The 51,545-nt window shown below is 42.3% G+C and carries 40 protein-coding genes and 1 riboswitch; of the genes, 29 read left to right on the top strand and 11 right to left on the bottom strand.

The genetic code is table 11. The features are described 5' to 3' along the window. The first annotated feature begins 426 nt into the window (after positions 1-426). Positions 427-669 carry a type II toxin-antitoxin system HicB family antitoxin gene (locus V7K46_RS09990; protein WP_334693691.1) on the top strand — a complete coding sequence of 81 codons (243 nt, stop codon included), beginning with the start codon at positions 427-429 and terminating at the stop codon, positions 667-669. Then, positions 669-887 carry a type II toxin-antitoxin system HicA family toxin gene (locus V7K46_RS09985; protein WP_335112605.1) on the top strand — a complete coding sequence of 73 codons (219 nt, stop codon included), beginning with the start codon at positions 669-671 and terminating at the stop codon, positions 885-887. The genes V7K46_RS09990 and V7K46_RS09985 overlap by 1 nt, the downstream gene beginning before the upstream one ends. Before the next feature lie 19 nt (positions 888-906). Here V7K46_RS09985 and V7K46_RS09980 read toward each other — a convergent pair whose 3' ends face one another. Then, a complete protein-coding gene (locus V7K46_RS09980; RefSeq protein WP_335112603.1) occupies positions 907-1,296 on the bottom strand; it encodes a tetratricopeptide repeat protein in 390 nt (129 codons plus the stop codon). A 749-nt stretch (positions 1,297-2,045) separates the two neighbouring features. Here V7K46_RS09980 and V7K46_RS09975 point away from each other — a divergent pair. Further along, positions 2,046-3,950: an adenylate/guanylate cyclase domain-containing protein gene (locus V7K46_RS09975; protein WP_335112601.1), complete on the top strand. Its 1,905-nt coding sequence runs from the start codon at positions 2,046-2,048 to the stop codon at positions 3,948-3,950. A 77-nt stretch (positions 3,951-4,027) separates the two neighbouring features. Here V7K46_RS09975 and V7K46_RS09970 read toward each other — a convergent pair whose 3' ends face one another. Further along, complete coding sequence (locus V7K46_RS09970; protein ID WP_335112599.1) at positions 4,028-5,203, bottom strand: homospermidine biosynthesis protein; 1,176 nt, start codon at positions 5,201-5,203, stop codon at positions 4,028-4,030. Between the two features lie 259 nt (positions 5,204-5,462). Here V7K46_RS09970 and V7K46_RS09965 point away from each other — a divergent pair, with 259 nt between their 5' ends. Then, on the top strand, positions 5,463-6,347 hold the full coding sequence (locus tag V7K46_RS09965; RefSeq protein WP_335112597.1) for a ParA family protein: 885 nt from the start codon (positions 5,463-5,465) through the stop codon (positions 6,345-6,347). Between the two features lie 336 nt (positions 6,348-6,683). Beyond that, positions 6,684-10,064, top strand: coding sequence for an EAL domain-containing protein (locus V7K46_RS09960; protein ID WP_335112595.1), 3,381 nt, complete (start codon positions 6,684-6,686; stop codon positions 10,062-10,064). Between the two features lie 283 nt (positions 10,065-10,347). On the opposite strand, the gene V7K46_RS09955 is transcribed toward V7K46_RS09960, so the two are convergent. Then, complete coding sequence (locus tag V7K46_RS09955) at positions 10,348-11,499, bottom strand: histidine decarboxylase (RefSeq protein WP_335112593.1); 1,152 nt, start codon at positions 11,497-11,499, stop codon at positions 10,348-10,350. A gap of 559 nt (positions 11,500-12,058) precedes the next feature. Continuing rightward, on the bottom strand, positions 12,059-14,941 hold the full coding sequence (gene ileS, locus V7K46_RS09950; RefSeq protein ID WP_335112610.1) for an isoleucine--tRNA ligase: 2,883 nt from the start codon (positions 14,939-14,941) through the stop codon (positions 12,059-12,061). Between the two features lie 500 nt (positions 14,942-15,441). Here ileS and V7K46_RS09945 point away from each other — a divergent pair, with 500 nt between their 5' ends. From V7K46_RS09945 to V7K46_RS09900, 10 genes are all read left to right on the top strand, one after another. Then, positions 15,442-17,250 (top strand): multicopper oxidase family protein, encoded by a 1,809-nt coding sequence (locus V7K46_RS09945; protein ID WP_335112591.1) that lies wholly within the window; start codon positions 15,442-15,444, stop codon positions 17,248-17,250. Between the two features lie 377 nt (positions 17,251-17,627). Beyond that, positions 17,628-17,993, top strand: a complete 366-nt coding sequence (locus V7K46_RS09940) for a Lin0512 family protein (RefSeq protein ID WP_335112609.1) — start codon at positions 17,628-17,630, stop codon at positions 17,991-17,993. A gap of 532 nt (positions 17,994-18,525) precedes the next feature. Beyond that, positions 18,526-20,451 (top strand): S9 family peptidase, encoded by a 1,926-nt coding sequence (locus V7K46_RS09935; protein ID WP_335112589.1) that lies wholly within the window; start codon positions 18,526-18,528, stop codon positions 20,449-20,451. 229 nt (positions 20,452-20,680) lie between these two features. Continuing rightward, on the top strand, positions 20,681-20,929 hold the full coding sequence (locus V7K46_RS31995; protein ID WP_442939821.1) for a hypothetical protein: 249 nt from the start codon (positions 20,681-20,683) through the stop codon (positions 20,927-20,929). A 78-nt stretch (positions 20,930-21,007) separates the two neighbouring features. Next, positions 21,008-21,880, top strand: a complete 873-nt coding sequence (locus V7K46_RS09925) for an aldo/keto reductase family oxidoreductase (RefSeq protein WP_335112587.1) — start codon at positions 21,008-21,010, stop codon at positions 21,878-21,880. A 629-nt stretch (positions 21,881-22,509) separates the two neighbouring features. Then, a complete protein-coding gene (locus V7K46_RS09920) occupies positions 22,510-22,848 on the top strand; it encodes a hypothetical protein (RefSeq protein WP_335112585.1) in 339 nt (112 codons plus the stop codon). A 269-nt stretch (positions 22,849-23,117) separates the two neighbouring features. Further along, entirely contained in the window at positions 23,118-24,302 is a 1,185-nt protein-coding gene (locus V7K46_RS09915) for an AbrB family transcriptional regulator (protein ID WP_335112583.1), read from the top strand. 792 nt (positions 24,303-25,094) lie between these two features. Beyond that, on the top strand, positions 25,095-27,467 hold the full coding sequence (locus V7K46_RS09910) for a beta strand repeat-containing protein (protein ID WP_335112581.1): 2,373 nt from the start codon (positions 25,095-25,097) through the stop codon (positions 27,465-27,467). Between the two features lie 181 nt (positions 27,468-27,648). Next, positions 27,649-28,464, top strand: coding sequence for a DUF1838 domain-containing protein (locus tag V7K46_RS09905; RefSeq protein ID WP_335112579.1), 816 nt, complete (start codon positions 27,649-27,651; stop codon positions 28,462-28,464). A gap of 43 nt (positions 28,465-28,507) precedes the next feature. After that, the gene (locus tag V7K46_RS09900; protein ID WP_335112577.1) at positions 28,508-29,026 is read left to right on the top strand and encodes a GNAT family N-acetyltransferase; all 519 of its coding nucleotides are present in this window, start codon (positions 28,508-28,510) and stop codon (positions 29,024-29,026) included. A gap of 590 nt (positions 29,027-29,616) precedes the next feature. On the opposite strand, the gene glsA is transcribed toward V7K46_RS09900, so the two are convergent. Further along, on the bottom strand, positions 29,617-30,600 hold the full coding sequence (glsA, locus tag V7K46_RS09895) for a glutaminase A (RefSeq protein ID WP_335112575.1): 984 nt from the start codon (positions 30,598-30,600) through the stop codon (positions 29,617-29,619). A 1,455-nt stretch (positions 30,601-32,055) separates the two neighbouring features. Between glsA and V7K46_RS09890 the strand changes: the two genes are divergently transcribed. The 7 genes from V7K46_RS09890 to V7K46_RS09860 all read left to right on the top strand — a co-directional run bounded on the left by V7K46_RS09890 (position 32,056) and on the right by V7K46_RS09860 (position 39,554). After that, entirely contained in the window at positions 32,056-33,159 is a 1,104-nt protein-coding gene (locus V7K46_RS09890; RefSeq protein WP_335112573.1) for a septal ring lytic transglycosylase RlpA family protein, read from the top strand. A gap of 217 nt (positions 33,160-33,376) precedes the next feature. Then, a complete protein-coding gene (locus V7K46_RS09885; protein ID WP_335112570.1) occupies positions 33,377-34,984 on the top strand; it encodes a bifunctional pantoate--beta-alanine ligase/(d)CMP kinase in 1,608 nt (535 codons plus the stop codon). Between the two features lie 493 nt (positions 34,985-35,477). Then, positions 35,478-36,080, top strand: coding sequence for a superoxide dismutase (locus tag V7K46_RS09880; RefSeq protein WP_334974019.1), 603 nt, complete (start codon positions 35,478-35,480; stop codon positions 36,078-36,080). 369 nt (positions 36,081-36,449) lie between these two features. Next, the gene (locus V7K46_RS09875) at positions 36,450-36,785 is read left to right on the top strand and encodes a hypothetical protein (RefSeq protein ID WP_335112568.1); all 336 of its coding nucleotides are present in this window, start codon (positions 36,450-36,452) and stop codon (positions 36,783-36,785) included. A 166-nt stretch (positions 36,786-36,951) separates the two neighbouring features. After that, positions 36,952-37,179, top strand: coding sequence for a hypothetical protein (locus V7K46_RS09870; RefSeq protein WP_273765020.1), 228 nt, complete (start codon positions 36,952-36,954; stop codon positions 37,177-37,179). A gap of 88 nt (positions 37,180-37,267) precedes the next feature. After that, a complete protein-coding gene (locus V7K46_RS09865; protein ID WP_335112566.1) occupies positions 37,268-38,404 on the top strand; it encodes an AIR synthase related protein in 1,137 nt (378 codons plus the stop codon). Between the two features lie 463 nt (positions 38,405-38,867). Beyond that, entirely contained in the window at positions 38,868-39,554 is a 687-nt protein-coding gene (locus tag V7K46_RS09860) for a PHP domain-containing protein (protein WP_335112564.1), read from the top strand. A 97-nt stretch (positions 39,555-39,651) separates the two neighbouring features. Here V7K46_RS09860 and V7K46_RS09855 read toward each other — a convergent pair whose 3' ends face one another. From V7K46_RS09855 to V7K46_RS09835, 5 genes are all read right to left on the bottom strand, one after another. Continuing rightward, positions 39,652-40,356: a precorrin-2 C(20)-methyltransferase gene (locus tag V7K46_RS09855; RefSeq protein WP_335112607.1), complete on the bottom strand. Its 705-nt coding sequence runs from the start codon at positions 40,354-40,356 to the stop codon at positions 39,652-39,654. Positions 40,357-40,358: 2 nt separating this feature from the next. Beyond that, positions 40,359-40,985 (bottom strand): precorrin-8X methylmutase, encoded by a 627-nt coding sequence (locus V7K46_RS09850; protein ID WP_335112562.1) that lies wholly within the window; start codon positions 40,983-40,985, stop codon positions 40,359-40,361. 244 nt (positions 40,986-41,229) lie between these two features. Then, positions 41,230-42,852, bottom strand: coding sequence for a precorrin-3B synthase (cobG, locus tag V7K46_RS09845; protein WP_335112560.1), 1,623 nt, complete (start codon positions 42,850-42,852; stop codon positions 41,230-41,232). Next, positions 42,839-42,931: riboswitch (adenosylcobalamin-variant (AdoCbl-variant) riboswitch) on the bottom strand. It overlaps the preceding gene by 14 nt. A gap of 140 nt (positions 42,932-43,071) precedes the next feature. Further along, positions 43,072-43,488 carry a hypothetical protein gene (locus V7K46_RS09840; protein WP_273765008.1) on the bottom strand — a complete coding sequence of 139 codons (417 nt, stop codon included), beginning with the start codon at positions 43,486-43,488 and terminating at the stop codon, positions 43,072-43,074. Positions 43,489-43,864: 376 nt separating this feature from the next. Continuing rightward, positions 43,865-44,716 carry an FAD-binding domain-containing protein gene (locus V7K46_RS09835; RefSeq protein WP_335112558.1) on the bottom strand — a complete coding sequence of 284 codons (852 nt, stop codon included), beginning with the start codon at positions 44,714-44,716 and terminating at the stop codon, positions 43,865-43,867. 176 nt (positions 44,717-44,892) lie between these two features. Between V7K46_RS09835 and V7K46_RS09830 the strand changes: the two genes are divergently transcribed. The 6 genes from V7K46_RS09830 (at position 44,893) to V7K46_RS09805 (ending at position 49,349) form a co-directional block, all read left to right on the top strand. Beyond that, positions 44,893-45,219, top strand: a complete 327-nt coding sequence (locus tag V7K46_RS09830) for a serine/threonine-protein kinase (RefSeq protein ID WP_335112556.1) — start codon at positions 44,893-44,895, stop codon at positions 45,217-45,219. A gap of 243 nt (positions 45,220-45,462) precedes the next feature. Beyond that, positions 45,463-45,882: an RDD family protein gene (locus V7K46_RS09825; protein WP_335112554.1), complete on the top strand. Its 420-nt coding sequence runs from the start codon at positions 45,463-45,465 to the stop codon at positions 45,880-45,882. Between the two features lie 245 nt (positions 45,883-46,127). Then, entirely contained in the window at positions 46,128-46,607 is a 480-nt protein-coding gene (gene bcp / locus V7K46_RS09820; RefSeq protein ID WP_335112552.1) for a thioredoxin-dependent thiol peroxidase, read from the top strand. 169 nt (positions 46,608-46,776) lie between these two features. Beyond that, the gene (locus V7K46_RS09815; RefSeq protein ID WP_335112549.1) at positions 46,777-47,433 is read left to right on the top strand and encodes a restriction endonuclease subunit R; all 657 of its coding nucleotides are present in this window, start codon (positions 46,777-46,779) and stop codon (positions 47,431-47,433) included. A 75-nt stretch (positions 47,434-47,508) separates the two neighbouring features. Next, positions 47,509-48,135: a type I restriction endonuclease gene (locus V7K46_RS09810; protein WP_335112547.1), complete on the top strand. Its 627-nt coding sequence runs from the start codon at positions 47,509-47,511 to the stop codon at positions 48,133-48,135. Between the two features lie 5 nt (positions 48,136-48,140). Next, positions 48,141-49,349, top strand: a complete 1,209-nt coding sequence (locus V7K46_RS09805; RefSeq protein ID WP_335112545.1) for a cysteine desulfurase family protein — start codon at positions 48,141-48,143, stop codon at positions 49,347-49,349. Here V7K46_RS09805 and V7K46_RS09800 read toward each other — a convergent pair. Next, positions 49,297-50,253 (bottom strand): aldo/keto reductase, encoded by a 957-nt coding sequence (locus V7K46_RS09800; protein WP_335112543.1) that lies wholly within the window; start codon positions 50,251-50,253, stop codon positions 49,297-49,299. The genes V7K46_RS09805 and V7K46_RS09800 overlap by 53 nt on opposite strands. Positions 50,254-50,562: 309 nt before the next feature. Here V7K46_RS09800 and V7K46_RS09795 point away from each other — a divergent pair, with 309 nt between their 5' ends. Next, positions 50,563-51,303: an SDR family oxidoreductase gene (locus V7K46_RS09795; RefSeq protein ID WP_335112541.1), complete on the top strand. Its 741-nt coding sequence runs from the start codon at positions 50,563-50,565 to the stop codon at positions 51,301-51,303. The last annotated feature ends 242 nt before the right edge of the window (positions 51,304-51,545 follow it).

Here is a 51,545-nt window from a genome sequence, read left to right as displayed (position 1 = left end):
TTTTTTGCCTCTAGATGTGTGTTTTTATTCTTACTTGCCTTTTTTCTCTAAGTAATTTCCGGTTGTGACACTTGGGGTGCGGAAGGTGGGTTGTATCGGCTGACAATGCGATTGTATCAACTTGCTACGCCTGCCTAATGAGTATGATCTGGTCGCACCTCTGTTAAATGCGATCGCCTTGCCATCACTCTGGTAATCTCTCTAACGCCTCCCGTGCGATCGCCCCCCAATATTCATCCTTATACTCAACATATATCTCCAACACTGTCTACAAATGAACCCTCGCCTCTGCGTATGTTTTCTTCTGCTTCTGCAAGCGTTCCTAAACTGTGGTAGGTGAATGCTTGGGAATAGCGATCGCCAATCTAAACTTTGATTTTTAGCTTACAATTTAGTAATATAGCCAGTTTTGTACAAAATCTCCAAATGCTGACAGAGTATATTCAAGCAGCTTTGCACAGAGCAAACTATGAAATTTTAGAAGATGGTACTTTTTATGCAGAAGTACCTGAATTGCAAGGATTATATGCGAATGCATCTACATTGGAAGCTTGCAGAGAAGAGTTAAAACAGTCTTTAGAAGAGTGGATTGTTTTAGGACTACAGTTAAGGCATAATTTACCGGAATTAGACGGAATCTCTCTTGCTTTGAAAAAGGATGCGGCTTAATGCCAAACTTTGGGCCGATTAATCGCAGGGATTTAATTTATTACCTGAAAAAACTTGCTTTTGAAGGTCCTTACTCAGGTACAAAACATCAATTTATGGTTAAAAATGAACTGAGATTAATCATTCCTAACCCCCACGAAGGAGATATCAGCAAAAGCTTACTGGCAAAAATTTTAAAACAGGCTCAAGTTAGTAGAGATGAATGGGAAGCGCTTTAAACAAGCGATCGCCTTGCCATCACTCCGGTAATCTCTCTAACGCCTCCCGTGCGATCGCCCCCCAATATTCATCCTTATACTCAACATATATCTTCAACGCTGTCTGCAAATGAACCCTCGCCTCTGCGTAGTTTTCTTCTGCTTCTGCAAGTGTTCCTAAACCGTGGTAGGTGCTGGCTGAAGAATAGCGATCATCAAATTCAATTTTGATAGCCAAAGCTTGTTGGTAATTGCGCCGCGCCTCCTCAAATTCCTGCAAATCTTGGGCAACTCTTCCCGACTCGTGGTAAGTGCTAGCAGAAGAATAGCGATCGCCTATTTGTTGTTCAATTTCTAGACACTGTTGATAGAAAGTTGTCGCCTGTGTAAATTGTCTCAAGTCTCGATAAACATTCCTCAGTTTAAACAAAGTAGCAATCTCGCCGCGAGGATTCTGAAGTTGTTGTGAAATACTTAAAGATTTTTGATAATAAGCGATAGATTTATTTTAATCTTGGTAATCACAAGCTTTTAAGGGGAGTTGGGAGGATGTTCAAAACATTAAAACGTTAACCGAACTGTATTGGGAGTGGTTTTGTTAAAATGGCGATCGTTTATGAACCGCGTTATTGAATATAAGCTGCTGACAATATTCAGAATTATATTCAATTGTCAATCCTCCAAAAGAGAGAATATATATTATTTACGCTTACTTAATTCTGCTCAACCAAATTAAAAGGTTGCTCATGGTCGTTTTTGCTCAACTACACTGATTTATTTTAAACAAACCTTCTTCTCTACATAAATTTTAACACTTAAAACTGGATGATAATTTCTGCATCATAGATAGATCTGAGCAACTACAACGGTTTGCAGAACGTCCTGAGGAGGTGATACGCAAAAAAGATGTCAGGCTAAGTTTTATTGAGTTGATCGGGCTTGAAAATCTCTTAAAAGCTATCCTGAAAGGGGAGTAGTAACTATTTTAATTACAAGTAATTGGACAATATTTAGAGCAAAAATTACATCTATATATAGATATTTATCTAGATCATCAACAAACAATATAATAAATTAATTTTTGTAATTGAGAATGTGCTAGTTTTAAAATAAAACTTAGCACAGTAAGCCAATTAAAAAAATATGCTATCAAGTGCTTTAATATCATACAAAAATTATATGGAACAAGTAATTACTGCAATTGCAGATGCTTTATTTATAACCAGTAATTTAGGAGAAATAAAAAAAGTAAATCGTGCTGCTCAAAAATTATTTGGTTTCAGTGAAGAAGAATTAATTAATCAACCAATGTCACTGATAATTGATGAGAATCAAGTATTAACACAAGCCATTTATCGACATTCTTCTTTTAAGCAAAATTCCCAGAATTTCGAGGTAGTTTGTCGAACTAAAACTAGAGAAAAACGGTTGATTGCTTTTTCTTGTTCAGTAATTCCGAAAAAAATAAAAGGATTAGAAGATATAGTCTACATTGGTCGGGATGTTACTGCTCGGCAGCACCGGGAACAGCGTACAAGTACCCAGTATGCTATCACTCGGATATTATCAGAATCCCAGAGTGTAAAGCAGGGAATTCCGCAAATTTTGCAGTCGATTTGTCAAAATTTGGGATGGGATTTAGGCGAACTTTGGACACCTAGTCAATATATTGGCACTTCGGTACAGGGAGACAGTATTAATGCAGTATTAAGGTGTGTGGAAATTTGGTCAAGTCGAGTAATTTCTGTGCGAGAGTTTAAAGCAATCACCTGGCAAACTACCTATACACCCGGTGTTGGCTTACCTGGTCGAATTTGGATCAGACGTTTGCCCTTGTGGATTCAAGATATCACAGAAGATGGAGACACTCGGCGATCGCAACCTGCTGCTGAGGCTGGATTACACGCAGCTTTTGGCTTCCCCATCTTAGACGATAGTGAAATCTTAGGAGTGATGGTTTTCTTTAGCCGAGACGTACAACCAAAAGATAAAGACCTATTGCAATCGGTGGGTTCAATTGGTAGTCAAATCGCCCAGTTTATCAAACGCAAACAAGCAGAAGATGCACTTGTAGAAAGTGAAGAACGATATCGAGATTTATTTGAAAATGCTAATGACCTGATTCAATCGGTCAATGCCTCTGGTCGTTTTTTGTATGTGAATCGTGCATGGCGAGAAACTTTGGGATATAACGAAGCTGAAATTGCGAATATGACTATTTTCGATATTATACATCCAGAGTGTAAACAAGATTGTTTGCAAAGGTTTTATCGCCTGCTGTCAGGAGAAAAGTTCAATCAAATAAAATCCGCATTCGTTACTAAAGACGGTCAAACAATCTTTCTAGAAGGTAATGTTAACTGTAAATTTGTCGAAGGTCATCCAGTTGCGGTTCGCGGCATTTTTCGCAATGTCACCCAGCGACTAGCAGCAGAAGAAGCGCTGCGCCATCAGCAGAAAGAAACCGAACGTTTATTGCTGAATATTTTGCCAGCCGCAATCTCCAAACCCTTGAAACAAGAACCAGCTAATATTGCCGAAGACTTTGCTGATGTCACAGTTTTATTTGCAGATATTGTCGGCTTTACCGAAATTACTGCTTCTATGAGTGCAATTCAAGTGGTAAACTTACTCAACCAAATTTTCTCAGCTTTCGATCGCCTCACCGAACAAGATGGTTTAGAGAGAATCAAAACCATTAACGATGCTTATATGGTAGTTGCTGGCTTACCTACACGCCGCCTGGATCATGCTCAAGCGATCGCCCAAATGGCATTGCACATGCAAACTGCGATCGCTCTATTTAATACTGAGAATAACCAAAACTTCAGTATCCGTATCGGCATCCATAGCGGTTCCGTAATGGCGGGAGTAATTGACCTCAACAACTTTACTTATGATTGGGGAGACACGATAAATATCGCTAGCTGCATGGAATCCCAAGGTCTTGTAGGTAAAATCCAGGTTACAGAAAATACTTATAAGTCTTTGTGTGATGAATTTTTATTTGAAAAGCGGGGTGAAATCGAAGTTAAAGGCAAAGGGGAAATGACAACTTATTTGTTGATTGGAAAGAAGAGATGAGGGGCATTAGTCATTAGTCATTAGTTATTAATTCTTCTCCCTCATCTTCCCCTGCCCCTCTGCCTCTTCCCTACTCCCTAATGAGTATTCGGAATCAGCCGACCACAGGGATAAGTCGCTGTTTGCTGTGAAGCATTTTCAGCCACTGCTGCTGGAACCTGATCTGATGGTCGGGTTTTGGCTGCTAGATAGTCTTTTTGCAGTTTATCCAAAATGGCTTCTCGCCTGTCGTACACACGCTTCAGGGGACGAGGCTGGCACTTGTTAAGAACATACGCTGTTACCAGTGGTAGAGCGATCGTGCTATCGGTATAACAAACAATTGCGTTAGGTAACTCTTCCGGGTCAATCTTACCCCAGCTGACGGCTTCCGATGGGGTTGCACCAGACAAACCGCCTGTATCTGGACGCGCATCGGTAAACTGCACAAAGTAATCGTGTCCTCGTTCTTCTAGTCCTAATACCTCGTGAAGTTGCGGTTGAGTTTGTAACAAAAAGTTTTTCGGACTACCGCCACCGAGAATTACAGCCGCACTTTTACCTCCTGATTCACGGGCATTATATGCGATCGCAGCCGTCTCATTTACGTCAATTGATGGATCTAAAACCAACTGCGAACCTTCCAAAGCTAAAGCCGCCACGTTCATCCCAATTGAGCTATCTCCTGGAGAAGACGTATATATAGGCACCCCATACTCATAAGCTGTAGCAAGCAAGCAGGAATGCTGCACACCCAGTTGCTTTTCTACTTCCCGAACATATTTACCCAGTAAATAGTGAAACTCAGCAGTTCCCATCCGCTTCTGAAACGCTTCTCCTTGCAGAATCTTGCGGATGAACGCATCAGTTTCCAGCAGCACATCGTAACCAAAGATAATGTCATAAATGCGAATAGTGCCTTCCTGGCGCAGTTTCACATCATCCAAAAACGGATTACCAGTAAAGAGATCAAAACCCAAACCGTAGTGCATATCGTGGTAAAGATTTGCACCAGTGCTAATCATCCAGTCAATAAAGCCATTGCGAATTAAGGGTGCAAGTGCTGAAACCCCGAATCCGGCTGGTGTCATCGCACCGGAAAGGCTAACTCCCACTGTGACACCTTCCGTTAGCACATCACGACTCAGTAGTTGGCAGATTTCCCGCAACCGGGCTGAGTTGTAAGCGGTGAAGTATTGATCAATCAAATCCACCACATTGATATCATTTGATATAGGTGTTGGTGCAATTTTTTGACCCAGCTGTTTAGACATTTTGGCACTCCCGAACAGTAAACACGCCGAATCTAATGCTATCTAGCTTTCAAGCAAAGTAACAGCAATTTAACTAGCCCATATTATCAAAAAACACTACGACGACTGAGATTAAATCGTGTCACATACCTCAACGCCTACAATTGAGGGAATTTCACTGAAAATAGTTTCCGAAAATATTAAATTTAATGGAAGATTTAATAGATCGAGAGAGGTGTACGCTAGCTAGATGGGAATGTGTCAACAGAGGACTCAACCAATGGGATATGTAATTGCTACTGCAAATATGAAAGGTGGCGTTGGTAAAACCACCCTCACCGTCAACTTAGCTACCTGTTTAGTTAAAAATCATGGCAAGCGGGTGCTTGTCCTTGATTTAGACACCCAAATTAGCGCCACACTCAGTTTGATGTCGCCTTTAGATTTTGCCAAGCGTCGTAAACAAACTAAGACATTTAGGTATCTGATAGACGAAGTTATCAATCCAGACCCACAAGCAAAACTGACAATTCAGGATATCATTCAATCCCCGGTTTGTAATCTTCCCGGACTGGATTTATTACCAGGAGATATCGACTTGTATGATGAATTTCTTGTGTCAGAAATGCTGCATCAACAAGCAACTGCTTTGGGTGAGCAGGACTTTGAAATGGTTTGGAATCGCTTTGAAAGAGTCTTGATTAATAACATCTTAAAATCAGTCCGTCAAGAATATGATTTTATCCTTCTCGATTGTGCACCAGGCTATAATCTATTGACTCGTAGCGCTTTAGCCGCCAGCGATTTCTACATACTTCCTGCTAAACCAGAACCTTTATCTGTAGTAGGTATTCAACTGCTGGAAAGACGCATTGCCCAATTAAAAGATAGTCACGGGCATGAAACCAAGATAGATATAAAAATGCTGGGAATTGTATTTAGCATGTCCAGTGCTAACCTTCTCACTGGCAGATACTATAAACAAGTGATGCACCGCGTTGTTGAAGATTTCGGTGTAGAAAAAATTTGTAAAGTACAAATACCAGTTGATGTCAATGTTGCTAAGGCTGTTGATAGTTTTATGCCAGCTGTTTTAATTGCTCCTCAATCAGCTGGTTCAAAAGCGTTCTTTCAGTTAACTCAGGAGTTGTTGCAAAAGCTATAGCAAAACTAAAACATTTGGAAATATAGCAATCCTAAATCATTCGTGAAAAACAATATCCGCAAGTTTTCTAAAAAGTGGGGAACCTGAAACTGGCGATTTGTACGAATCAAATAGGATTGCTATAACACGATTTTCGACTTGTTAAATAAGTCGAAAATCTGAACCTTTCAATTTTCCCAAATCAATTAGAGTTGCTATTTATTGTCTGCAAAAATAAAAAGTGGTAAGTGGTAATAAGTAAGTTATCTTTTCCATAAGTTCAGCAGTTCTACTGAAGCTATATGCAGGGAGATTCAGCTATTGAGTGAAAAGGCCAGTAAATTTCACTAAGAAACAATGGTTACTAACAATTCTGTACACGAAGAGATAAATCAGGACTTGGTAATACGCCTACCACGGACTCTGAGTTATCTGGAAACCTGGGGCTTTGGCTTAACGGGTCATGTGGGATGGATTGGTACTGCTCCCATGATTCATGCAATGTTAGGGCCTAAAGCGATCTTAGTTTGGTTTTTTGGCACGATTATTTCCTTTTTACTTAACTTGCAGGTACAAAGTTTAGGTAGACATTGGTCAGATGTGGCTGGAGGAACACCAAACTATACCACAAGGTTATTAAAGAACTTTCCGGGCTTAGGTCGTTACGTAGCCTTAGGATACTTTTTTAGCTGGGCAGCTGCACCGGCACTGTATGCGATTATTCTCACAGACCTAATTAAAGTCAGTTTTCAACCATTAGGTATTTCTTGCCCAGAAACTTTATTAAGAGTTGCATTTACAGCGATTCCTTTTATTGTGGCATTCAGTGGCAGCCGTGCTCTAGCGCTCCTGCATTTATTTTTTGTATTACCAGCGATTTTATTACTGCTTTTGTTTTGTACTCAAGGCGTAGTATCGTTAGCCTCCTCACCTGATAATTTTAAATTTATCTCAATTAACATACATAGCCTGAGTTTTGGAGAATGGGCAAAGTGGTTTTTTCTGGCTAGCTATTCAATTTATGCTTGTGAAACCACTTCTTCTTTTGTTGCTGATAGCCGCCACCCATATAAAACTTTAAGGTTCTTAAGCATAGCTGCTTGGCTAATTCCTCCGGTGTTTTTAGGTGGTTCTTGGGTATTAATGTATTCGCCTCAAAATCCAAAAATAGACGATGCATTCTCAAATCTGGTAGCGGCTTCTGAGCCTTTTTGGGGTGAATATGCCCCCTTTCTAGTAACACTTCTGATTAGTATATCTTGCCTTCTAAGTTCTGCTACGGCAGTTTCCAACTCTCCTCGGATCTTATACCAACTTGCCTTAGACAAACAGCTTTCTCCCATATTTGCATTAGTTTCCCGCCAAGGTGTCCTTGAGCCTGCTATCTTAGTTACCTTTATAATCAGTTTGCTTTGTCTAAATTTGGGAAATGTACCTCAACTTATCACAGTAGCAGGCACCTGTTATCTCATGTCCATTATGGGATTACATCTGGGATTATGGCTGTGTCGAGACAAACCGCAGGTGTTATGGCCTTGGTGGTCACTTGGTTTTTTCTTTGTAGAAGCGGTAGTTCTAATAGTGGGAGGTTTAGCTTGGGGTCGGAGAGATTTTTTAGTGGGATTATTATTACCCATTGTTCTGATCATCGCAGATGTAGCGCTACGTCGCTTAAGATTTGCGCCATTACACCCGGAATGGTGGACACAGCGTTACGACATTAGGTCTAGTAGAAACAACTCAGACTTTGTGGTACTACAGGTGATTGTCTTAGTATCATTAATTTGTATTACTACCACAAGCAGTTGGGTTATCCGCGATTTATTAGATAGACTTTCTGATAATCCTAAAAACTCTTTATTAGCTATTCTACTAGTGACACTTTCTTTTATGGGGGTAGCGATCGCTTGCTGGACAACTCTACCACAAATTGTTGCTATTGATGAGGCACGCAAACAAGCAAGAAGCCTATTTATCACTACTCTCGATACCGTTCCAGATACTGTTTTAGTCTTAGATGAAAACGGTATAATTTGTCAGACAAATGCCGCTGCTGAAAAATTATTTCAAACAAATGTTCGGCAGTTGCTTGGGCAAAACTTGAATCAGCTCTTAATATGCTATCACGGCAAACCGGAGCAATGGTCTATTAGGAGTGAGCAAACCTTAAAAATAAACGAAGGTCTACGAATTGTTGAATCGACTATTTCACAGCCATTTAATTCCCCGTTACGAGAGTATATTGTTATTGTCCGTGACATTACTAAGCGGAAGTTAATCGAGGAAGAATTAGTTCAATATCGTTATCAGCTTGAACAGATGGTTATAGAACGTACCATTAAACTTATTAAAGTGAATAAACAGCTTGAAAAAGACATTATCAAGCGTCAGCAAGTACAAGAACAATTACAGCACAATAGTTTTCATGACGGGCTAACCGGATTACCTAATCAACGATTATTTATAGAGCGAGTACAGCAGGCGATAGAACGTACTAAAGAGCAAAAAAATTATTTCTTTGCCGTACTCTTCTTAGATATAGACCGCTTTAAAGTTGTTAATGACAGCCTTGGACATCTACAGGGAAATCAACTTTTGATTGCAATTTCTCATCGACTAAAGTCAGTTCTGCGAGTTGAAGACATAATTGCCCGTTTTGGCGGAGATGAGTTCACAATCTTAATTGAGGAAATTAAAGATATCAGCACCGCCATAGAGGTAGCCGAGCGAATTAAAAAGGTGCTAGCTTTGCCATTTAAATTAAATGAGCATAGGGTGTTTACTAATGCTAGTATTGGCATCGCTTTAAGTAAAGCAGATTATGAGCAAGCAGCGCAGATTCTACGCGATGCCGATGTGGCAATGTACTGTGCCAAATCACTTGGGAAGGCACGCTACGAAGTGTTTGACCCGAAGATGCACGAGAGTGCATCTTTGCTCTTGGAGTTAGAAACTGCTTTGCGAAGTGCACTGCTCAAGCAAAAAGAATTTAGCCTTAATTACCAGCCAATTATTTCACTGACAACTGGCAAAATTATTGGATTTGAGGCACTGATACGTTGGCATCATCCAGAACGAGGACTTATTTCCCCTGAAGATTTTATTCCCCTGGCCGAAGAAACTGGAATGATTGTTAGTATTGGGCAATGGGTGCTTTATGAAGCGTGCCTCCAAATGCACATATGGCATAAACAATTTCCTACCTCACTACCCCTGACAATTAGTGTAAATTTTTCTGGTAAACAAATCACGCAACCCGATGTGTTTAAAGAAGTTAAACATATTTTGCAGGAAACTGGACTAAAGCCATCCAGTTTGAAATTAGAGATTACTGAAACCTTGTTGATGGATAATTTTGAATTAGCTACCACTGTACTTTCCCAGTTAACAGCGCTGAATGTCGAGTTGCACATGGATGATTTTGGTACTGGCTTTTCATCCTTGAGTTATCTGCACCGTCTACCAATCAAAACCCTTAAAATTGACCGTTCTTTCGTCACTAATATAGGTAGTCGAGGAGAAAATTTAGAAATTATTCGAGCTATTGTGACATTAGCTCATAATTTGAATATGTCTGTAACAGCAGAAGGGATAGAAACTGTAGAGCAATTAGCACAGTTAAAGGCTTTACAATGTGATTATGGGCAAGGATATTTTTTCTTACCACCTATGGAACATGCAGAAATAGAAATACTACTTGCTGGCAACTTATGCTACAAAAACTTTTTAAAGACCTAAAAACTTGGGATCAAATTCTGTTTAAAGGATGTTTGAAAAGTATTGTTGGTAATCACCTCCCAAACCTAACCCCCTAGCAAGCTTTCCCTATGTTAGCATTGGCGAACGCAAGAGCCTCTCTAGGAGTTGCGGCACGAAGTGCGGGAATGGAGGTTTCAAAGTCTCTTAGGAGTGGGGGAGAGGAATAGAAACGGGGTTTCTAGTATACTTTGCCACTTTTCAAACATCCTCTTAGAAAAATATCTCGTAAAATTGGGCGATTAATTTCACCTGATAATCTATATTAGTGTAGTACTGGCTGTCGCTGAAAATGTTCTGCGTTATTAAGTAACCCTTCTTCTAATAAAAGTTCATTAATAAAAATATCGATTTTATCCCGATCAATATTCTGCATGACTATCATGTGTGCCCAATTTTCAAAAACTGCTAGCTGCCATTTTTTAATTAACCTTTGAGAAGGTTTTTGAAACACTACAGTATTGGAAAAATTATTTAACATGCATGGATATTCTCTGATTTGAAGTTGTTGGAAAAGATATTGGGCATTATGAATACAGGTCTTTGCTTCTCTAGCTAATCCATCATCACCTCTTGTTTGCACTGCATACCAGAGAATCAAGGGAGTATGGCCGTTTCTAGAACCCAGAATTGTTGTATCTGTTGAACCAATATATTCAATTATTGTTTCAACTTTTTCTACCCATTTCTTCTTAGTTAAGACTACACCACAAGGTAATGGAGAACCAATGAATTTAGCAGAAATAGCGATACTATCTATGGGTTTTTGAAAGTTAACTTGCGGAGCGTCATCTAAAAACGGTAATATTAATCCTGAAAGTGCAGCATCACAATGAATGTAATAATCTTTAATCTGATTGCGCTCTAGAATTTCTAGAACTTTGTCTAAGTTATCAATCGCACCCTTGACAGTAGTCCCAATATTTAAATTTATGATCGCTGGATAACTACGATTCTCGCTAAGTAGTTGCTCAAAATGTTCATAATTCATCTCTCCATTAATTTGTGAATTGACAATATTATGTTGGATGCGGAATAATTTAGCTGCTTTGGGTATGGAATAATGAGAGTCTTGTGATGAGTAAAGAATCCCATTAGGGTAAATTTCTCTTGCTAAAAACATTCCATATAAATTACCTTCAGTTCCGCCAGCAGTAACATAACCCCAAAACTGACTTTCTGGAATCTTATAGAGTTCAGCAAAAAAAGATAATACTTCTTGTTCAAATTTACGAGAATGGAGACCAAAATCTGGCTCGACATATGGATCTCCAGCATTATTTAACAGGAAATTGAAAAATTTTGCGATCGCACTGTAATCACAACTTAAATTATATGGATAGCCTGCATGAAACTGCGATCGCTGTTCTATTTGCAACAAAAAATCTGCCAACTCTTTAGCAATTCTATCTGACATATCTCTGTATCTCCTAAACTTTGAGTTAATTCATGTTTGAGTCGAAGTTCTAGCCGTTAATATAATGTCTTTATAATTTCTCAACATCAGTATTAATTAAGTTTTTTCCTGAAAAAATAAATAAGTGGTAATACGGATATAATATTCAGTGTAAATACTCAGACGATTTGTCTATTTGTGTTCTATCATTCAAAAGCACAATTACCAAGCTAAATCTCAGATTTATCCATATTTAAATCTCAATCAAACTCTTAAAGGGTTAGTTTGACATTTAAATATGGATAAAATATTGCAGCAAAATTGCTTTTTGAGATTACAAATTAGCGAATGTTCTACTGAGACTCACACATAGGTGGAGTAGTACCTAACGACTAGTACACTGTGGCAGAAGTTTGCCTACCTTTAACAAGGAGATTTTGCCCCTTGTTAATTGAAATGGTAGTGGATTTACGCACCCGCTTTACTATAAATCGTGGCTATACACACGAAGTCCGCATGGTGCGCTAGCAAGTGCGATATGCGGACTTCATCAGCTAAAAGTGCATTTAGATTTTTGCTTTTAGAACTCTCCGGCTAAAGCTGCAACACACCGTTCGCAAATTAGGGGATGTTCTGCTGATTCTCCCACATGAGTAGAGTAGTTCCAGCAGCGATCGCATTTTTGCCCATCTGCGTTTACTACACCAATTCCCCAGCTATCTGATTGCAAGTTATATTTCAAGCCTTGCAGTGCTTCTGGAGTATCTAATACTTCTACTTGGGAGGTGAGGAACAGATAACGAAGTTCATCGATACCGTTACCACTAACTGGATTTAGTGCTTTTATTGAGGAGCGTAAATCCTCATTGGCTACATAAAGCAAGGCTTTCGCTTCTAGAGACGAACCAATCAATTTTTCTATCCTGGCTTGCTCTAATACCTTATTCACCTCAGTACGAATTTGCCGGACTTGTTGCCAAAATTCTGCTAATTCAGGATTACGCCATTTTTCGTCTACCTGCACCCAACCGGCTTCAAACACCGATTTGTAAGGTGTTTTGTAGGGGAGATATTGCCAGATATCTTCGGCGGTGTGGCATAATACTGGAGCGATCGCTCGTGCTAAATTATCTATTGCTATCTTCAGCACTGTTTGACAACTGCGACGGCGGAAAGCATCGATTGCACTGATGTACAACCTATCTTTGGCAATATCTAAATAAAAGTTGGATAAATCCACCACGCAGAAATTCTGCACTGTTTGGAAAAAGCGGAAGAATTGGAAACTCTCAAAAGCTTCAGTGACTTCCTCAAACACCTCGGTGATGCGGTGCAGCATATAACGGTCAAGTTCTGGCAATTCCTCGAAGGGGACTGCATCTTTTTCCGGGTCAAAATCATGCAAGCTACCCAACAAAAACCGCGCTGTATTGCGAATTTTGCCTCTGACATCGTTCAGTTGCTTGATGATGTTTTTACCAATGCGGACATCGCCGGAGTAGTCTACCGATGATACCCACAACCTCAATACGTCTACACCGTAAGCCGGTTCTGCTTTTTGATTTTTCCCACCTTCAATGATTATATTTGGGTCAACCACATTTCCTTCTGACTTACTCATCTTCCGCCCTTGTTCGTCCAAAGCAAAGCCATGAGTTAGCACAGTTTTGTAAGGCGCAATGTCATTTACCGCTACACTGGTGAGCAAGCTTGACTGAAACCAGCCGCGATGTTGGTCGGAACCTTCCAAATACATATCAGCAGGGTAGCGTAACTCTGGACGCTGGTTGACGACAGCTGCCCAAGATGAGCCAGAATCAAACCATACATCCATTGTGTCTGTACCTTTGCGGTAAGACTTGCCATTTTGGCGATAGGATTGGGGTAATAACTCCTCAACCGATAACTCCCACCAAGCATCAGAACCAATTTCTGCGATGATTCCTTGGACGTGGTTGATAATTTCTTCATTCAGCAGTACTTCCCCAGTTTCTTCCTCGTAGAAAACGGGAATTGGTACACCCCAACTTCGCTGACGAGAGATACACCAATCGGGACGTTCCGCCACCATTGGCGTGATCCGATTTTCACCTTGGGCTGGAATCCATTTTACTGTTGCGATCGCATGAAGCGCTTCTTCTCTAAATCCTTCCACGGAAGCAAACCATTGTTCAGTCGCGCGGAAAATCGTCGGCTTCTTCGTCCGCCAATCATAAGGATACTTGTGAGGGTATGCTTCTTCCTTCAACAAGGAACCAGCCACTGTTAAGGCATCAATCACCGCCTGATTACCATCACCCAGCACATTCAACCCCGCAAATTGTCCTGCTTCTTCGGTAAAATTGCCATTGTCATCCACTGGTGCAAGGATAGGCAAACCGTAGCGCTGACCAACAATGTAGTCTTCTTGACCATGACCGGGTGCAGTATGTACCAACCCAGTACCTGATTCAGTAGTAATGTAATCACCGCCAACAACAATCGGACTTTCACGGTCAAATAGAGGATGACGGTAAGTAGTATGTTCTAAATCATTCCCCTTAAACGTGGCTTTTAGAGTTAACTCAACTCCCAATGTCGAAGATAAACGTTCCACTAAATCAGCCGCAACGATGAGATATTTGAAATTACTCTGCGCTTTTGCCTCTGGGTGGGAAACTTCCACCACTGCATAGTTCAAATCTGCATTCACCGCCACCGCCAAATTCGCCGGAATTGTCCAAGGTGTAGTCGTCCAGATAGCCACACCCAAATCTGACTGATATTCTGCCAATAGTGGTTTTACAGCTTCTGCCAAACTTGTAACTGGAAAAGCTGCATAGATACTGCGGGAAATGTGACCTTCTGGATATTCCAACTCAGCTTCAGCCAAAGCGGTTTGAGAACTCGGACTCCAGTGAACCGGCTTCAAACCGCGATAGATGTAGCCTTTTAAGAACATCTGACCAAACACACCAATTTGAGCCGCTTCATATTCCGGCTTCAGAGTTAGATAAGGGTTGTCCCAATCACCCCAAATACCGTAGCGTTTAAAATTTTGACACTGGTTATCTATCGTAGTTAGGGCAAATTCTTTCGCTTTTAAGCGCAGTTGTAAAGCCGTCAAATTTTGCCGTTCTGCTGACTTCATGTTCTGCAAAACTTTCAACTCAATTGGCAAGCCGTGACAATCCCAACCAGGGACGTAGCGAACTTTACGCCCTTTTAGCAGTTGGTAGCGGTTAATAATATCTTTGAGAATTTTATTTAAAGCATGACCAATATGGAGTAAGCCATTAGCGTAGGGAGGCCCATCGTGCAGTATAAATAATTCGCCAGGGTTATTTTTGGAGAGGCGATCGTAAATTTTATTTTCTTCCCAAAATTTTTGGATTTCAGGCTCACGCTTGATGGCGTTTGCCCGCATCTCAAAGTTAGTCTTGGGTAGGTTTACAGTATCTTTGTAACTTCCTGGTTCGGTCACAGTCTCATGCCTAGAATTAGGTGTGCAGGTTTTATCAATTATAGAAGATGGCATGAAAACCAAAATATGCTATTTTACCTTTTTCCGAGAGAAGGCTGCCGCCATAATCTATTGATTTGGCGGCGATAGGGCACTCGCTTCAATTCGGCAAACCTTGCTAGTTAGCTGTAACGCTTCTAGACATTTAGGGGACTAATCAGGAATTTCGCGGAGGTTGAGAGTTAATCAACAGAAAGTAGTATATTTTTCTGGATTCGCCTAAAACTATCCAAACGTTTCGTTTGATTAGAAGAACATTCCCTAAAAAAAAGTTATGTATTGCAAAAAATAAATCATTTTTTTTTAGTTTCACTTAAGTTACGTATAACTTAAGTAAAATTCCCGTAATTTTATTTAAGTAGAGGTAAAATCATTCCTAGCAAAAAGGCAGGAGCAGCATTTTTTAATTGGATATCCACTAGCTTACTATCAATAAGAATTTTTGAAGGAGTAGATTAATTATGACTAGCAAGTTATTTCTGAGTAAGTGGAAGCGAAACTTCAAACTGTATCTCCCCTTTGTCTTTATTGTAACACTACTGGCTGGAATTATATTTTCCAAATTGAGTATAACTATGGCTGCTGATTCGCGGCTAGATCCAAGAACTCAACCGAAGTTCATCAATTCGCTGCCCTCTCTAGGGAGGATAGATGCTACAAAGGGTGGTCACTTCGATGTAGAGATGGGAGAAACTAAGCAATGGCTTGGATTATATAGCAGTCCTGGTGCAGATGGCATATATGGTACAAAGGATGATGCACGCTTGAATACAAAAGTTTGGGGGTATGGCTTAAGAGGGCAAAAGGCTGTTACTTACCCAGGTTCCACATTCGTGACACGAAAAGACGTACCGATTGAAGTGCTGTGGGACAACAAACTACCAAAAACTGGACATCTTTTCCCAGTAGACAAGAGCATCATTACAAAATCGGTTGAAAACGCTCTTTCCAAAGGGCTTGTACCTACAGTGACGCATGTGCATGGCGGTCATACTGAGTGGACTAGCGACGGATATTCCGAAGCTTGGTTTACCCAAGATTTCTCACAAACCGGACCCAGTTGGGTTAAAAAGAACTATAGTTATGCAAATGACAATAAGCGGGCAGCAACGCTTTTATATCACGACCACATTCTCAGTAACAATCGTTTAAGTCTATACGCTGGTCTTGCAGGCTTCTACCTGCTAAGGGATAACAACGAGATTAATCTGATCAATCGCAACATTTTGCCCAGTGGTAACCACGAGAAAGAACTGATCATCCAGGATCGGGATTTCACTGCGAAGGGTCAGCTTTACTACCCACCTGGTTCAAATTATCCAGATGCTCCATATCCAAGTGTAGTACCCAATTTCTACGGTGATTTCATCCTAGTAAATGGTATGGCATGGCCAAAGCTGGCGGTAGAACCGAGAAAGTACCGTTTACGTTTGGCAAACGCTTCAAATTCGCGCTTCTACAACCTGAATTTCAACGACTCGAAGGAAAAGTTTTACGAAATCGGCACCGAACAAGGCTTATTAGAAAAACCGATCGTACTTGAAAATTTAGTTCTTGCTCCAGGTGAACGCGCTGATGTGATTGTTGACTTCACTGGCGATTCGGGAAAAGAGTTCATCATCAGGAACTTTGATGATAAAGCCGATTCCGAGCTTACAGGTCAGATAATGAAAATTGCAGTCGAGCAACCACTTTCAAATGTTCCAAATGCTACAGTCGATACCAATGAAAGTGATGGACTGACAACACGTTTGCTACCTGACAAGATAATACCTCCTGCTCAAACCGGACTGACTCGGCAACTGGTTCTTTTTGAGAATATGGATGAATACGGTCGCAAGCTTTTAGAGCAAGGTACATTGGCAGACGGCTCATTGCGCTATGACGAGCCAACTACTGAGAAACCAAAACTCGGCACAACTGAAGTTTGGGAATTATACAACACGACACAAGAGCCACACCCAATTCATTTGCACTTGGTTTCCTTCCTGATTCTAAATCGACAGAATTTTGCTGGCAGTGCAGTCCCAATTATTACAGACTCTCGTAAGACTAAGCTATTTCTACAAAATGCTGGTCTAATCGGCAGTCCTGAGCCTCCACCACTTTATGAGAAAGGTTGGAAAGATACCGTAGTTGTTAACCCAGGTGAAGTTGTTCGCATTATTGCCACCTTCGACAAACCGGGGTATTATCTTTGGCACTGTCACATCCTAGAACACGAAGACTTCGATATGATGCGACGCTTTCAAGTTGTGGCAACTCCCTAGAACACTAATTCAGTAATCCTTAAAAGACCTCTCACAAATGCCCCTCCCCTACGAGGCTACGGGGTGTTTAGCTTCCCCTTCTTTGTCTGTCCCTCTCCCAAGCTTGAGAGAGGGATTGCACATAAAACAATAGACATCTGTTGAAATTAATTATGTCTTGCCCGAAATCCTTGGTAGGTACAATTGATGAATTATGCCTGCGTCATTTTCACGCTCTTGTCTAATGCCTGTCCCCTTCTTAGTTAGAAGTCAGGATTTAGGATAACTGTAGATTGAACTCTTGACTCCTTTAATGGTGTATTTCATTTATCGAGAATTCTGTATTGCTATCCAATAGAAAGATAAAGTGAAAGGTGCAGAATTTACCAGAGGAAGCAATGGTGCGTAAACGGTTGATTATTGAGATGGGCATGGGAATAGATCAGCATGGACAAGAACCGACTGTAGCAGCATCTAGGGCAGTACGGAATGCGATCGCTCACAATGCTTTACCTGGTGTTTGGGAGGTTGCAGGTTTAAGTCATCCCAATGAAATGATTATAGAAGTTCAGGTAGCAGTACCATATCCAGAACAAGTTAGGGAAGAAGAGGTATTAGCTGTCCTACCATTTGGTCGGAAAAGTCTTACCGTAGAATCTGGGGGGATGATAGTTCAAGGGCAGGCTATTCCCGAACTCAATGATAAAAATGACGAAATGTTGATTGCGATCGCTGCTGTTACAGTTCTGATCGAAAATGAGTAGCTGATCCAAGTTTTGCAAAAAATCGTGACTTTAAGAAAAAACTCACGACTTTAAGAAAAAAATCGTGATTTTAAGATAAAAATCACGACTTTAAGAAAAAAATCGTGAGTTTAAGCAAAAACTCACGACTTTAAGAAAAAAATCGTGATTTTAAGCAAAGAATCGTGATTTTAAGATAAAAGTCGTGATTTTAAGCAAAAAATCCTGACTTTAGTAACGACAGCTTCTAAATTCAGGGTGATAGCTCCTGAAATGGTGACAACTTGCTTAACAGCCAAGCATACGCTTGTCTTAGGCTATTTCAGCAAAAAGTTAGACACACCTTTGTTTCTGGCAAAGGTATTGTGAGGTCAAAGCTGCAACTACTTATACTTAAAAAAATGCTCACAAGTGGTGTCAAGCCTGCCAATCGCTTGTAGTAAAGGTTTGGGGCAGCTGCAATCTAGTATTATGAATTAGTATAAGTGGGTGTGTCTGAGTTTTGCCTCTACACACAATGTATAATTCTTGGGAGCAGGGAGCAGAATAGAGCGTGATTAAACCAGAGGTAGTATCTTACGGATCTTGGCGATCGCCCATCACAACAGACTTAATTACCGCACGGACAATTGGGTTGGGACAAATTGCTCTCGATGGCGAAGATATTTACTGGAGCGAACTGCGACCGTCAGACCAAGGTAGAAATGTCGTAGTCCGCCGGAATGCAAATGGTGAATCTGATATCACACCTACTCCCTTCAACGTGCGTACCCGTGTGCATGAATATGGTGGCAGTTCTTTTCTTGTGGTAGATGGCACTGTTTACTTTTCTAATTTTATTGACCAACGCCTATATCGTCAGGATACTGATACACAGCCGCAAGCCATCACCCCATCAGCAGCCACACGCTATGCAGATGGTATTTTTGACCGCCAACACAACCGAATTATTTGCGTGTACGAAGATCACACTGATGCTGCAAATGAGGCGGTCAATACTTTAGTCGGCGTGGAACTAGATGGACACAAAATCCAAGTATTAGTATCTGGAAATGACTTTTATGCTTCGCCTCGCCTTAGTCCCGATGGTTTACGATTAGCTTGGCTGACTTGGAACCATCCTAATATGCCTTGGGATAGCACTGAACTATGGGTTGGGGAATTAAAAGCAGATGGTAGTTTAGGAAATACTCAAAAAATTGCTGGCGATTTAGATGAATCTATCTTTCAGCCAGAGTGGTCGCCGGATGGCAAATTGTATTTTGTTTCTGACCGTACAGGTTGGTGGAATATATATCGTTGGCAAGATGAAAATGTAGAAGCGCTAACTCAAATCAAAGCGGAGTTTGGTCAGCCGCAATGGAATTTTGGGATGTCCACTTATGCTTTTGAGTCTGCTAACCGGATTATTTGTACTTATACCCAGCAAGGTATTTGGTATTTAGCTAGCCTTGACACAGTAACAGGTCAACTAGAACCAATAAATACGCCCTACACAGCTATTAGTTCTCTCCATGCCACCTCTAACCAGGTGGTTTTTCGTGGAAGTTCTCCAACTGAGTTGTCAGCTATTATCCGTCTGGATTTGACAACCAAAAAGCTGGAAGTACTAAGGCGTTCCAGCGATGTAACTATTGATGCTGGTTATCTTTCTCTCCCTGAAGCCATTGAGTACAAAACAGCTGATGGTAAAACAGCACACGCCCTTTTCTACTCGCCTCAAAACCTAGATTATACTGCTCCTGCGGGCGAAAAACCGCCTTTGATTGTCAACAGCCACGGTGGGCCCACCGCAGCCACTTCTAGTAGCCTCAATTTTAGCGTTCAGTATTGGACTAGCCGAGGAATAGCGGTTCTGGATGTAAATTATGGTGGTAGTACAGGTTACGGGCGGGAGTATCGCCAACGACTGGATGGACAGTGGGGAATTGTAGATGTAGATGATTGTGTATTTGGTGCGCGTTACTTGGTGGAACGGGGAGATGTAGACGGCGATCGCCTGGCAATTTCTGGTGGTAGTGCAGGTGGTTACACAACGCTTTGTGCCTTGACTTTCCGAGATACTTTTAAAGCAGGAGCCAGCTATTATGGTGTCAGCGACTTGGAAGCTTTAGTCCGGGATACACATAAATTTGAATCGCGATACTTGGATCGTCTGGTTGGCGCTTACCCACAACAGCGTCAGATTTATCAGCAGCGATCGCCAATCAACTTTAGCGATCGTCTAGCCTGTCCAGTGATTTTTTTCCAAGGATTAGAAGATCGAGTGGTTCCGCCCAACCAAACTGAAGCAATGGTTACAGCACTGCGAACTAAAGGTGTACCTGTAGCTTATCTTCCTTTTGAGGCTGAAGAACATGGCTTCCGCAAAGCCCCAAATATCAAACGTTCTTTGTCAGCAGAACTCTACTTTTACTCACGAATTTTCAACTTTGAAATTGCTGAATCAGTCGAACCTGTAGTCATTGAAAACTTTTAGCCTACTTTCCGCACCCCCAACTGTCACAAAGAGAAATTACGGGGAGAAAAAAGTCAAGTGATCAAAACAAACATTATTAGTCAAAAAAAGATTTGAGCAAGCATGAATCAGAAAAAATGGCGTCAAAATCTCTTGTCAATAACGAGCAATAAGAACTGACGCCAGAGAGATGAATCTGAGATAAATAAATGAAGATGTTAAAGACTAAAATCATAAATTAGAGTAATCAATGGAAACAGCAGCGCAGGGTCAATTTTGGCTGATGCACGATCTGCTATTTACCTATCAAAAAGCTTTGAGAAACGGCTATCTTGTGGAGTATGCCGATGTTTTAGTTTACAGCAGATTGCAACTTAGTGAGGTACAGATTATTGTAAGGGCACAACATTGTTGTGCCCCTACGTGTGTACCTCATTTACCTGAAAAACGCTGTATTAATGGAGTTCGCTATTTCGCTATACTGATTGCTGGAACATGAAGCAGTTGAAGGCGACCATTACCACTGCAAATCATTGATTTCTTCACAAACCGATAAACATTTAGGAGGAACAAAAATATGATTGCTCAAGTGAACCTTGGCGGTAGTTTCACGCTCGCAGGCACTTCTGTGACTCTGAAGCGGATAGGCTATGGTGCGATGCAGCTTGCTGGATCAGGTGTGTGGGGACCGCCGCGTGACGTGGATGCTGCTGTTGCCGTTCTGCGCGAAGCGATCGCACTCGGAATCAATCACATCGACACCAGCGACTTCTACGGTCCGCACATCACCAACCAAATCATTCGGCAGGCGCTTCACCCCTACCCCGAAGATTTGACGATTGTCACCAAGGTGGGCGCAGTGCGCGGCGCGGACGCATCGTGGAATCCAGCGCAGAGTCAGACCGAGCTTCGCCAAGCGGTACACGACAACCTGAGCAACCTGGGCATTGACGCGATCGATGTCGTCAACCTGCGCCGGTGGGGGGAGGGGCCGAACGAGGGGTCGATCGCAGAGCAATTCACTGCGCTCGCCGAGATGCAGCAGCAGGGGCTGATCCGGCACCTGGGACTTAGCAATGTGACGGCAGCGCAGGTCGAGGAAGCGCGCGCGATCGCGCCGGTGGTCTGTGTGCAGAACCAGTATAACCTCGCTCACCGCGACGACGAGGCGCTAGTCGGCGATCTGGCGGGTAAGGGCATCGCCTACGTGCCGTTCTTTCCGCTCGGCGGCTTCAACCCGCTTCAGTCCTCGACGCTGGACACGGTGGCGGCGTCGGTCAAAGCCACTAAGATGCAGGTTGCGCTGGCGTGGCTGTTGCAGCGCTCGCCGAACATCTTGCTGATTCCGGGTACCTCATCGGTTGAGCATCTGCATGAGAATCTCAAAGCCGCAGATTTGCAACTTCCACCGCAAATAATTGCCGAACTGGACGCGATCGGCGGCGCTTAACTATGCCAAACAGGGCATACGAATCAATGCCGTCAATCCTATAAACGACAGGCGATGAGGTGATCACGCATTGAATCACCAGTCAAAAGTCACTTGTACTGAGCATAGCCGTAAAGCCTGCGGCATAGCTACGCTTAGGGCGCAGCCTAAGAAGAGAAGTAAAAGTTAAAATAAATACAGCGTAAACGTTTCGTTGATTTGAAATGGGTTGTTTATTTCCGCCGCGCTGTACTAGGGACTGGGGATTGGCGACTGGGATCAGAATTCTTCCCAATACTTAAGGGACTGACAAAAAATACATTAGGGACTTCCAAATAAAAAAATACTCAAAAAACTGGCGAAAAAACTCTCCTTTTTATTCCTCTGTGTTCTCTGTGTCTCTGTGGTTCGTTTATTTGGATAATTTATTTCTTGGAAGTCCCTTATCCAAAATTATTTGTACATTTGTAGGGGATCTTGGCCTTGCGCCCCGGAGATAGGATGTTTTTTTAACTGGAAGTTCCTAATCCCTAATCTATATAATCTTAGTCGTGATGAATTTAGCGGCTCTGCGCTAAAGTAAAAATATTGGGATAAAAATCTCTGGCAGTAAGTTCAATACACCACTAATCTTTACCACTGCGGCGATCATGTCTCAAGAGTATAACGAATCACTCCAAATTCAGGAGATCACCAAACTCAAACTGAAACACTTTGCTGATTTAGTCAGATCAGCACAATTGATTTTCGACCCCACAGCAGGAGTTTCGGGAAGAAGTATCACAGTTGACTGGGAAGAATTTGGAATTCCCCATCCTGTAGCTGACAATCTCAAATCACTTGGTCAGCAGTACCAATATGCATCTCCTCATATCCCTGTTGAAGTCATTTGGAGTAAATTAACTCCAGAAACTCGTATTTGGTTCGTTGAAAATAAAGATAGGTTGTGGCAGCTTGAAGAAGCTTTTCCAGCCCTTGACGAAGATTAAACGGCTGAACCATTGAAAGGAATACAAATTATTTTTAGGGGCACAACCGCAATTGTGCCCCTATCCTCTGTCTATAGGCATTTTTGTTTGAATGGAAGACGCGGTAAATTTAGACTTAGAACACCAATTTAGTAATCCTGGAAGAACCTCTGTCCCAACCGTTGTAAGGTTGGGGGCTGGGGGATTAGGTTGAATCGATGCTCTAGTTATTTTGGGCGATCGCATTAGCTTTAGTACATAAGTTAAATTAATAATAAAAGCTTGTATCGATGAATCAAAGTGTAAGTGTTGCTCCCAACCTGGAAGAACACACTCATGAAAATCCTGTTATTACCAAACAACAGCTATTTGCCAAGCAACTAATTGTCCTTGTCTTGGAAATACTTCTGGCATTACCTTTGGGTTTACTGCTGGCAAAGTTCCAAATTGGCAGGATTGCCTGGATATTTGGTGGGATTGCTGCTGGCACATTAATTCTTCAAGGGTGTCGAATTTTCTATCAATATTCCCCCCAACCTAACCGCACTGCGAGAAAAGTGGGAATGGCACTTGTAGGCTTAACTGTTGGCGCTTCCAGTGCCCACGGTAATCTAGCTAGTGTTGTTTCTGATATTCCGATATTTATTTTTCTTACCTTGTTTCTGCTGCTGAGTGGAAGCTGTATTGGTTATATTTACTCCCGCCTCAGCAAAACCAACTTAATGACAGCAATGCTGGCTACAGTTCCTGGCGGTGTCGGAATTATGGCAGCGATCGCCGCCGATTACAATAAAAATGTTACCTTAGTTGCCCTAGTTCAGGCGATTCGCGTCACCTCAGTAGTTGTTCTAATTCCCTTCATCGCTAGGACATCAGCTAGTAATTACTATCCCCAAACACTCCCGATCAACACTGCTTGGCTCAATTTTGATCCATCTCAATTAGAATTACTTTTGTTAGTACTGCTAATCACTGGATTAGTAGTTTATCCCGCTATATTATTTAAAATTCCCGCTGGTGATTTTTTTGGTGCATTGTTAATTGGTATCGGGTTTAATCCTTTGCTACATTGGCTGCCTTTCGTGGGTGATATTAGCTTTAGTCCGCCGCCTTTAATTAACTTATTGGGTCAAATGCTCCTGGGAATTACTATTGGTGAGTATTGGGGAGACAAACCCAACTTTAAAAAGCAGACTGTCGCTTATGCCTTGATGTCTGTGGGCATGACCCTTGTAGCCGGAGCGATCGCTGCTATACTTGCAATGCAATTAACCTCTTGGGACTGGTTAACTTGTCTCTTAGTCACAGCACCAGGAGGATCAGCAGAAATGATTTTGGTTTCCCTGGCATTGAACCATAATGTTGAAATTGTCACAACTGGTCATTTAGTGCGATTGATTGCGATTAATAGTTCTCTACCACTTTGGGTATTTTTGTTTCGCCGTTTGGATGAGCAAGTTTCAAAGCCAGTTTAATTGATGAAGGCAGGGGGGCAGGGGGGCATACTTCTCTAAATTTCGTATTTTTAGCCTTAGAGAAGTATCCTAGAGCGATCGCTTCATCTCCATGAAAATATCAAGATTACATAAAGATAAGTATTTATATATACATTTACCAGGAAATAATGTAAAGAGTATGCAAAGATATATTTTATAGTATAGACATTTAAGTAAATATTCGGTAGGTAATGGATTGTTGGGTTATTTTAGATGTTTCCTATTTTCAGGCTATACACCCACAAACAATAGCCCACAACAAGGGCATAAAGATATCCCCTGTCACCCTTAGGGTAACACTCGTTCCTTGCTAACACTGCGCGATCGCAGTCGCCTGGTTCGGGAAACCATGCTGTAGCGCTGTCTTAACCTATTCCTTTTTTTCAAACTGCTAGGACTTACGCATTCACAAAAAACCAAATATGAGGTGTGGGATTTAGGCATTCAAGCTTGATTTTCGGCATTTTTTTAGTAATAGCTACTGAATCAAAGATAGTTTAGAAAAGCCTGAAACGACCTATTTTCCTTAATACACACGCTCATAAATTTGTATAGTGCCTAAGACTTAGAGAGTCCAAGATAGTTCAATAATTGCTACTTAATAAGCTGGTCAACAGATTGAATATTGGGAAAAATTTGTAACCCTCAAGGGTGACTTTAAGTATTGTCAAAAGTGTCAAATTTCGGCGAGTTCATTGTACTTTAAAACAGCATTAACAGCAGGCTGAAAACTTAAGTTACTCAAAAAATCGATTCAGGTAGATAAAAGGTATGGCAAATATCATTGGAACCAACGGTAATGATACCCTAGTGGGCACCTCCGATGCGGACAAAATTAACGGTAAAGCTGGGAACGATATCATCATAGGCAATGGAGTTAATGACACCCTAACTGGTGGCGGTGGCAATGATAGATTTATTTTCACCTCCTATTTAAACTCCCAGTACGAGAATGACATTATCATCACTGATTTTGGTGGCGTAGGTAAAGGCTCAAATCCCTCAGCAGCAGTCATAGCTGAAGTGGATACCTTGATATTTCAAGGTTCTGGCTTCACTGCTCAAAATCTGCAACTCGCCCAGAATGGCAGTAATCTGGAAATTTCCTTTGGGGGTAATAGCAAATTGATCCTGCAAAACTTTACCCTGGAAAACTTAGATAACCTATCAACAGTGGGCAATATCCTGTTTGATGGACAAATCAGCATTCAGGACAGCTTTGATGTCGTCAATGCTAACTCCACCCAACAGAACCCGTTTCGCAAGAACACAGTCACCTTCTTTAACGACCTGAATAACTATGTCAACGGCTTTGACAATTCAGATGATGTTATTAATGGTCAGGGTGGTGATGACTACATCAACGGTAAGAGTGGCAATAACCTACTCCGTGGCGGCGCGGGGAATGATACTCTCATTGGTGGTGCGGGGAATGATGATCTCAGCGGTGATGCGGGGAATGATGTTCTCAGCGGTGGTGCGGGGAATGATGTTCTCAGCGATGGTGAGGGGGATAATACCCTCAACGGTGGTGCTGGTAACGATAGCTTTGGCTTTTCAACAGGCGCTAACCTAATCAATGGAGACGATGGCAATGATTATATCTCTGGCTATGTCTTCTACCGCGACGGTAATGGTACTTCTGGAAATAACACTCTCAACGGTGGCGCTGGTGACGATACCTTGAATATTGACAATTCAAGAGGTGATAACCTACTGTTTGGGGGCGATGACGATGATTATCTGCGTGCCTCTGGTGACGCAACTAGATACGGGAACGCCGCAGCCTCAGGCGATAACACTCTAAATGGTGGCGCTGGTAACGATACCTTGAATTTTGACTTTGCAACAGGCGATAACCTACTGTTTGGGGGTAATGACAATGATTATCTCTCTGCCTCTAATTACGATTTCCCTGATGGCATTGCCACTTCTGGCAAGAATACCCTCAACGGTGGCGCTGGTAACGATTTCTTGGGTATTGACTTTGCAACAGGCGATAACCTATTAGATGGAGGCAGTGGTAATGATTATCTCAGAGCTTCTGCCTACTACTCCGACGGCTCCAACTTTGTCTATAGTGGCGCTTCTGGCAATAACACCCTCAACGGTGGTATTGGTGATGATACCTTGAATGCTGACTATTCAAAAGGCGATAATCTGCTCTCTGGAGGCAATGGCAATGATTCTTTGAGTGCCTCTGGCTACTACAAAGATCAACCAACAGATTCTTCTTTTGTTACTGCCTCAGGCAATAACACCCTCAACGGTGGTGCTGGTAACGATAAATTAAATGTTGACTTTTCAACAGGTGATAACTTACTAGATGGAGGCGATGGCAATGATTCTCTGAGTGCCTCTGGTAAATACGGTTATACTCCTGGCTTGTTTGGCAAGAATACTCTCAGTGGTGGTACTGGTGATGATAGATTGAGTGTTGACTATTCAACAAGCGATAATCTGCTCTCTGGAGGAGATGGCAATGATTCTTTGAGTGCCTCTGGCTACTACAAATATGGCGATACCAATGAATCTTACTATACTGCTTCAGGCAAGAATATCCTGGACGGTGGTGTTGGTGATGATAGCTTGAATGTTAACAATTCAACAGGCAATAATACCCTCAACGGTGGTGCTGGTAATGATAGCTTGAATGCTGACGATTCAAGAGGCAATAATCTGCTCGTTGGGGGCGATGGTAATGATTATCTCTCTGCCTCTGGCTTGGGCAACTACAGCGGGATTGGTTTGGGCAATAATACCCTCAACGGTGGTGTTGGAAATGATACCTTGACAGGTGGAAACGGTAATGATGTCCTCTATGGAGGGACTGGTACTGATACCTTTGTTTTCTTGACTTCCGATCAAGGCGTTGATAGTATTTATGACTTCAACGCAAGTAGTGAACTTATTTGGGTATCGGCTAGTGGTTTTGGTGGAGGGTTATTACCAATTTACCTCTCAGCTAGTCAGTTTACACTTGGAACATCTGCAACGACCAGCGCCCAGCGATTTATCTATGATGACACTACAGGTGCATTGTATTTTGACCAAGATGGTAGTGGGGGTGCTGCTCAGGTAAAATTTGCCCAACTATCTGCTGGAGTGTCACTAACCAATAACAATTTTTATGTGACTGGTTAATCGTAATGAGTGCTTCATGATTATATTGGCGTTTAGACTAGTTCCCGGTGCGAAACTCAGAAGCGTCTCTACTCCCAATTCCTGTACAGACGCGATTAATCGCGTCTCCCAACTCCCAAAGATGCAACTTGAATGCTGATTAGCTTATTCTTTTGTTATCCAGATACTAAGGATGCTTTAGATGGTTGCCCAAATCCAAGAACTTGAAGCCCAGCACTGGGTTAAAACTCGTTCTTCCCTCGACCCTAGCGAATCCACTTTCCTGATTTGGAAAGGTAAAATTTACGCCTTTATCCCCGGCGAGAAAAGACAACTCCTGTTTAAGATGCTGGGATTGAGTGTTAGCCGATGTATTCCCACAGCAGAAGGTAGCTGGGATTTTACTTCTAGGGAACTGACTTACTATCTCAACCCAAAAACAGATGAGGTTTTGCCCAAATGGGAGAATCCTTGGACAGGCGAGACAGTTCCGGTGATTCACGTTGCCAATAATCCAGTGCAGGGCAAGTTTGAAGGAAATTTTCCTGCACAAGTAGACGGTGATAGCACAACCTTCGTTTTTGATATATTTCCCTATTACCCCAATCCCTTAGCAGACGATCGCAAATTTGCCGAATACAGCCCAAATCCAATTTATCAGGCAGCCGAATTGTTTAAATTGACTGTGCCAACCGCAGATTTATTCAACACAGCCCTCCCCTCAGTTTCTCAACTCAAACTGAGTTGGGATAGGATTGGTCAATGGCTTCCCTGGATGAAAATGGGCGATCGCCCCGGTAATCTGATCTACAGTGCTGTTGGTAGCAAGGTCAATGGTTTAACAGAACTGCCCCCACTGCTGCAAGACGAAATTAATAACCGTATTCCTCTATATAAAAAAGCCCCAAAAGCATTGACAGATGGAGAAGATATGACATCCTGGTTATACTTCCAAAAGCACTTTCAAGCTTACTTGGCTGGTGAAATCTTCCCGCTTCCCCAAGCAGAAGAATTATAAACTAGCCAGAAAGCAATATCGAACTCTTGCCAGGAAATAGCTGATGGTGATCCGAAAAGCAAACTTAGCCGATGCACCCACAATCGCTATGCATGTAAACGCTTGGCGGACAACCTACAGCAACTTAATGCCAGCAAAGTTTCTGGCAGATTTATCTGATGAAGAACAAGAGACAAAATGGGTAAAAATTTTCAGCAATATAGCTCAAGATAATTTCACTTATGTTGCTGAAGATGAAATCGGACAAATAGTTGGTTTTGCTAATGGAGGTCAAGAGAGGACAGGCGATCGCATTTATCAAGGTAAGTTGTACGCTATCTATATTATCGAGAAGTATCAGCGCCAAGGTTTAGGATATCGCCTGATCTCCACCGTAGCAACAAGGCTGCTTCAGTCAGGTATTAGTTCAATGTTAGTGTGGGTTTTAGCTGATAATCCCGCTTCCGGGTTCTATCAAAGCCTTGGTGGTCAACAAGTGAACCAAAAGCAAATCGAGATTGGTACAGTGCAACTGATTGAAGTTGCATACGGTTGGACGGACACGCGAAAAGGGATAATTTAGAATTTGATGACTATATCTATATATAGTGTTATTTTGCGATCGCTAATAAATTTTAGATTCAGTAAACCACAAACTTTTAAAAACCAACGTAAAAACAACGGTTTCAGCCATCGGAAATTAGGAGTATTCACCATTGGTTTTAAAGGAATCTTTAGAGCGATGTCTACGACGGGCTATTCGGCGTCGCTTAAAGCTAGCTAGGGGTATCGTCTGAAATGCTCAACAAACGTTGTTTTGTGATATCCCTAGATTTCAGTGAAATGTCCCCTTGATAAGGCTTCTAAAAAACTTTTTGGTTTACTGAGATTAGACCTCTTGCATAAATCAAAAGCCCTCACCCTAAATCCCTCTCCCAAGGATGGGAGAGGGACTTTGAAATTGCCTCCCCTTCTCCCAATTTTGGGAGAAGGGGTTGGGGATTGAGGGTAGTTTTGCATTCGTGCAAGAGGTTTATTGTTCAATCCAAAATCTAAAATCGTTCGACTGAGCGTAGCCGTACCACTTCTCTACGAGACGCTCCGCGAACGTGGAAGCAAGCTACGCGTAGCGTTCCGCAGGAAAGTCTAAAATCTAAAATTCTTCTGCCTCCTTCAATCGAATTTCGCCTCTTGACCTGAACAATCAAATAGATGTAAACCTAACCGTTGGGAAAGTTCTTCACACACCTTTACCCCCCGCACACTGTTACCACGCACATCCAGCAGCGGCGAAAAAACTCCAATACCCATCTTATTGGGTACAACGGCGATAATCCCACCACTAATACCGCTTTTCGCCGGAATACCAATTTTATAAGCCCACTCACCTGCAAAGTTGTACATTCCACAGGTATACATAACACTCAGAATATCTTTGATGTAATGCTTATTTACCGCCTGTTCTTTTGTAATCGGGTTAATACCTCTGTTAGCAAGGGTAGCCGCCATCTTTGCTAAGTCTTGACAATTTACCATCACAGCACACTGCTGAAAATAAAGATCCAAAGCTTCTTCAATGTTCCGGTCAATCATCCCAAAGTTGAGCATCAAATGCGCCATTGCGCGGTTGCGATGCCCTGTACTCCGTTCTGAGGTAAAAACTGAAATGTCAACGAAGACATCGCGGCTAATATATCGCCGGAACATATCTAGCATTCGGTTGAGGCGTTCGGTTGGGCCGAAACCTCTGATTAAGCTGGTGGTGGCAATCGCTCCAGCATTTACCATTGGGTTATAAGGTCGCTTTGATTGCTCATCCAAAATAATCGCGTTGAATGCATCCCCTGTCGGTTCCACGCCAACTCTAGTCAAAACGTAATCCAGTCCATGATCTTCTAGAGCAAGTCCATAAGCAAACACCTTGGAAATTGACTGAATGGTAAAGAGTTGGTCGTAATCCCCAACTTTGTAAACCTGACCATCTACTGTCACAATGCAAATGCTGAACAATTCCGGGTTGGCCTTTGCCAGTTCTGGAATGTATTTCGCTACTGCACCCTCTTGCAGTAACTTGTACTGGGAATGCAACTCGTTGAGAACAGCTAATAATGGCGATGGATCTATTTCTAAATCTTCTTGATTTGCTTGGCTTGTCATCAGGCTGATAGCATTTCCCAAATTACCTAGTATACAGGAATCTTATTTTATTTTTGAATAAGCTCCGTACATCTGTAAAGTGTCGAAATCAAAGATAGTGTGTCTAATAAATGCGATCGCAACCCTAATTAAAAAATTGAAATCATAATCTTGCCAGAAATCAAAATTGGAACGATGAACTTGCCAAAAAAGATAACCTTAAGATTTTAAGGTGACTCGAAAAATCTCGTTTTTTCTCTCTGCGCTACGGGCAGTTTGCTCAAGTCGGGAAACCCGCCCACGCAACTGCCCTCCTCTGTGCCTCTGTGGTTTAAAAGTAATTTATCTAACCATAGAAACGCAGAGAACACAGAGGTAAGAAGTTAAAAAGAGGTTTTTTGACTAACATTTTTACCCACCTTGAAAGGGCTAGATTTTAGGACTAGCTCTTTTAAGGTGAGCATATGTACTGTCAAAGTTTTTACGGCATTTCAGGCATCGGCTGGAATTGAACAAAGAATTTATCCATTAAACTCCAAATTTTGGGACTGTAAATTAAGCGATAGCAGCCGCCAAAATACCAAAATTGGGTTAAAACATCATTTCTTTCATAGTACAAACGTTCACCTTGAAAGGGCACAGCCCCACATCTCTACAGTTGAAAAAACAGCTTGCTCTCAAAAATCATTTTTGAGCAACTACTTAGGTCAAAAAATGACTCTTGTCTTTTTTAATACCTTATAAATTTTATCTCCAAGCGATCGCCAAGATTTACTAATTTTTTCATGATTAATCACAAAAAATATTAAGTTGAGTATCCTCTTTTTTTTATACTCAGCATTACTGTTATAATAAGTTACATTTGTTACTAGTTTAAGTCTAGTCATGGAGAATAAAAGTCATGATTAATATCAGTAGAAAAAACTTTGAAAAAAGATATTAAACTCAAACTAATTTGCATAATTATTTTAGATGTAACTCTTATCACGACTTATTCATAGGTAAATCTAAATATTTCATTAATTAACTACTTTTGAGTATTTATGCTGATGCCATTTGATTAAAGTTATTATATTGGGGTTTGTTCGTAAATAGTTGATAGAGATGTTATCTATAATACAGTGGTAGTTGCGAACCTTTAGAAGCGATGTGAATCGGGTATCGTCACTTTGGTGTGCAAGAAATGTAAAGTTTTTTTAAGAAATTTTTGACTTGCATTAAAAAGCGTTACATAGCCAAAGTCGCCATTTGAGAAAGGTTTCGCCCTTGAAATTGGAATTTAAATTGAATCATGTTGCCAATTATTACGCTAAAACCCTGATCCCCAAGCCAAAAGGTTCATGCTAGTCTGTTGCAGTTATAAAAAAGAAGTGAAGGCGGAACGAGTTCGAGTTATCAGGAGGGAAGTCACTCTCACTAGTGAAAATCCCGCAAGTTATAAAACTTAAGTTCTACAGTCGCTTTAAAAACGGACGCATGAATCAAAGACATTTGTGGATTATTGTTACCCTGTCTATGGCTGTTTTGGGCATACCCTCAGTCGGTTGCACTCAAACCATCAAGGGAAATACGCTAGCTTCCCAAAAATCGTCTGCCCCTGATGTGGTGAAGGTGGGAGAGTACCAATCCAGAGCAGGGGAACAAACCTTGGATGCTGTGATTACACAAATTCATCCTCACAACATTGGAGGACGTAAGGCAGCAACCCTTTTTATCCGAAATATACCTGTTCTTACCTTTTTGAGTTCTCTACCAGATACGAGCGTTGAAACTAAAAAAGTTGGGGCAATTGGAGATAATGGGGGCGTACAATCGTACGCCCTTATTGCTAGCAATTCACCAAACACGGTGAGTACTGGTAACTTAACGGATGTGACTAACCAGATTAGCTCTGTAGACAATGATCCGGTTCAAATAGCTGGTGTAATAGCAGCTAAGATTAACCAGTTGAACCGAGAAAATGTGGACGGGAGTAAGATTACCGTAAGTTGGAAAGCAGGGGGCGAATCTACTGCTAATCAAGCGCAAAACAAAAGCGTTCCCCTCCAGCAAGATGGCGATCGCTATGTAATCAAAATTAATGGCGAAGAATTGGTCGAAATCAACGAAGATACGCGATTAGCAGGTACTACCAACAATTTGGCGGAAGATGCATTGCAAGCAACCAATCGCCTGCGGAGGCTACTAGGCAATGCATCTCCCTTAAAAGAAATTACGAATTTACCAGTGCGTCTACCAGTATCAATACCTAAATTGCCAAAACAGATTGCCGTCGGCCCAGTGCGAATCTCTTTTGGAGGCATGGCTTCCTATTACGGCTATGATGGTTCTGGTAATCGTACTGCTAGCGGTCAGAGGTTCAATCCAGAAGAAATGACTGCCGCCCATCGCAGCTTACCCTTTGGTACGCAAGTTCGTGTAACTAACACCTACAATGGTCGTTCTGTAGTGGTGCGGATTAATGACCGAGGCCCGTTCATTCGCGGGCGAGTCATTGACCTATCTGCTGGTGCGGCTCGGATTTTGGGAATGATGGGCAGTGGCGTGGCACAAGTGCATATTGAAGTCTTAGAGAAATAATCAAGTGCTGAGTGACTTCGGTGTGAGCGCTCAGTCAAGTGCTGAGTACTGAGTAGGGAATCTCACTTCTTTACTCAGAACCGGAACTCATAACTCGCAACTGTTTTGCCCGATCGCCAGTTTCGGATCACTTAATTCCCCTAGTTCAACCATCTCTTCCCTCTATTTCAGATATAAACTAGCGGGGGAGGGATCGATAAGAACTAGGGGTATTTTTGTGCGCCTGCTGACAACAGTCGCAGCTTTACGCTGCTATTTAACTAAACGCTGCTCAGAAAACAAGCTGATGGCAGTTACTGAGGATCTGAGACTAGATGAGATGACTAACTGGTATCAGACGGCAGTCGGTCTAGTGCCAACGATGGGGAATTTGCATCAAGGTCATTTAAGCTTGATCCAACGGGCGCGGCAAGAAAATTCTACAGTGATTGTTAGTATTTTCGTCAATCCCCTGCAATTTGCTCCCAACGAGGATTATCAACGCTACCCTCGCACTTTAGAGCAAGACCAACAATTTTGTGAACAAGCTGGGGTAGATGCCATTTTTGCACCAACTCCGGAAGAAATGGCAGTTCCCCACAAAAGTATACAAGAATCAAAGGTTACACAAGTTATCCCCCCATCTGCTATGATAACAGGCTTGTGTGGTCGTTCTCGGCTAGGTCACTTTCAGGGTGTCGCTACGATTGTGACCAAACTTTTCAACTTGGTACAGCCTGACCGTGCCTACTTTGGTCAAAAGGATGGTCAGCAACTGGCAATTATTAAACGCTTAGTAGCTGACTTAAATTTGCCAGTAGAAATTGTTGCTTGTCCAACAGTACGGGAAGCGTCGGGTCTTGCCTTCAGTTCTCGTAATCAATATTTGACTGCAACGGCAAAAGAGGAAGCAGCGGTGTTATATCGCGGCTTGCGACGAGCTGAAGCTGCATTCATTGCAGGCGATCGCAATAGCAACAAGTTGATAGCAGTGGTACAGCAAGAAGTGGCAATGGTCAGCACAGTCTCAGTGGAATATATTGAATTGGTTGAACCGACTACGTTGATGTCTTTAAATAAAGTTGAGGAGGAAGGAATGTTGGCGATCGCAGCTCGTCTTGGTGCTACACGTTTGATTGACAATACGATATTGCGCGATCGTCAACCTATTATCGCCATTGATGGCCCAGCCGGTGCTGGAAAATCTACAGTGGCGCGTCAAGTGGCAGCAAACCTAAATTTAGTGTATTTAGATACAGGAGCAATGTACCGTGCTGTCACTTCGTTAGTACTGCAAAAGGGGATTGCCATTGACGATGAGTGTGCGATCGCCGAATTAACTAGCCAGTGTAAAATTGAACTTACTCCTACCCAGGATTTAGAATCGACAGTGCGGGTTCGGATTAACGGTATCGATGTTACCCAAGCAATTCGCACGATTGAGGTAACATCTCTTGTATCGGCGATCGCGGCACAAAGTGCTGTCCGTCAAGCATTGGTTAAACAACAGCAAAACTGGGGTAAAAGAGGTGGTTTAGTAGCTGAAGGTCGGGATATCGGTACTCACGTGTTCCCCGATGCCGAAGTTAAAATCTTCTTAACCGCTTCTGTAAGTGAACGCGCCCGTCGCCGCCAGCAAGACTTTAACAAACAAGGTCAACCCGAAGTGAGTTTAGAGCAGCTGGAACACGATATTGCCGAACGTGACTGGAAAGATAGTACACGCAAAGTTTCTCCTTTGCAAAAAGCAACGGATGCGATCGAAGTTCAAACCGATGGTTTAGACGTATCTGAAGTCACCGCACAAATTGTTAACTATTACCAGCAGCGTTTATCTCAGTGGTAATCACCCCTATTTGCTGTTAGTTTTTTAGTTTCAAAGGATGGTGGGTGAGTGATTATTCACTTACCATCCTCAAAACCGCATTTAAAACAAAATAGATAATTTAACTATTGGCTATTTTCATTGCAAATTAAGCCTTGTACTAGAAATATTAGATGATTTAATACTCAAATCATCTCGCTTTCGACTGATTTTTTACATCTCAATTAATCCTACTAAAGGTAGAAGTATGAAAGCTTTAATTGCTAAATGCTAATTAATTATCAGTCTCTAGCAATGAAATATCAGCCATTTTTATTTATAATCATTAATTACTAACGATTTGACTTATCACAAAAGTACTTTGTTTTCATCTTCACTTTGGTAGTAGAATGACGATGTTAAGTTTTATGTTCCATAATGAAAGACATAAAACTCTCAAAAACAAAAGCTGCTAATTTCCTAAGCTTCTGCAATAGCTTTCAACTGGAAACCGATAAAGAGAGGATTTCACACAATGGTATTTGTACAAGAACCACTACCCTTTGACAAGGATGCTCTAGAGCCTTATGGCATGAAAGCTGAGACTTTCGAGTATCACTATGGCAAGCATCACAAAGCTTATGTAGACAACCTGAACAAGCTCACTGAAGGTACTGAACTTGCCGATAAGTCTCTGGAAGAAGTGATCAAAACTTCCTTTAAAGACTCCTCTAAGGCGGGAATCTTTAACAACGCTGCTCAAGTTTGGAACCACACCTTCTTTTGGAATTCCTTGAAACCCGCAGGTGGCGGCGCACCCACTGGTGAAATCGCAGCCAAGATTGATAAAGACTTCGGTAGCTTTGACAAATTCAAGGAAGAATTCTCTAATGCAGCCACAACTCAATTCGGCAGCGGATGGTCTTGGCTGATTGATGATGGTGGTACGCTGAAGGTGATTAAAACACCAAATGCAGAAAATCCACTAGCTCATGGACAGAAGGCACTCCTAACCTTGGATGTTTGGGAACACGCTTACTACATTGACTACAAAAACGCTCGTCCAGCGTTTATTAAGAATTTCCTAGAACAGTTGGTGAACTGGGACTTTGTTGCTGAAAATTTGGCTAAAGCTTAATGAATTGCCAGTTTTGAACTGGCTGCGATGCCTTTTGGCAAGCTGCTTCTCTACGAGAGGCTGCGCCAATGCGTTTACGTGGCTTGTGCCAGATATGTAAAGTAGAAACAATCAGTTAATTGACCAATCTTGTTAGCAGTCACGAACTAGTCTCGTGGCTGTTTTTGGTTGACTGTTGAGGGGATGGGGAAGATCAGGGAGCAAAATCTAGCTTTTCTAAGGATTGCGATTCATTAATTATGACCGGAATAATGCTGTTGGTTTTGTGTCATGAATCGTAAAATAGCATTTGGATCGTAACTGGGACATACTCTATTTGCCCCAAGTTAGAGCTAAAAATTTTGAAAACTGGACTTAGGAGTAAAAACAATGGTGCAAGCCGTACAACAAGAACTGACGCTAGAAAAGGTAAATAAAGCTATTGAGGCAATCCTCAATGTTTTGGATGTTCCAGAACCCGGAAATGATTTACACGCCAAAGCTTTATCTGCCTTTGTAAATGGTGATTACCAAACTGTAAAGCGGTTAGCCTCGACCAATTTATCTGATTGTTATGTTAAGGCACTGGGTTATTTAGGTGGGGCTTTGAAGCTAACGCCAAACACTGACACAATTCTGGCAGAGTCGGCACGGGCAGCAGCTGACTTTGCACGAGAAAGAACATTACATGAACTTGGAGATGCGTTGGCGAAAGCCTTGTCGTAGACATCGCATCTGCACTCAACTAATAATTTTTCTTAGAGGATGTTTTAAAAGTCCTCGCCACTTAATAGTTCAGATGAACTATAAATTACAAATAAAAAGGGAGATGAAAAATTGTCTACGAAAGTTGATACCCTGATCAAATATAGATTTTATTAAATTCCAGCAAATGTCAAATAATGAGCTAACGGGCAGTAGTAAAGAACTAGCGCAATACATCGAAGCAACGAATAGCATCTCTAAACCTTGGCTATTGGTACAACTGCGCCTCAAAAAATTGCAAGAGCGTCGAGCCACCCTTACAAACGATGTCTATACCAAAGAATTAGAAGATATTTACCAAGACTTGATGAATTTGGGGGAATGGTGGCGCGGTATTGAAGATGAGGTATTTTAAAGTCAGGAGTTATAAGTTTTCCTAACTCCTAACCGGAGGCGGAGCGTCTCCGGCTCCGCTCCTAACTCTTAACTTAAAACGCAACCTGATGCCTCAAGCTCTCGATCAAGTCGATTACGATACTCTCGATGCCGCAAAGCGACGCTTCATTGATGCTGCAAAACGCACACTTGGCTTTGCAAGTGCTTATGGTATCGTGCCCGCATCGGGTCTTGGAGCAAGCGCTAACACTTTCAACTTTAACCTCGCTCCGTTTCTGGAGGCAGGGGCTAGAGAACTTTCTATGACACTTGTCCCGGAAGGGCTGGGCACCGCAGACGATACCCGCCCTGACGACCTCTGTGAAGAAGAGCTTCGACGATTCTGGTGGAACATTGGTATCAAGATTATCTCGTGTTTGACGAACGACGCCGCAACCTCAGGTATGCAGACTCTACTTCTTGGTCTTTATCTGCCGTCAAGCACTCCTGAAACAATCTTTACCCCCGCCTTCCTTGATGGGTTTCTTGATGGAGTAGTCGAGGGGTGCAAACGAGTGGGCTGCGTGTACCTCTCAGGGGAAACTCCTCAACTCAAAACCAAGATGATTCCAGGCCGGCTCGACATTGCAGGCTCCGTTTTTGGAGTTATGCCGCCTGGTGTTGCTTCCATTGATAGCTCGCGTCTGGATGCTGGAAATATCATTGTTCTCGTCGAGAGTTCGGGGCCCCATGAGAACGGCTTTACCCCAATGCGAAAGCTTGCTGAGTCTCTCCCTGATGGCTATAGAACAAAACTTCCCAGTGGGCAGGAGTTCTGGGAAGCGATGAATGCCGCGTCGTATCTCTACACACCACTTGTACAGGCGGTGCTTGGCGAGGGAATTCGTCCTACGGCGATGGAGAATATCACTGGACATGGATGGCAGAAGCTGATGCGATCGGTAAAGCCGCTGCGGTACGTAATCGAAACGATGCTCCCAGTGCCGGAGATATTTACGTTTGTCGAGGGTCTTCTTGAGGGCGGGGCAGAGACGATGCTTTCCGTGTTCAATTATGGAGCCGGATTTGCATTCTATACAGAGTCTGAGCAGGATGCAGAGAAAATCGTCATTCTAGCAAGAGAACATAAGTTAACGGCTGTGATTGCCGGAAGGGTTGAAGCGTCCCTTGCCCGTGAGGTGGTGGTAGAACCCCTTGGAGTCACCTTGAAGGGAGAGTCTTTTGGGATTGTACGCGGGGTATAATCAGTTGTAAGCGATCGCTAATTTTCTTCGAGCTATTGTAGACTCACTTATGCGATGCCTGCGGCGGGCTACGCCTACGCTGAAGTCATGACTGGATTAAATAAATTTAGTGTAATTACTGAAGTTATTAGTTTTTTTTACACGTTGTATATAGTTACATTCCAGGCTAATTAGAGAAAATTATTCTACTAAGTCTTTAAAAATAAGTCATTAAGCACAAATAGGATAAGCTGATTTGTAAAATTTATAGGTAACATTATTTACTACTTATATAGAAGGTAGTCTAAATTTCCTATAACCACTGAGGTTAAGATTTGCTAACGTAGTCTTAACATATTGAAAAATTTGCTGAGAAAGCTGAGAAAGTAGCCACCAACACTATATTTACAGTGGTGGAGATTTCTCATCTATAAATGGGGCGTTTTAGTGTGTTAAGAATATATATTTTTATTCAGAGGGGGTTATGGCTGTAAATTTGGCCCGAACTACTGCTTCTGTAGAACTTTTGAAGCAAGTATTCCAGAACATTGATGCACAAAGTTGTCCAAGGTTATTCAACTTTCATATGCACACTGTCTACTCAGATGGCAGGTTGCAGCCGAGTGGATTGATGGAGCAGGCGATCGCTATTGGGCTAAAAGGATTAGCGATCACCGATCATCATGGTATTATCGGCTATCAAGCGGCCCTTGCTTGGTTAGAAGACTGGAAGTGGAATAATCCTGGTGAAAGCACTCCTTACCTGTGGAGTGGCGTGGAAATCAATGCAAACCTTTTGGATATAGAAGTTCACATTTTGGCTTACGCTTTCAAGACAGAACACCCTAGTATGAAACCCTATTTACAAAGAAGGGCGACTACAGGCAAAGAATATCAGGCAAGTAACGTGATTGCCGCTATTCATGAAGCTGGGGGATTGGCAGTTCTGGCTCATCCAGCTCGTTACAAGCGATCGCATTTTGACTTAATTCCAGCTGCATCCCAAAAGGGTATCGATGGCGTGGAAACTTTCTACGCCTACAATAACCCTAACCCGTGGAAACCCAGCACTTTGGAATCAGAACAAGTGCAAAAGTTGGCTGATGAATACTTTCTTTTCAATACTTGTGGTACTGATACCCACGGTTTGAGTCTGCTACAACGTTTGTAAAAATGAATCCATTTTTTCCACTCTCCTGGTTGAATCTGCCAGGAGGTTATTCTATTTTGGATTTTCGATTAGTCAAGGCCGACTATTCATCAAAGGACTATAGTCGATTCTTGGTGGGAATCACAATCATCGAGAAATAGGGGACTTTGGCTGGATCAACTTCATCCAAGGGTATGATGCGTTGCTGTGATGTTGATGCCCGCTCAATATATCTTGCTCGTGATGCTAACCCTAATTTATGTAAAATATCCCGCACTTTCGTAAAGTGGCGACCTAGTTTCATAATTGCTGCTGCATCAGTCATCAGCAGATGTGTAGTCAGTTCTTCTGCTGGCAATGGGGCAGGTAGAACTGTGAGAATATCGGTGTAGTAGGTGAAAGGTACACCCAAGGCTACCGGACAAGCCATCAGCGAGGAAACTCCGGGGACGACTTCTGTTTCGTATTGATCAGATAACCGCGTGAACAGGTACATGAACGAGCCATAGAAAAATGGGTCACCCTCGCATAGCACCACGACATCTCGACCCGCTGCTAAATGGTCGGCGATTGGTTGAATTTCTTTATCATAAATAGACTTGGCCTTTTCTGGCTCTAAGGCGCGGGGGAGGTGAAATAGCACCTCGATTTGATTGCCAGGAAGATACTGCGCCACGATCGCTCTAGCGATACTCTCTTTATTTGTTGCTGATTGATAGGCTACCACGGGAGCCGCACGTAATAATCGCAGCGCTTTCAGAGTCAATAGTTCTGGATCGCCTGGCCCGACACCAATTCCATAGAGACGACCTTTGGTTTTCATATTCATTCTTTCTCCGTTGCCAAGGCGTTAACTGCTGCTGCGGCGATCGCACTCCCACCACGCCGACCATGTAAGGTTAAAAATGGTACATTCTTACTGTCTGCTGCCAGTGCTGCTTTCGATTCGGCTGCACCGACAAACCCAACAGGAAAGCCTAAGATAATAGCAGGTTTGTCAGCTACTTCATCAAGCATTTCTAAGAGTCTAAATAATGCTGTAGGTGCATTGCCAATTGCTATAACTGATCCTTGGAGGTGCGATCGCCATAATTCTAAAGCTGCCGCCGACCTTGTAGTACCCAGACGCTGGGCAATTTCTGGCACTTCCGGCTCGTTCAGGGTACAAATAACTTGATTGTTTGCAGACAACCGCCGCTTGGTAACGCCATCGGCAACCATGCGGCAATCGCACAGAATCGGCGCTCCTGCTGCCAGTGCTGCCCTTGCGGATTGCACCGCTGTTGGTGAATATCCCAAGTCAGTGACGATATCCGTCATTCCACAGGCATGGATAAGACGCACAGCAACTTTTGCTACATCTGATGGCAGCACATCTAGGTTCGCTTCTGACCGGATGATTGCAAAGGAATTACGGTAAATTTCGTTGGCATCTCGGATGTAGTCGGGCATTAAATTTGGGATTTTAAATTTGGGATTTTGGATTGATTTGTTTAATATAGATATTCTCTTTTGATTAGAAGAATACCTAATTTAATTAACCGCAGAGGCAAGGCAGTGCGTTGGGCGGGTTCCCCGACTTGTTCGCGCAGCGTCTCCCTTAGGAGAAGCAACTGCCGCGCAGAGAACACAGAGGAAGAGAAACAGAGGAATTGGGTAATCTTGCACTGCGAAGGGAGTAATCAATCATCTATATTTATTTGTGTGCATCTGTGGTTCCATTTTCTAAATATTTATTAAATAATTGCTGTAATTGTGCTAAGGGATATCGATTAGCAAATTTCCCAAAGGACTGATCAGAATTTAGGCGTTGAATTTTATATATATATAGCATCCGCTCTATTAATGCAGGTAGTTCGGCAAAAGTCACATATTGATATAGTTCACGTCCGAATTTATACTTGCTGTCACCAACATAAACGTGATAGCCCTCCACAGTTCCATTGTCAGCCTCAATGCTGACACCGAGCAGAGTAATATCACTCTTGCTATGCTGGGCGCAGGATTTTTCGCAGCCACTGAAGTGGATATTAACTGGGCAATCCAGAGTGACGCGAGTTTCAAGATATTCTGCTAATGCCAACGCATGACTTTTGGTGTCCGTGGCAGAAGCGGCGCAACCCTTCTTACCAGAACAGGCAACTAATGCACTCTTGATGTTGGTTGCAGAAGAATCTAATCCTAATAAAGCAATTTCACTTTGGACATCGGCAAGCCATTGCTGAGGAATATCTGTTAGCAGTAAATTTTGCCAGGGGGTTAGCCTGAGAGTGCCGCTACCGTATTTTGTTGCTAAATCTGCCAAACCCCGCATTTGCTTACTTTCCAGTCGCCCAAGGGGCAAGACAACACCAATGTAAAATAAGCCTTGCTGACGTTGAGGATGGATGCCAATATGCTGATACTTAGCATCTGACCGCTCCCCCAACCCCTCTCCTGCAAGGAGAGGGGAGAATTCCTCCCCTTTGCTTATTAGAGAAGGGGGTTGGGGGGTTAGGTTTTTTTTTGTTTCACTGCACAAAAGAGAAAAAGGTAGACGCTGCTGAACTTCCTGGAGATAATTTTCACAACCCAAAGTATTTAATAACTCTAAGAGACGTAAGCGACGCTTACTCGTAGTATGACTATGAACTAGATAAACATCTGCCAAAGCTGCCAAGACGGGCAAACATTCCTCTGGTGGTAACAAAATCCCCATATCACTAGGCGGTTGACCTTTTGTGCCTACACTGAGATAGAGGCGGAAGTAAACATTACCATCAATTAAAACAGCGACAAATAAGATATCATTCAAGCGATCGCACACCCGAATTATCCCACCACCATCAAAGCAAACGCTAAATTTTGCCGACAGTCCCGAAAGCGCCGAATGTGCAGCAATATAATTATCCCAAGCTTGGACAAAAGGGCGAGTGTCAATTAATTCCTGCGGGTCGATACCAGCAGTTGGACTGGTCATAATATTACGGATGTGGTCTACAACAGTGTTGCCAGAACCCAGCCCTATATCCTGTAAGAGCTTCAGAACCTCAGCACTTATCCCTGTGCGAATCTCACGGATTTGGAGGTTAGCTCGATTAGTCACATCCACATAACCCCCCCCGTGCTGCTCTGCTATGTGTGCGATCGCACGGCACTGCTGACTACTAATAATTCCACCTGGTATTCTAATCCGAGATAATATACCATCTGCGGCGGGTGTAGGATAAAACAAGCCAGGACAAGCGGCAAATCCAGAAAGCAAACTTGGAACTCCTTCCCCGTGCAACGCAGGGAGTAGACGGTGAGTGTATCCTGAGGGCATCTTGAGAGTTGGCATTCTGACTTGGGTGATCCCATCACAGCTGCGGCACAGTCCCGGAATTTCACCGGAGTTTCCCAACTCCAAGTTTTAGTAATTTAGCACGAGATGGTAATCAGAAAATTTAATGCTTCATATTTTGAATCAGCCTATCCACGCCCAAGGAGTTGCGATCGCAAAATCTTGCATCTGTTGGTAGAAGAAGCGATCGCTAGACATTACAATTTTACAATTAGGCTATTCAAAAACATAATTTTGAGCCACTTTCCAATAGCGCGAGAACCGCTTCAGGTCAATATAGCCGTCATACTCAAAAAATGGTTCCACCTCTAGCACTTCCACTGCAATAGAACCCTCCATTTGATTGCAGATATCATCAAACCGGGGACTGGGACTATTGGCTGTGACGACTAAATTCGCATCATGTTCTTGAGCAAAAGCTAAAATTTCTTGTGCCACATCACCACGACGGATAACAACGGGTAACTCTAGCAAGCATTCGTAGATGAAGGCGAGGCGTTTGAGACTCAGTTGCCATTCTTTTATCAAAGCCTCGTCCCAAACCCAGATAGCTGGGGCATCGGAGTATTTTTGCAGTACAGGGTTGTATGGACTGAGGCAATCTCCATGTACCCAAACAATTGGTTTACTCATTAGATTTTGGTTTTATTTCCTGTTAAAAGGCAAAAAATCTTAGTACAGCATTTCATTAATTCGTAGCGAATTAAATTTAGCAATAGCAATGCCAATGCGTCCCTCTGCAATGCCAATGTATCCCTCAACAATGCCAATGTGTTTTACTACAATGCCAATGTGTTCTTCTACAATGCCAATGTGTCCCTCTACAATGCCAATGTGTCCCTCTACAATGCCAATGTGTCCCTCTACAATGCCAATGTGTTTTACTACAATGCCAATGTGTCCCTCTACAATGCCAATGTGTCCCTCTACAATGCCAATGCATCCCTCTACAATGCCAACGCGTCCCTCTGCATTTAAAAACGCTACGATTAATTATGCTGACATGTACTTAGCGCCGCTTCTTCCCACGCTGCCAACTTTGACTATTGGCTTGTTGACTAAATTCCCCTTTAGGAAAAAGTCGCTGTTCTAATTCTTCATAACTACCTTCAAAATCACAATGACCGTAAAGCGGACATTTCTGGCAATAAACGCTTTTGGTGTAACGTTCTAAGTTCTCACGGTTGAAAAAATACGGTTTATGACTAAAGGTGCTGGCAACCCACTGCCATGACATATTATTGCTAGCAGGATCTCCATCTAAAAGGTGTTCGAGAAACCACTTGGCTCCTGCTTGCCAACGAATACGTCGCCAATGGACAATGTAAGCCGCTAGCCACATCCGGACGTGGTTATGTAGATAGCCAGTTTCTTTCAAGTCACGGCTAAAGCTGTCGATGCAAACTCTGCCTGTGGTTCCTTGTCTGATATCTTGCGGCAATTCTGGTGCATATTCATCCACAGTGTAACCAGTTTTGTACTCTTCCTGGTCTTTCCAGATTCCATCGCCTAACTTAAGATACAACCGTTGCCAGTAGTCGCGCCAACCTAACTCGTTAATTAGTTTCGTAGCATCGTTTTGCTGCTGTACCCGTTCAAGGACATAATCTCGAATTTCTCGCAAACTCAAAACGCCATAGCGGATGTAAGGCGAAAGTCGTGTCACAGCACCTGTGACAAAATTACGTGTTTGCGCGTAGCTTACTGGGTCGATTTTTTGCAGTACTTCTTGTGCCGCTTTGCGTCCTCCCAGAGTTTCGCTGATGTGGTCATCGCGTTCTGCTGCATCTGGGAATTGTTCGCTGAGGTAGGCTACCAACTCATCGCGGTTGGTAAATTCGCGTTGCATATCTTTAGTCATTAAACACATGTGACAACATACGTGGTTAGCAGTTTAACAGTTAATACCTCTCTGGTGCTTTTCGGCAAATCTTGCCAAGCTGTGAAAATCAAATGATCACTTTTGATACAAATTTTATTGGTAAAATACAACAGTAACGATAAACTATTTAGATAAAGATTTTACCGAACCAAGCGATGAGCTTGTGCGTAAATCCTGTTTGTTCCAAACCTCAAAATCCTGATAATGTACTGTTTTGTCTAGCATGTGGCTCAGAATTATTGCCCGAAGGTTGTTATCGGGTGATGCACACACTAGGTGAGGGTAGGTTTGGTAAAACTTATAAGGTGAGCGAAGTGCGAAACAACGTCCCTAAAGTCCTCAAAGTACTAATCAACAATCAACAAAAAGCAGTTGAGTTATTTCAGCCAAAGCCAGAAGTTCTGAGCTTTTTAAATCACCTAGAGATTCCAAAAGAAGAAGCAAACGCTTACTTTGTCTATTTCCCTAAAAACAGCCAATAGCCTTTACACTGCTTGGTGATCGAGAAAATCGAGGGGGTAAATTTACAAGAGTATATCAGACAGTGCGGCAATCGCCCCATAGAGCAAAAGCAGCTATTCATATTCTACAACAAGTACATAAACAGAACTTCTTTCACCGAGATACCAAACCTCCCAATATGGTGAGTTTTATCAAAAAAGCATAAACTCTGCATGAACAAATGATTGGTTGTTTAGTAGTTTAAAAACCTTAGGAGTAGAATCATGTCAGTACGGTACGCTGGTTTTTGGAAAAGGTTTGGAGCCGCTTTGATTGACGGCATTATATTATTTATCGTTGAAAGGCTCATTATCTTCGTCCTCATTTTCTTCTCTGGTGCTATCTTAAGAAGAACTCAAGGCGTTGAAGTTTTCAGTTCAGTTTTGATAATTGTGATTAGTTGGCTTTACTATGCATTCCAGGAAAGTTCACCTCAGCAGGCTACGCTAGGCAAACAGGCATTGGGGATTATTGTGACTGACCTTAACGGTAACCAAATCTCTTTTGCTAGAGCTACGGGAAGGTATTTTTCTAAGATTCTTTCTGGTCTAATTTTGCTTATTGGCTATATTATGGCTGCATTTACTGAGAAAAAGCAAGCGCTACACGACATCATAGCTAGTACTTTAGTAATCAATAAATAGTATCGTCTCAGCGTAATTGTGGTAAACCTGTTATTCGTCAACAGACTTAGTGGTTTCTTATAGGGCAAAGCTTATCCCCAAAGTTAGATTAACCCAACTCCTCACTTATAGGTGAGTTGGAGTTGGGTTTTTTACTTTATATTGCTAGATATTCCTTCCTGGTTATGTGCGTAGGCATAGCCCGCCGCAGGCATCGCTCAACTTATGTACAATTCTAAAGCGATCGCAATCTCTCACACCCCATCATGAGCAACATACCCCAAGCCGGACAACCAGCCCCAGATTTCTCTACTCCTGACCAAAATGGCAATTCAGTCACTCTCGACGACTTCAGCAGTGAGTGGATTGTCTTCTACTTCTACCCCAAAGATGATACACCGGGCTGTACCACCGAAGCGAAAGATTTCACCGAGTTGTATCAAGACTTCAGCGCACTGGGAGCGAAAATCTTAGGCGTAAGTCCAGATTCCGGTAAATCCCATTGTAAATTTATCAGCAAACATAACTTGTCAATCACCCTTTTAAGTGACCCAGAACATATTTTGACAGAAGCCTACGGCGCTTGGCGATTGAAAAAATTTATGGGCAAAGAATATATGGGTGTTGCTCGCTCAACCTTCCTGATTTCACCTGATAAAATTATTGTCTATGCTTGGCCTAATGTAAAAACCAAAGGTCATGCTCAGGCAGTTTTAACTAAATTACGGGAATTAGCAGCCACGTAACGCAATTGGATGCAAGTATAGTTACAGCAATGCTACGTGAATTATATTTATAGTAATAAAGCAGGATGTGAGTAGCCTATTTGAGCAAAGTCTAGTGAAAGGGCGCTCTAGAACCTGCCAGCGCGATGATTGAAGTAAGGAATTAGACTTCTCGTAATTTGAAATAAATATGATTCAAGTCATTCAAGCCCAAAATGTCACTCTCGCCTATTTAAAGCAAAAATTTGCTCTACACAAGTCTGAAGATGAGCAATTTTTTAGAGAGTGGTTTGATTACATCCCGGAAATTTCCGAATTAGAAAAGCAATACTTAGACAGAGTTAAAAATAACTATCTCGATGTACTTGAAAATACTCCTCTTTTAGAAGAAGCAGTGAAAATGGTGGTATTGTCTCCCCTGCTAGATTTAGCTGGTTTTTATCGTCATCCTTTTTACATCACTACAGAAGAAAGTTTAAAAATTAGTGAAGCAATTATTATTGATAATGAAGTAAACGCCGAAGAGACTAAGGAAATTATCAAAGGTAAAATTGATGTCCTAGTTCTCCAAGATCAGTTATGGTTACTGATAATTGAATCTAAGAGGTCTAGTTTTTCTTTGGCAAAAGCGATTCCTCAAGCACTGACTCATATGCTGGCAAATCCTCAGCCTGAGCATCCTGCATATTCCTTGGTAATAAATGGAGAAGATTTCCAATTTATAAAAATGATAAAACAAGATAAACCAATGTATGCTTTATCTGATAAATTCACTTTATATAGACGCGAAAATGAATTATATAAAGTTTTGAATATCTTAAAGAATTTAGGTAAAGTTTTAAACTAATTATCTTTGATATTCCTATCTAGGTTAATACTTGAACAGTGTGATAATAGTTATACTGCATCTTTTAAATGAATTATGGTTCAATTTATCCAAGCACAAAATGTCGGGCTTGCTTATCTGGAAGAAAGGTTTGGTCTACAGCTAGCCGAAGATGAGGCATTCTTCACAGAATGGTTTGAGAATTTACCGAAAATTACAGATTTAGAAAAGCAAGATTTAGACAGAGTAAAATTTCATTTTCTCCGTTTAGTCAAGCGTCCTCCTTTGTCAGAAGAAACGGTTAAATTAGTAGTTTTATCTCCTTTACTGAATTTAGCTGGATTTTATGATGAGCCTTTTTATATGAGAGGCGAGCAATCAATAGAAATTTCGGCAGAAGATGAAGGAGAAGTTATTAGAGGTAGAATTGATATTTTAGTTATTCAAGAACAATTATGGTTGTTAGTAATTGAATCTAAAAGGTCTAGTTTTTCTCTTTTAGAAGCTGTACCTCAAGCACTTGTTTATATGCTGGCTAATCCTAGTCAAGACAAACCTACTTTTGGATTAGTAACAAATGGTAGTCATTTCATTTTTGTAAAACTTACTAAAGAAAATATACCAAAGTATGCCTTGTCTGATGAGTTTACGCTTTTGAAACGAAAAAGTGAACTGTATCAGGTTCTAAGTGTATTAAAAAATTTGAGTCAAATCTTAAGTTAATAATTATGTCTATTCGTCCTATATACCTTGATTGCCATGCTACCACCCCCGTAGATGAACGGGTATTAGCGGCAATCCTCCCCTACTTCACAGAACACTTTGGCAACCCATCCAGTATTAGCCATATTTATGGTTGGGAAGCAGAAGCTGCTGTCAAACAAACGCGAGAGATTTTAGCAGCAGCAATCAACGCCACACCAGAAGAAATTGTTTTTACGAGTGGTGCAACAGAAGCGAATAATTTAGCTATTAAAGGTGTTGCCGAAGCTTATTTTAAAAAAGGTCAGCATATTATTACTGTTGCCACGGAACATAGTGCAGTTATTGATCCTTGCAATTATTTAAAAAGTCTCGGTTTTGAAATTACTATTCTCCCTGTCCAAAAAGATGGATTGATTGATTTAGCTGAGTTAAAAAAAGCTTTCCGTCCTGAGACAATTTTGGTATCGGTGATGGCTGCAAATAACGAAATTGGTGTGTTGCAGCCATTAGCAGAAATTGGCGAAATGTGCCGCGCTCGCCAAGTTCTATTTCACACCGATGCCGCCCAAGCTATTGGTAAAATTCCCCTAGATGTGCAAGCGATGAAAATTGACTTGATGTCGTTAACAGCACACAAAGTATATGGCCCAAAGGGCATTGGGGCGCTGTACGTCCGCAGGCGCAACCCCAGAGTGCAACTGGCTCCTCAGCAGCACGGCGGCGGACATGAGCGGGGGATGCGTTCTGGGACATTGTATCCACCGCAGATTGTCGGCTTTGGGAAAGCTGTAGAAATCGCTTTGAGAGAACAAGCAACAGAAACCCAACGCCTCACCCAGTTAAGGAAAAGCTTGTGGGAACAGCTTTCCCAAGTTGAAGGAATTCATCTTAACGGACATCCACAAGAGCGATTGGCGGGAAACTTGAATATTAGTGTTGAGGGAGTGGATGGAGCCGCACTTTTGCTAGGATTACAGCCAGTAATGGCAGTTTCTTCAGGATCTGCTTGCTCGTCGGCAACCACTGCACCCTCCCATGTTCTCACAGCACTGGGACATTCAGAACAGCTAGCTTATGCCTCAGTGCGGTTTGGTATTGGACGGTTTAATACCCAAGAGGAAATTGATATTGTCGCAAAACATGCGATCGCTACTATTCAAAGTTTACGCAATACCTCTTTTATGGATTCTCCTGTAAGAAAGCGCCAATCTGATCTAGCTCCTGCTGATTGAGGCGAAACTCTCCAGCCCCGACAATTCCTTCCACCTGCTTAGGATTGCGTCCGCCAACGATCGCCCCTGTCAGCGCCGGATTGTTTAAAGTCCAAGCGATCGCCACCTCACCTGGGGAGCGATCGTGTTGTTCACCAATGTGCTGCAACACCTCCACCAACTTCAGGTTACGAGATAGACGTGGCTCCTGAAATTCACTATTCTTTTTGCGCCAATCATCATCTGGGAAATTAGCAACCCGCTCAGGTGTCATCTTTCCTGTAAGCAAGCCAGATTGCATCGGTGAATAAACAATCACACCGATGTTATTTTCCTTACAAAAAGGTAGAATCTCTTTTTCGACATTGGGCTTAACCAGTGAATAAGGCGGTTGCAATGAGGTAACTGGTGCAATCTCCTGGGCACGTTTCAACTGTTCTACATTAAAGTTTGAAACCCCGATATAGCGAACCTTACCCTCATCCTTGAGCTTGGCCAAAGTCGTCCAGCCCTCTTCAATTTCTGAGTCAGGGTTAGGCCAGTGAATCTGGTAGAGGTCGATAGTTTCAATGTCGAGTCGGCGCAGACTAGCTTCAACCTCCCCCCGCAGAGAATCCGCCTTCAGGCTGTTACTGATTTTGCCCTTTTCATTCCAGATCATTGAGCATTTAGTGAAAATGTAAGGGCGATTAGATCGACCTTTGAGTGCTTTAGCAACAACCTCCTCCGAATGCCCCAGACCATAAACAGCTGCGGTGTCAATCCAATTAACGCCGAGGTCAAGAGCGTGATTGATCGCAGCGATCGATTCCTGGTCATCCTGCTCTCCCCAACCAAAAGCCCATCCACCTCCACCGATCGCCCAGGCTCCAAAGCCGATTGGGGTAATGTTAAGCTCCGAATTCCCAAGCTGTTTGGTTTGCATATCTACTTTCTCCAAGAATTTTTGAGTCAATTGCTAGTCTAGGCTGCAAATATCTTCTCAACCGCTATCTGAAGTGTGAATGACTATTGGTGAAAACACGACATAATCACTACTTGTGTAGATTACTAAATCTTGAATGTTGTGTTGTTCCTTACTTCTTGTCCACTAGTACACTGTGGCGGAAAACAAGGGGCATCCCCTTGTTTTGTCTGGTTAAATTGAGATGCTAGCTGGATTTACGCGCCCCCTGTACTAGACTTGCTCGAAGATAGTAACATTTGTCAGTGTTTATCAAAATAGAGAAGTAATATGTCAGAAGATTTAAAAGGCAAAGTTGCGCTGATCACAGGTGCAAACAAAGGTATCGGGTTTGAGATTGCCCGCCAACTAGGTTCTAGAGGTGCTACTGTTCTTGTTGGTGCAAGAGATATAGGACGTGGTGAAGAAGCAGCGAATAAACTTCGTTCAAATCAGATCGATGCCCGAACAATTCAGCTTGATGTCATCGACCAAAAAACAATCGACTCTGCGGGTAAACAAATCGAGAGCGAATTCGGAAAACTTGACATCCTTGTTAACAATGCTGGGATACTAAGTGATGGCGATCGCCTTCCACCCAGTCAAGTTGATATTGAAACACTGCGACACACTTACCAGACAAATATATTTGGAGTCTTTGCAGTTACAAAAGCGCTGTTGCCACTTTTGAAGAAGTCAAAAGCAGGGCGAATAGTGAATTTATCAAGTGGTTTAGGTTCTCTAACTCAAAACTCTGACCCAAATAGTGAGTTCGCTGATTCTAGGTATCTTGCTTATAACTCATCAAAGACAGCATTGAATGCGATCACAGTTCTTTTGGCTGCTGATCTTAAAGATACCGCGATTAAGGTAAATGCTGCTGACCCTGGTTTCACAGCAACTGACATTAATCAATACCAAGGATACCGCACTGTTGAGCAGGGAGCGATCGCAGCAGTAAAACTTGCTACTCTACCTGATGATGGTTCTAGCGGAGGGTTTTTTAATGAAAATGGCGTGGTTCCCTGGTAGAAAGTAAGGGAGCATGGGACACTTGTACTGAGCAAACGCAAGAGCGTCTCTAAGAGTTGCCGTAAAGCCTGCGGCATAGCTACGCTTAGGGCGCAGCCTCTGCAAGAGTTGTATTGAGCAGGAGTTAGAAAACTCGTTTCATCCACCTTTGAACTGGATGAATCCACCTTTTATCTCCGTTAACGAGTATTTGAACTGGATGAATCCACCTTTTATCTCCGTTAACGAGTATTTGAACTGGA

The organism is Nostoc sp. (genome assembly GCF_036917395.1).
Taxonomy (GTDB): Bacteria; Cyanobacteriota; Cyanobacteriia; order Cyanobacteriales; family Nostocaceae; genus Nostoc.
The sequence above is the reverse complement of the archived record's forward strand: the minus strand, read 5'-3'. Positions and strand labels throughout refer to the sequence as shown.

Excerpts from the sequence above, each read along its gene's own strand:
- V7K46_RS09855 (WP_335112607.1), bottom strand. The coding sequence starts at position 40,356 with ATGAAAACCAAAGGTCGTCTCTATGGAATTGGTGTCGGGCCAGGCGAT.
- glsA (WP_335112575.1), bottom strand. The coding sequence starts at position 30,600 with ATGACAAGCCAAGCAAATCAAGAAGATTTAGAAATAGATCCATCGCCA.
- V7K46_RS09890 (WP_335112573.1), top strand. The coding sequence starts at position 32,056 with ATGAATCAAAGACATTTGTGGATTATTGTTACCCTGTCTATGGCTGTT.
- V7K46_RS31995 (WP_442939821.1), top strand. The coding sequence starts at position 20,681 with ATGGAAACAGCAGCGCAGGGTCAATTTTGGCTGATGCACGATCTGCTA.
- V7K46_RS09800 (WP_335112543.1), bottom strand. The coding sequence starts at position 50,253 with ATGCAAACCAAACAGCTTGGGAATTCGGAGCTTAACATTACCCCAATC.
- V7K46_RS09910 (WP_335112581.1), top strand. The coding sequence starts at position 25,095 with ATGGCAAATATCATTGGAACCAACGGTAATGATACCCTAGTGGGCACC.
- cobG (WP_335112560.1), bottom strand. The coding sequence starts at position 42,852 with ATGCCAACTCTCAAGATGCCCTCAGGATACACTCACCGTCTACTCCCT.
- V7K46_RS09875 (WP_335112568.1), top strand. The coding sequence starts at position 36,450 with ATGGTGCAAGCCGTACAACAAGAACTGACGCTAGAAAAGGTAAATAAA.
- V7K46_RS09865 (WP_335112566.1), top strand. The coding sequence starts at position 37,268 with ATGCCTCAAGCTCTCGATCAAGTCGATTACGATACTCTCGATGCCGCA.
- V7K46_RS09985 (WP_335112605.1), top strand. The coding sequence starts at position 669 with ATGCCAAACTTTGGGCCGATTAATCGCAGGGATTTAATTTATTACCTG.
- V7K46_RS09940 (WP_335112609.1), top strand. The coding sequence starts at position 17,628 with ATGGTGCGTAAACGGTTGATTATTGAGATGGGCATGGGAATAGATCAG.
- V7K46_RS09920 (WP_335112585.1), top strand. The coding sequence starts at position 22,510 with ATGTCTCAAGAGTATAACGAATCACTCCAAATTCAGGAGATCACCAAA.
- V7K46_RS09905 (WP_335112579.1), top strand. The coding sequence starts at position 27,649 with ATGGTTGCCCAAATCCAAGAACTTGAAGCCCAGCACTGGGTTAAAACT.
- V7K46_RS09860 (WP_335112564.1), top strand. The coding sequence starts at position 38,868 with ATGGCTGTAAATTTGGCCCGAACTACTGCTTCTGTAGAACTTTTGAAG.
- V7K46_RS09825 (WP_335112554.1), top strand. The coding sequence starts at position 45,463 with ATGTCAGTACGGTACGCTGGTTTTTGGAAAAGGTTTGGAGCCGCTTTG.
- V7K46_RS09835 (WP_335112558.1), bottom strand. The coding sequence starts at position 44,716 with ATGACTAAAGATATGCAACGCGAATTTACCAACCGCGATGAGTTGGTA.
- V7K46_RS09960 (WP_335112595.1), top strand. The coding sequence starts at position 6,684 with ATGGTTACTAACAATTCTGTACACGAAGAGATAAATCAGGACTTGGTA.
- bcp (WP_335112552.1), top strand. The coding sequence starts at position 46,128 with ATGAGCAACATACCCCAAGCCGGACAACCAGCCCCAGATTTCTCTACT.
- V7K46_RS09990 (WP_334693691.1), top strand. The coding sequence starts at position 427 with ATGCTGACAGAGTATATTCAAGCAGCTTTGCACAGAGCAAACTATGAA.
- V7K46_RS09925 (WP_335112587.1), top strand. The coding sequence starts at position 21,008 with ATGATTGCTCAAGTGAACCTTGGCGGTAGTTTCACGCTCGCAGGCACT.
- V7K46_RS09830 (WP_335112556.1), top strand. The coding sequence starts at position 44,893 with ATGAGCTTGTGCGTAAATCCTGTTTGTTCCAAACCTCAAAATCCTGAT.
- V7K46_RS09805 (WP_335112545.1), top strand. The coding sequence starts at position 48,141 with ATGTCTATTCGTCCTATATACCTTGATTGCCATGCTACCACCCCCGTA.
- V7K46_RS09970 (WP_335112599.1), bottom strand. The coding sequence starts at position 5,203 with ATGTCTAAACAGCTGGGTCAAAAAATTGCACCAACACCTATATCAAAT.
- V7K46_RS09870 (WP_273765020.1), top strand. The coding sequence starts at position 36,952 with ATGTCAAATAATGAGCTAACGGGCAGTAGTAAAGAACTAGCGCAATAC.
- V7K46_RS09810 (WP_335112547.1), top strand. The coding sequence starts at position 47,509 with ATGGTTCAATTTATCCAAGCACAAAATGTCGGGCTTGCTTATCTGGAA.
- V7K46_RS09965 (WP_335112597.1), top strand. The coding sequence starts at position 5,463 with ATGGGATATGTAATTGCTACTGCAAATATGAAAGGTGGCGTTGGTAAA.
- V7K46_RS09850 (WP_335112562.1), bottom strand. The coding sequence starts at position 40,985 with ATGCCCGACTACATCCGAGATGCCAACGAAATTTACCGTAATTCCTTT.
- V7K46_RS09945 (WP_335112591.1), top strand. The coding sequence starts at position 15,442 with ATGACTAGCAAGTTATTTCTGAGTAAGTGGAAGCGAAACTTCAAACTG.
- V7K46_RS09915 (WP_335112583.1), top strand. The coding sequence starts at position 23,118 with ATGAATCAAAGTGTAAGTGTTGCTCCCAACCTGGAAGAACACACTCAT.
- V7K46_RS09955 (WP_335112593.1), bottom strand. The coding sequence starts at position 11,499 with ATGTCAGATAGAATTGCTAAAGAGTTGGCAGATTTTTTGTTGCAAATA.
- V7K46_RS09840 (WP_273765008.1), bottom strand. The coding sequence starts at position 43,488 with ATGAGTAAACCAATTGTTTGGGTACATGGAGATTGCCTCAGTCCATAC.
- V7K46_RS09795 (WP_335112541.1), top strand. The coding sequence starts at position 50,563 with ATGTCAGAAGATTTAAAAGGCAAAGTTGCGCTGATCACAGGTGCAAAC.
- V7K46_RS09880 (WP_334974019.1), top strand. The coding sequence starts at position 35,478 with ATGGTATTTGTACAAGAACCACTACCCTTTGACAAGGATGCTCTAGAG.
- V7K46_RS09975 (WP_335112601.1), top strand. The coding sequence starts at position 2,046 with ATGGAACAAGTAATTACTGCAATTGCAGATGCTTTATTTATAACCAGT.
- V7K46_RS09900 (WP_335112577.1), top strand. The coding sequence starts at position 28,508 with ATGGTGATCCGAAAAGCAAACTTAGCCGATGCACCCACAATCGCTATG.
- V7K46_RS09815 (WP_335112549.1), top strand. The coding sequence starts at position 46,777 with ATGATTCAAGTCATTCAAGCCCAAAATGTCACTCTCGCCTATTTAAAG.